56 protein-coding genes and 4 pseudogenes (1 of these 60 cut by a window edge) are annotated in these 57121 nt (G+C 61.5%); 41 read left to right on the plus strand and 19 right to left on the minus strand.

Annotation, left to right across the window (positions count from 1 at the left end):
• Window positions 1–228 precede the first annotated feature (228 nt).
• Complete coding sequence (locus tag JC607_RS17615) at window positions 229–1212, plus strand: endonuclease/exonuclease/phosphatase family protein (RefSeq protein ID WP_198838204.1); 984 nt, start codon at window positions 229–231, stop codon at window positions 1210–1212.
• A 200-nt stretch (window positions 1213–1412) separates the two neighbouring features.
• Here JC607_RS17615 and JC607_RS17620 read toward each other — a convergent pair whose 3' ends face one another.
• Together JC607_RS17620 and JC607_RS17625 are read right to left on the minus strand one after the other, a co-directional pair.
• The gene (locus tag JC607_RS17620; RefSeq protein ID WP_198838205.1) at window positions 1413–2654 is read right to left on the minus strand and encodes a lipopolysaccharide biosynthesis protein; all 1242 of its coding nucleotides are present in this window, start codon (window positions 2652–2654) and stop codon (window positions 1413–1415) included.
• 14 nt (window positions 2655–2668) lie between these two features.
• On the minus strand, window positions 2669–3817 hold the full coding sequence (locus tag JC607_RS17625; RefSeq protein WP_198838206.1) for a glycosyltransferase: 1149 nt from the start codon (window positions 3815–3817) through the stop codon (window positions 2669–2671).
• 601 nt (window positions 3818–4418) lie between these two features.
• On the opposite strand from JC607_RS17625, the gene JC607_RS17630 reads away from it, so the two are divergent.
• The 17 genes and pseudogenes from JC607_RS17630 to JC607_RS17710 all read left to right on the plus strand — a co-directional run bounded on the left by JC607_RS17630 (window position 4419) and on the right by JC607_RS17710 (window position 24928).
• Complete coding sequence (locus JC607_RS17630) at window positions 4419–5483, plus strand: acyltransferase (protein ID WP_198838207.1); 1065 nt, start codon at window positions 4419–4421, stop codon at window positions 5481–5483.
• Window positions 5480–6646 (plus strand): glycosyltransferase, encoded by a 1167-nt coding sequence (locus JC607_RS17635; protein WP_198838208.1) that lies wholly within the window; start codon window positions 5480–5482, stop codon window positions 6644–6646. Before JC607_RS17630 ends, JC607_RS17635 begins: the two co-directional genes overlap by 4 nt.
• A 13-nt stretch (window positions 6647–6659) precedes the next feature.
• Window positions 6660–7109, plus strand: a complete 450-nt coding sequence (locus JC607_RS17640; RefSeq protein WP_198838209.1) for a serine acetyltransferase — start codon at window positions 6660–6662, stop codon at window positions 7107–7109.
• Between the two features lie 79 nt (window positions 7110–7188).
• Complete coding sequence (wzy, locus tag JC607_RS17645) at window positions 7189–8676, plus strand: O-antigen polysaccharide polymerase Wzy (protein WP_198838210.1); 1488 nt, start codon at window positions 7189–7191, stop codon at window positions 8674–8676.
• A gap of 3 nt (window positions 8677–8679) precedes the next feature.
• Window positions 8680–9750, plus strand: a complete 1071-nt coding sequence (locus JC607_RS17650; protein ID WP_198838211.1) for an acyltransferase — start codon at window positions 8680–8682, stop codon at window positions 9748–9750.
• A gap of 134 nt (window positions 9751–9884) precedes the next feature.
• Window positions 9885–10150, plus strand: a pseudogene (locus JC607_RS25455) (transposase); the annotation flags it as partial.
• A gap of 820 nt (window positions 10151–10970) precedes the next feature.
• The gene (locus JC607_RS17660) at window positions 10971–11147 is read left to right on the plus strand and encodes a hypothetical protein (RefSeq protein ID WP_198838213.1); all 177 of its coding nucleotides are present in this window, start codon (window positions 10971–10973) and stop codon (window positions 11145–11147) included.
• Window positions 11144–12019, plus strand: coding sequence for a mechanosensitive ion channel family protein (locus JC607_RS17665; RefSeq protein ID WP_198838214.1), 876 nt, complete (start codon window positions 11144–11146; stop codon window positions 12017–12019). Before JC607_RS17660 ends, JC607_RS17665 begins: the two co-directional genes overlap by 4 nt.
• A 46-nt stretch (window positions 12020–12065) precedes the next feature.
• Window positions 12066–12800: a pseudouridine synthase gene (locus JC607_RS17670; RefSeq protein ID WP_198838215.1), complete on the plus strand. Its 735-nt coding sequence runs from the start codon at window positions 12066–12068 to the stop codon at window positions 12798–12800.
• A 290-nt stretch (window positions 12801–13090) separates the two neighbouring features.
• Complete coding sequence (locus tag JC607_RS17675; RefSeq protein WP_198838216.1) at window positions 13091–13636, plus strand: YaeQ family protein; 546 nt, start codon at window positions 13091–13093, stop codon at window positions 13634–13636.
• 373 nt (window positions 13637–14009) lie between these two features.
• Complete coding sequence (locus tag JC607_RS17680; RefSeq protein WP_233092979.1) at window positions 14010–15263, plus strand: MFS transporter; 1254 nt, start codon at window positions 14010–14012, stop codon at window positions 15261–15263.
• Window positions 15264–15689: 426 nt separating this feature from the next.
• The gene (locus JC607_RS17685) at window positions 15690–18800 is read left to right on the plus strand and encodes a response regulator (RefSeq protein WP_233092980.1); all 3111 of its coding nucleotides are present in this window, start codon (window positions 15690–15692) and stop codon (window positions 18798–18800) included.
• Complete coding sequence (locus tag JC607_RS17690; RefSeq protein ID WP_198838218.1) at window positions 18797–19660, plus strand: protein-glutamate O-methyltransferase CheR; 864 nt, start codon at window positions 18797–18799, stop codon at window positions 19658–19660. The genes JC607_RS17685 and JC607_RS17690 overlap by 4 nt, the downstream gene beginning before the upstream one ends.
• The gene (locus JC607_RS17695) at window positions 19650–21482 is read left to right on the plus strand and encodes a response regulator (RefSeq protein WP_198838219.1); all 1833 of its coding nucleotides are present in this window, start codon (window positions 19650–19652) and stop codon (window positions 21480–21482) included. Before JC607_RS17690 ends, JC607_RS17695 begins: the two co-directional genes overlap by 11 nt.
• Before the next feature lie 247 nt (window positions 21483–21729).
• Window positions 21730–22065 carry a hypothetical protein gene (locus tag JC607_RS17700; protein ID WP_198838220.1) on the plus strand — a complete coding sequence of 112 codons (336 nt, stop codon included), beginning with the start codon at window positions 21730–21732 and terminating at the stop codon, window positions 22063–22065.
• A 37-nt stretch (window positions 22066–22102) separates the two neighbouring features.
• The gene (locus tag JC607_RS17705; protein ID WP_198838221.1) at window positions 22103–23980 is read left to right on the plus strand and encodes an AI-2E family transporter; all 1878 of its coding nucleotides are present in this window, start codon (window positions 22103–22105) and stop codon (window positions 23978–23980) included.
• A gap of 201 nt (window positions 23981–24181) precedes the next feature.
• Entirely contained in the window at window positions 24182–24928 is a 747-nt protein-coding gene (locus JC607_RS17710) for an SDR family oxidoreductase (protein WP_198838222.1), read from the plus strand.
• 21 nt (window positions 24929–24949) lie between these two features.
• Here the strand turns inward: JC607_RS17710 and JC607_RS17715 are convergent, their stop codons facing one another.
• The 3 genes from JC607_RS17715 to JC607_RS17725 all read right to left on the minus strand — a co-directional run bounded on the left by JC607_RS17715 (window position 24950) and on the right by JC607_RS17725 (window position 26503).
• Entirely contained in the window at window positions 24950–25549 is a 600-nt protein-coding gene (locus JC607_RS17715) for an ankyrin repeat domain-containing protein (protein WP_233092981.1), read from the minus strand.
• 101 nt (window positions 25550–25650) lie between these two features.
• Window positions 25651–26136 (minus strand): heme-binding protein, encoded by a 486-nt coding sequence (locus JC607_RS17720; protein WP_198838224.1) that lies wholly within the window; start codon window positions 26134–26136, stop codon window positions 25651–25653.
• An 88-nt stretch (window positions 26137–26224) separates the two neighbouring features.
• Entirely contained in the window at window positions 26225–26503 is a 279-nt protein-coding gene (locus JC607_RS17725) for a LuxR C-terminal-related transcriptional regulator (protein WP_198838225.1), read from the minus strand.
• On the opposite strand from JC607_RS17725, the gene JC607_RS17730 reads away from it, so the two are divergent.
• From JC607_RS17730 to JC607_RS17740, 3 genes are all read left to right on the plus strand, one after another.
• Window positions 26483–26842 (plus strand): hypothetical protein, encoded by a 360-nt coding sequence (locus JC607_RS17730; protein WP_198838226.1) that lies wholly within the window; start codon window positions 26483–26485, stop codon window positions 26840–26842. The two genes, JC607_RS17725 and JC607_RS17730, sit on opposite strands and share 21 nt — an antisense overlap.
• Window positions 26782–27345: a replication initiation protein gene (locus JC607_RS17735; RefSeq protein WP_198838227.1), complete on the plus strand. Its 564-nt coding sequence runs from the start codon at window positions 26782–26784 to the stop codon at window positions 27343–27345. The genes JC607_RS17730 and JC607_RS17735 overlap by 61 nt, the downstream gene beginning before the upstream one ends.
• A gap of 102 nt (window positions 27346–27447) precedes the next feature.
• Complete coding sequence (locus JC607_RS17740; protein ID WP_198838228.1) at window positions 27448–27822, plus strand: hypothetical protein; 375 nt, start codon at window positions 27448–27450, stop codon at window positions 27820–27822.
• A gap of 3 nt (window positions 27823–27825) precedes the next feature.
• Here JC607_RS17740 and JC607_RS17745 read toward each other — a convergent pair whose 3' ends face one another.
• The 3 genes from JC607_RS17745 to JC607_RS26110 are packed head-to-tail and all read right to left on the minus strand — an operon-like array spanning window position 27826 to window position 29188.
• A complete protein-coding gene (locus tag JC607_RS17745) occupies window positions 27826–28509 on the minus strand; it encodes a hypothetical protein (RefSeq protein ID WP_198838229.1) in 684 nt (227 codons plus the stop codon).
• Complete coding sequence (locus JC607_RS17750; RefSeq protein ID WP_198838230.1) at window positions 28454–28957, minus strand: hypothetical protein; 504 nt, start codon at window positions 28955–28957, stop codon at window positions 28454–28456. Before JC607_RS17750 ends, JC607_RS17745 begins: the two co-directional genes overlap by 56 nt.
• On the minus strand, window positions 28958–29188 hold the full coding sequence (locus JC607_RS26110; RefSeq protein WP_198838231.1) for a phage minor head protein: 231 nt from the start codon (window positions 29186–29188) through the stop codon (window positions 28958–28960).
• Here JC607_RS26110 and JC607_RS17760 point away from each other — a divergent pair.
• Both JC607_RS17760 and JC607_RS17765 read left to right on the plus strand, forming a co-directional pair.
• A pseudogene (locus tag JC607_RS17760) lies at window positions 29175–29519 on the plus strand (IS3 family transposase); the annotation flags it as partial. The gene JC607_RS26110 and the pseudogene JC607_RS17760 overlap by 14 nt on opposite strands.
• Before the next feature lie 20 nt (window positions 29520–29539).
• Window positions 29540–29797: pseudogene (locus tag JC607_RS17765) on the plus strand (transposase); the annotation flags it as partial.
• On the opposite strand, the gene JC607_RS26115 reads toward JC607_RS17765, so the two are convergent.
• The 3 genes from JC607_RS26115 to JC607_RS26120 are packed head-to-tail and all read right to left on the minus strand — an operon-like array spanning window position 29728 to window position 31794.
• Window positions 29728–30021, minus strand: a complete 294-nt coding sequence (locus tag JC607_RS26115) for a ribbon-helix-helix protein, CopG family (RefSeq protein WP_370584863.1) — start codon at window positions 30019–30021, stop codon at window positions 29728–29730. The pseudogene JC607_RS17765 and the gene JC607_RS26115 sit on opposite strands and share 70 nt — an antisense overlap.
• Window positions 29984–30439 (minus strand): response regulator transcription factor, encoded by a 456-nt coding sequence (locus tag JC607_RS17775; protein ID WP_198838233.1) that lies wholly within the window; start codon window positions 30437–30439, stop codon window positions 29984–29986. Before JC607_RS17775 ends, JC607_RS26115 begins: the two co-directional genes overlap by 38 nt.
• Window positions 30439–31794 (minus strand): histidine kinase dimerization/phospho-acceptor domain-containing protein, encoded by a 1356-nt coding sequence (locus tag JC607_RS26120; RefSeq protein ID WP_198838234.1) that lies wholly within the window; start codon window positions 31792–31794, stop codon window positions 30439–30441. The genes JC607_RS17775 and JC607_RS26120 overlap by 1 nt, the downstream gene beginning before the upstream one ends.
• 485 nt (window positions 31795–32279) lie before the next feature.
• Here JC607_RS26120 and JC607_RS17785 point away from each other — a divergent pair, with 485 nt between their 5' ends.
• The 13 genes from JC607_RS17785 (at window position 32280) to JC607_RS17845 (ending at window position 47881) form a co-directional block, all read left to right on the plus strand.
• Complete coding sequence (locus JC607_RS17785) at window positions 32280–34331, plus strand: hydantoinase/oxoprolinase family protein (protein ID WP_198838235.1); 2052 nt, start codon at window positions 32280–32282, stop codon at window positions 34329–34331.
• Window positions 34324–36009 carry a hydantoinase B/oxoprolinase family protein gene (locus tag JC607_RS17790; protein WP_198838236.1) on the plus strand — a complete coding sequence of 562 codons (1686 nt, stop codon included), beginning with the start codon at window positions 34324–34326 and terminating at the stop codon, window positions 36007–36009. Before JC607_RS17785 ends, JC607_RS17790 begins: the two co-directional genes overlap by 8 nt.
• Before the next feature lie 12 nt (window positions 36010–36021).
• Window positions 36022–36963, plus strand: coding sequence for a dihydrodipicolinate synthase family protein (locus JC607_RS17795; protein ID WP_198838237.1), 942 nt, complete (start codon window positions 36022–36024; stop codon window positions 36961–36963).
• Between the two features lie 62 nt (window positions 36964–37025).
• Window positions 37026–38078 (plus strand): ABC transporter substrate-binding protein, encoded by a 1053-nt coding sequence (locus tag JC607_RS17800; RefSeq protein ID WP_198838238.1) that lies wholly within the window; start codon window positions 37026–37028, stop codon window positions 38076–38078.
• Between the two features lie 81 nt (window positions 38079–38159).
• Entirely contained in the window at window positions 38160–38984 is an 825-nt protein-coding gene (locus tag JC607_RS17805; RefSeq protein ID WP_198838239.1) for an ABC transporter permease, read from the plus strand.
• Window positions 38985–38997: 13 nt separating this feature from the next.
• On the plus strand, window positions 38998–39813 hold the full coding sequence (locus JC607_RS17810) for an ABC transporter permease (RefSeq protein WP_198838240.1): 816 nt from the start codon (window positions 38998–39000) through the stop codon (window positions 39811–39813).
• 24 nt (window positions 39814–39837) lie between these two features.
• Window positions 39838–40905 (plus strand): hypothetical protein, encoded by a 1068-nt coding sequence (locus JC607_RS17815; RefSeq protein ID WP_198838241.1) that lies wholly within the window; start codon window positions 39838–39840, stop codon window positions 40903–40905.
• Window positions 40893–42524, plus strand: coding sequence for a class I adenylate-forming enzyme family protein (locus tag JC607_RS17820; RefSeq protein ID WP_198838242.1), 1632 nt, complete (start codon window positions 40893–40895; stop codon window positions 42522–42524). Before JC607_RS17815 ends, JC607_RS17820 begins: the two co-directional genes overlap by 13 nt.
• Before the next feature lie 3 nt (window positions 42525–42527).
• Window positions 42528–43298 carry an SDR family NAD(P)-dependent oxidoreductase gene (locus JC607_RS17825; RefSeq protein WP_198838243.1) on the plus strand — a complete coding sequence of 257 codons (771 nt, stop codon included), beginning with the start codon at window positions 42528–42530 and terminating at the stop codon, window positions 43296–43298.
• A gap of 5 nt (window positions 43299–43303) precedes the next feature.
• Window positions 43304–44395, plus strand: coding sequence for an ABC transporter ATP-binding protein (locus JC607_RS17830; RefSeq protein WP_198838244.1), 1092 nt, complete (start codon window positions 43304–43306; stop codon window positions 44393–44395).
• Window positions 44396–44421: 26 nt separating this feature from the next.
• On the plus strand, window positions 44422–45834 hold the full coding sequence (locus JC607_RS17835) for an FAD-binding oxidoreductase (protein WP_198838245.1): 1413 nt from the start codon (window positions 44422–44424) through the stop codon (window positions 45832–45834).
• 88 nt (window positions 45835–45922) lie between these two features.
• Window positions 45923–46681 (plus strand): GntR family transcriptional regulator, encoded by a 759-nt coding sequence (locus tag JC607_RS17840; protein WP_198838246.1) that lies wholly within the window; start codon window positions 45923–45925, stop codon window positions 46679–46681.
• Window positions 46682–46693: 12 nt separating this feature from the next.
• The gene (locus JC607_RS17845; RefSeq protein ID WP_198838247.1) at window positions 46694–47881 is read left to right on the plus strand and encodes an alpha-hydroxy acid oxidase; all 1188 of its coding nucleotides are present in this window, start codon (window positions 46694–46696) and stop codon (window positions 47879–47881) included.
• Window positions 47882–48320: 439 nt separating this feature from the next.
• On the opposite strand, the gene JC607_RS17850 is transcribed toward JC607_RS17845, so the two are convergent.
• A complete protein-coding gene (locus JC607_RS17850) occupies window positions 48321–49229 on the minus strand; it encodes a LysR family transcriptional regulator (protein ID WP_198838248.1) in 909 nt (302 codons plus the stop codon).
• A gap of 149 nt (window positions 49230–49378) precedes the next feature.
• Between JC607_RS17850 and JC607_RS25465 the strand changes: the two genes are divergently transcribed.
• The 5 genes from JC607_RS25465 (at window position 49379) to JC607_RS26125 (ending at window position 53246) form a co-directional block, all read left to right on the plus strand.
• Complete coding sequence (locus JC607_RS25465) at window positions 49379–49945, plus strand: cyclophilin-like fold protein (RefSeq protein ID WP_233092982.1); 567 nt, start codon at window positions 49379–49381, stop codon at window positions 49943–49945.
• Between the two features lie 11 nt (window positions 49946–49956).
• A complete protein-coding gene (locus tag JC607_RS17860) occupies window positions 49957–50352 on the plus strand; it encodes a cupin domain-containing protein (protein WP_198838249.1) in 396 nt (131 codons plus the stop codon).
• 108 nt (window positions 50353–50460) lie between these two features.
• On the plus strand, window positions 50461–51504 hold the full coding sequence (locus JC607_RS17865) for an NAD(P)-dependent alcohol dehydrogenase (protein ID WP_198838250.1): 1044 nt from the start codon (window positions 50461–50463) through the stop codon (window positions 51502–51504).
• A 656-nt stretch (window positions 51505–52160) separates the two neighbouring features.
• On the plus strand, window positions 52161–52724 hold the full coding sequence (locus tag JC607_RS25900) for an SDR family NAD(P)-dependent oxidoreductase (RefSeq protein WP_198838252.1): 564 nt from the start codon (window positions 52161–52163) through the stop codon (window positions 52722–52724).
• A 39-nt stretch (window positions 52725–52763) separates the two neighbouring features.
• Complete coding sequence (locus tag JC607_RS26125) at window positions 52764–53246, plus strand: SDR family NAD(P)-dependent oxidoreductase (RefSeq protein ID WP_198838253.1); 483 nt, start codon at window positions 52764–52766, stop codon at window positions 53244–53246.
• Window positions 53247–53378: 132 nt separating this feature from the next.
• Here the strand turns inward: JC607_RS26125 and JC607_RS17885 are convergent, their stop codons facing one another.
• The 7 genes and pseudogenes from JC607_RS17885 to JC607_RS17905 form a co-directional block, all read right to left on the minus strand.
• Window positions 53379–54779 carry a deoxyribodipyrimidine photo-lyase gene (locus JC607_RS17885; RefSeq protein WP_198838254.1) on the minus strand — a complete coding sequence of 467 codons (1401 nt, stop codon included), beginning with the start codon at window positions 54777–54779 and terminating at the stop codon, window positions 53379–53381.
• A gap of 1 nt (window position 54780) precedes the next feature.
• Window positions 54781–55152, minus strand: a complete 372-nt coding sequence (locus JC607_RS26130; protein ID WP_370584865.1) for a class I SAM-dependent methyltransferase — start codon at window positions 55150–55152, stop codon at window positions 54781–54783.
• 53 nt (window positions 55153–55205) lie between these two features.
• A pseudogene (locus tag JC607_RS26135) lies at window positions 55206–55382 on the minus strand (cyclopropane-fatty-acyl-phospholipid synthase family protein); the annotation flags it as partial.
• A 12-nt stretch (window positions 55383–55394) separates the two neighbouring features.
• Window positions 55395–55592: a hypothetical protein gene (locus JC607_RS26140; protein WP_370584866.1), complete on the minus strand. Its 198-nt coding sequence runs from the start codon at window positions 55590–55592 to the stop codon at window positions 55395–55397.
• Between the two features lie 12 nt (window positions 55593–55604).
• A complete protein-coding gene (locus JC607_RS17895) occupies window positions 55605–56222 on the minus strand; it encodes a DUF1365 family protein (RefSeq protein ID WP_198838255.1) in 618 nt (205 codons plus the stop codon).
• 38 nt (window positions 56223–56260) lie between these two features.
• Window positions 56261–56923, minus strand: a complete 663-nt coding sequence (locus JC607_RS17900; RefSeq protein ID WP_198838256.1) for a TetR/AcrR family transcriptional regulator — start codon at window positions 56921–56923, stop codon at window positions 56261–56263.
• A gap of 15 nt (window positions 56924–56938) precedes the next feature.
• On the minus strand, window positions 56939–57121 hold the final stretch of the coding sequence (locus JC607_RS17905; RefSeq protein ID WP_198838257.1) for a thioesterase family protein. It continues 198 nt past the right edge of the window; 183 of the gene's 381 nt are visible here — the last part of the coding sequence; the start codon falls outside the window, past its right edge; it ends in the stop codon at window positions 56939–56941.

Genomic DNA, 57121 nt, shown 5'->3' on the forward strand with positions numbered 1-57121 from the left:
GGGTGGGGTCAATATTGCGCGCCGATAGGGGGTCAGCTTTCCACGCCGATTGACACCAGAATCCCTGATCTCCGTGGGATCTGCATTGCTCTCGGGATCCCGAAAGATTTTCCAATGTGCAGATCCGGATCTGGTGGCGCCAGCAGATGGACGGGCGGGTCGGCACCTGCCTGTCCAGAACTCGGGCGGCGACAGGCACTGGGCACAGCTTCGAGGTGGAGTACAGATATGAGCCTGTTCCGACCGACCCGGCCGAACGAGGGACGGGTTATCCTGATCTGCCAAGCGCTCTATATCTGTGCACAAGCCGGTTCGTTTGCCCTGGCGCGGGTGTTATGGGCCGCAGATATGGCGAGCTTTCTCAGGGCGCATCTGCTGGCCCTTGGCATGCTGCTCGCTGTGCTGGGCCTGCTCTCCGGCAAGAAAACACATATTCTGGCGTCACTGGCAACGATTGCCTGTGCCGTGCTGCCCTATCTTTCCCTGCCAGTCCAGGCCTCTGCATCCCGTGGTGCGCATGTCAATGTCTCGATCGTGACCGCTAATGTGCTCGGCACGAATCGCGATGCGGTCCGCTTTTTTAATTTGCCCGAAGTGAAGGCCGCGGATCTCGTGGTGCTGCAAGAGGTGCCCTCAACCTGGCAGGAGGCTCTGGTGACGGCCAGAGACACCTGGCCATGGCAGAGTGAGGCGACCGTGAAGATCTCGAGCCATCTGCGCATACTCAGCCGCTTTCCGATTACCAGCGAGCAGGTGATTACCCCGCCGACCCCAGGGAGCACCGGCGGCCGCAATGCCGTCCGCGTCGCACTGATGGTCGGAAGCCACCCTGTCATCGTCTATGCGGTGCATGCACAGACGCCACGCAGCCCGCAGATGTGGCGTCAAAGAAATACCTATCTCGAAAATCTCGCCTCCGTCCTGGAACAGGAAAAGCCGGATGCCAGCGTTATCGTGGCCGGGGACTGGAACACGCCGCCCTGGTCTCCCTTTCTGAACGATTTTCTGGAGCGGACAGGCTATCAGAACACCGAGCCATTCATGCCGGTTGCCACGCGATTCGTTACCGGCCTCGAGACCATGCCCTGGCTTGGAACCCCCATCGATAGAATTGCCCTCTCGCCTGACCTTGGCCTTAAGGCCATAGGCACTGCCGGACCGTTCGGCTCGGATCATCTGCCCGTCAGTGCCGTGATCTCTGTTCCTCAGTGATCAGCAGACAGGGGCCTGGGCCTTTGGTTTAAAACGAACGGCGTCCGGCGGAACTTTCAGCGCAGAGGTCGGCATATGAGTCAGGAAAGCGATCCCCCCGGAGCGTTTTCTGCTCCTCATTCCCAAGCGACCCGGCGACGATCACTTGCGCAGGCAACAGCCCTGTGGATGAGGCGTGCCGCCCGATCACATAAGGGCGGTTATCTTTCGTTGGGAGATGACCAGGCCCGCCTAAGCTTTACGACCAGGCAGATACAGACCACTGCGAGACAGGTTTCTACGGCCAGCCGCGAGGCCGCAACACCGATGCCGCCCAGGGGCGTTGCAGTAAACGGAAGCGATATAAGCCCTATGACGCCGGTCAAAAGCGTGATGTTCTTGTATTTGTGCTCCTGATTCAAAGGCAGCAATGCGAGCATGCCGCAGCATCTGGAACATACAGCCAAGGGAATAATGCACAGCTGAAGCATTATGATCGAAGTCGCTCCTGTCATTTCTGCGCCGAACAGCGCTGGAACAAGCACTGGAGCAATCAAAACGGTCAAAACACTTGCCACTGTGAACACGATCGTTACGGAGATAGATGATCTCAAAAACAGACGTCTCGCCGCATGTGGATCATCCCGCAGCAAGTTCGTGATCCGCGGGATCAGGATGCGAACCAATGGCAGGCTGGCATTGATCACTGCAGAAATGATCCTGTCTCCTGCAGCATAGTAAGCGACTTGTGCCGGAGACGAAAAAACTCCGAGCGCGATGATACTGAGCCGATTAATAACCGGGCCTGTTGCGGTGAGAACAAAGAAATGGCCCGACTTAATCAAAGATGAGAAAAACAGCGAGATGGGAGGCACGCTGAAGCCAAGATGGGAAATAGCCCTGACGTGTCCGTAAGCCGAGAGAACCCACAACGGCCCCGCAAAAAGACAGATCGCCAGAACAGCGTCGCCCGTAACCCGCACGAAGAGCAGTATCAGCAGCAAAGTGCAAACTGCACCCACCACCTCCTGGGCCGCCAAGGAAATCGCACGCTCGACACTGATAAAATACCATGACGAGGAGAAGCCATAAGCCCCCGCCAGAAGAACGGTCGCAAATATCGCGGAGGGAGATTTCAGCTCAGATATCGGAATGAACTGCAGGACGCCCAAATAGAGCGCCACAGTCACCAAGCAGGTGAGCAGTCTTCCCAACAGCACGATGCCACAGGCTGACGGCGTATCATCTGCACCCTGTGATATATTCCGCACACTCATAAGCCCGAATCCGTACTCAATAAACTGAGACAGGATGAGCGCGGCAGCCATTATCAGTGAGAACTGCGAGAACCCCTCGGTGCCAAGGACACGGGTTAGAAATGGGTAGGCAACCAATGGGGCGCCAAATCGCAGCAAGTGTGAAAACATCGCTGCCAGCAAGTTCGTTCGAAGCTTACGTGCCAAGTCAGGACTCCAGCTTATCGCTTCGGCAGTTTCTTTGAGAGATCTTCATACAGCTCGAGAATGCGCTGACACATAACCTCAACTCTCCAATTGTCGAGATCAGTTTCGCGTGCGCCTTGGGCAAGACGCATTCGATGATCATCATTGAGCAGAAGGCCAGAAATCATGTCCGCAGCGCCATTTATATCATTCTGAGGCAGCACGATCGCGTTGACATCATCCGTCAGAACTTCGCCGAGCCCAGGAAGGAAGGTAGCAACCGTTGGCTTGCCTGCCGCCGCATACTGCATAATGACGCGAGGCAGTCCTTCTCGTTCAGAAACCAGGCAACAAACATCTGCCAAGGCAATGACACGCTCTGGATCTGTGCGATATCCCAGCAGATGAACAGATTGCGAAAGGCCTTTCTCGGATATCGCGGACCGGATCGACTTCTCCTCGGGGCCCCCACCAAGCAGCAACACTTGCGCATCCGGGACAGCGGATAGAATTTTGGGAACGGCATCCAGAAACTGCAAATGCCTCTTTCTGGCTTCAAGGGCAGCCACCATTACCACGACAGGTGGCCGTGCTTCGAATCGCTCAAGCGAAGGAATAGCGCGCCAGTCGAGCGGGATAGCCGTCCTGAACCTGTCCAGATTAAATCCGGAGTGAATGATACGATGCTTGCCCGGCGTTCCAATGCCAGCATTCAGGTATTCTTCCTTGACCCCGCCGCTTACATCAATATGAAAATCTGTCACGCGATCTGCGGCTCGCTCCAGGCTTTTATAGAGAAGCCTCTTACCTCCCCCCACACTGGCAAAAGGAACGATGTGAACACCGTTGATGATAACGCGTACCTTCGCAGCGTGAGCGGCAAATCTGCCAACAATTCCCGCTTTGCTCTGATGTGTATGCACGATATCCGGGTTGATCTGTCTGAAAATACGTTTGACCTCGATATAGGCCTTCCAGTCTTTAAATGGCGATATCGGATGACTGAGGTGAGTAGCTTTGATAAACCTTATAAGTGGATACTGACCATAATAACTGGCGTCATAATCGCGACCATGAACAACGAATACCTCGTGTCCCGCATTTACCTGCGAAACACACGAAAGAATAGTGTTCTCCTCAGACCCTGCGCGCAGAAGCCTGGTGATAATATGGACGATCTTCATGAGTTTTCCTGCAGTCCTGCTTCAGACATCGCCAATAGCGACTATGACACTAGGAACACACTAACGGCAGATGGTGATGGCTCGACAGCGCGCCTCACGGGCCTCCCCTGCCATTAACTTAGATGTAGTGTAAAGACCAGTAACGGCTGAAAGAAAGGCCGACGTGCGCAAAAATTGTGCACCCCTGTGCGTCGAAGCAACCTTCGTCGTTGACCTCCACGCGCATTAGAGGGATAGAGGGCACGTCCGGCACATCAAGGGACATACTGCGGGTGATCCACCGATGTGGCCCTGCTTTTGGTTCAAACAGTGCAAGTCCACGTATCCAGTCACTTTGTGTATGTAGAAATCGATGCATGTGTGGTGCGATCGAACGAATCGGCGCTTCGGCATTTATAGCTGAGATGTCGCAACCGAGGGCAGGCATTGCGAACTTATGCAGTCTGAATAGAGATGGCACAAAACTGTCACATTAAAACATGCCGGGGTGACCGGCAGCGGCGTTGGTTGAAAATGCCAAAAGGGGCACGCTTCGCCGCAATGCGCGAGTTACCCGGGTTTCTGCGTGGCCGTGACAACACTAAGCCTTACGGAGGGGACCTTGAGATCCAAACTTAATTCCATTCAGGTCCTGCGCGCTTACGCGGCCCTTTCCGTTATGGTGGGGCACGCGATACTTGAAGCGATGACCAATCATGGGGTAGATCCAGAACGCTTTAATGAGTTTCCGTTCATCGCGGGCGTCGATATATTTTTTGTCATAAGCGGATTCATAATGTATCACACTTCCGCCAGTGATTTCGGCGAACCTGGTGGTGCACATAAGTTCCTGTGGCGCAGGTTTATCAGAGTAGTCCCGCTCTACTGGGCCTTCACATCGCTGATGGTGGTTACGCTTGTATTCCTTTCGGGATCCGTCCGCTCGACCGAGCTGGAGTGGTGGAATGTCATCTCCTCATATCTGTTCATTCCGAGTGCGCGAGAAAGTGGGAAGGTAGTTCCCATCCTCTCCTTGGGATGGACACTGAACTATGAAATCTTCTTCTATGTACTGTTTGCGGCTGCGATGGCCTTCAACAGGAAGGTCGGTGTGGTCGTCCTGCTTGCTTTTGTCGCCGCGTTTTCGATCATTGGCGCAGTGTTCCAGCCATCCTGGGCGCCAATGGCGTTCTGGACAAATTCGATCATTCTGGAGTTCGGATTTGGCGTTATACTGGCCGTATATTTTGACCATATTCGCAGATATGCTGGTATATTATGCTGTTATATACTGTTTATCGTAGGATTCGTCCTACTTGTATTCTTATCGGACACCGCTCCGGATTTGCCTCGCTTTATAAAGGGCGGCATACCCGCTGCAATAATTCTCTGCGGCTGCCTGACTGTTCCAAATACGGCGGACGCCCGGATTCCGAAATTTCTGCTCCTGCTCGGTGATAGCTCTTTCGCCCTCTATCTGTGCCATCGGTTCGTCATGCGACCTCTGACAATTTTCATGGGTGATGCTGGCGGAGAGAACTTCCTGATCAGCATAGCCATCTACGTCATCGCGACGACAACTATTTCATCGATTGTCGCTATCGTCGTGTTTAAGTACTTTGAAACGCCGCTTATAAAATTCCTTCGGAGCCGCTCACTCGGAATAAAAGAGATCAAACCAACATGAAAGCCGCCTTCTTCGTTGATCACATCTTCCGGGAAAAGGAAGACGGAACCGTCTTCACGATGGGTGGAAAATTTCCGACAATTGGCTGGCGCAGCTATCTTCAGGAATTTTCGGAGATGGCTGTCGTCAGTCGTGTCTTGCCATTGCCTTCAGACAGTAAAGAGCGTTTAGGAATTTCTTCAGCGCCAGGAATAAAATTTATCGGCACGTCTCCGCGAAGAGGATGGCGGCGGCTCCTTGATCACAACGCAAGTGAAGCCATCGTTCGGCGTCAGGTCGAAAATGCAGATGTTGTCATCGTTCGGCTTCCTAGCCAACTCGGGTTAACGGCAAGCAAAATTGCACGGCGAATGAACAAGCCGCTGCTGGTAGAGTTAGTGGCCTGTCCGTGGGATTCTCTATATTTTCATGGATCAATCTTGGCGCGAGCCTATGCGCCCGTCCTCGCTTTGCGCACAAGGGTAGCGACACGCAATGCACCTGTCGTGAGATATGTAACTCGGCAATTCCTTCAGGGCCGTTACCCGACCTCTGGTAAAGAATTCGTGGCCTCTAACGTTGAGCTTCATGACAGTGCCGCTATCAATACTCGACGAGATCTCTCTAAGCGAAAGATTGTTTTTGGCACAATTGGATCCTTGAATACACGCCTTAAGGGAATTCATATTGCGATCGAGGCGCTTTCACAGTTGAAAACTCTTCGGCCAGAACTGAGCTTCGAATACCGGATTCTGGGTGAGGGAGATCGCGCGCAGTTCAATGGATCAGCAATCGCAGATTATCTGAAATTTGATGGTGTGCTGCCAGGCGGAAAGCCGGTACTCGATTGGCTGGATCATGTAGACATCTACCTTCAGCCTTCGTTTCAAGAGGGTCTGCCGCGTGCATTGATTGAGGCGATTAGTCGTGGGTGCTTGTGCCTGGGTTCGACAGCGGGAGGTATTCCTGAGCTTCTGGCAGCCGAGCGCCTCCACAAGCCTGGAGATGTAAAGCAGTTGCTGGCCAGCTTACAGAGCCTGCTAAGCCTTTCGATCGAGGAACAAATAGCAGAATCTCGGGCAAATATCATGAAGAGCAAAGATTACCACTCTGATCGCCTTCTGGCGATAAGAAGGAGCTCGATAAGAGAAATTGCACTCCTTGGCAACCTCAACGACAGATAACCAGGAGGCATTCGTGCTGGCTTTGTTCACATCACTTCCTAAACGTGCCACTCGGCATTGCTATCGTGTGCTGACATGGAGAAAGCGTCTCGGATTTTTAGGAAAGGCCGTTTCGAGGATTTATAGAAACAGCTTAGCAATTCGCTATGGGATATACCTTTCGCCTTTGGCTGTACTTGGCCGTTCATTAAACCTGCCGCACCCAACCGGAATTGTTATTGGCGATGGAGTTGTAATAGGTGATCGTGTGACCATATATCAGAACGTCACCCTGGGTCGAAAATACGCAGGCACGCCTTCTTATCCGGTAGTCGGAAACGACGTGGTTATTTACGCCGGCGTCGTTATTATCGGGCCTGTTTCAATAGGTGATGGCGCAGTTATCGCCGCAAACTCTGTCGTAACGAAGACTGTGCCGCCTGGAGCGGTATTTGCCGGCGTGCCGGCTCGCAGAATTTCATAGGCGTATCATGCGAGGTGCTGATGACCGTATCGGCGGGATGAACGAGTCCCGGTCGCTATACTATCTTGTAGAGGGCGGGATGTCCGCAAGCGTTCGCTTGCTGATCGCGACCTACATTCTAATCTACAGAGTCCTTACGCCACCAATTGTTGCCTCGGCATCTATGGATGTGTCTCTTCCATTTCTGCTTAGAGCTGTCGCAAATGGATTGATGGAATTCGTTCTGATCATTCCGATACTTTTTATCCGCAAGGTTGGGTATTTTCACCCACTCGTCTTTCCCGTTCTCTACAGTATAGCTTTCGCAGTAGCGTTTCAGCCCATTCATTTGCTCTTTCCGTTTGTCCTCGCATCTCAGCCATGGTTCGATATTAGCCCGAGTTACTCAGCCACACTTCAGCGGCTAGATGCTAATAGCTATATTTTTATATACACCTACTATTACCTCGTTTCAGCTCTGTTCTGGATATGCACTTACTGCGGGTTCTACGCGGTAAAATTTAAGACGATGCCCGCAAACAAGGTGTCCGGCTCCTCTAGTGTAGTCTTTGGCGCACAAGTATACTTGGTGATAGCCATACTATTGGGCTGGGCATTCATTATGTCGCGGGGCGGGATATCGGCGCAAATTCTATCATTCTACAGCGGCAGATATCAGAGCATGTCCGGGTCTGGCGTGTATACTGTGGTCACGAAAGTTGCCAGTGTTGCTATTCTCATCTGGATGGTTGCCGCGCCGAAGGCCGAGCGGCAGCCTTTATTCTGGATCTTCTTCGGCGCCCTTTTGCCGATCTACTGGCTTGTTGATGGGTCTCGAAGCAGCGTCCTGCTGATGATCATGAGTGTGATTGTGGTCCTGTCCATGAAGCGTGGAAAGATCCCAGTGATGGCATGTGTGAGCACTGCTATTGCCGCTATTATTATCTTTGGGATGCTCGGAATGTTGCGGCAGAATTTCAACTCCACTCAGGTTGACTATAGCGCATTCAATGCCAATCGGATGAGCGAGTGGATCGAAGCGAGTGATCTTGAAACCAAAAAACGTGCCGCAGAAGAGGGTGATCTCTCTTCATTTGCAAATGCAGTTTCTGGTCAGTACTTGTATGGGAAGTCCTATCTTTCTGTACTAGCCTACCCCATTCCCAGGGCGCTATGGCCCGACAAGCCGAAGAATATCTTTACATACAATAACTGGGTCAGCTTCTTAGGAAACAGCCCTGATGACCCGGCACCACAGATTTGGGGAATCCCAACCAATAGCATAAGCGAGGCATTTTGGAATTTTGGCTTAATCGGTATTGTTGTTGTTGGATTAACTGTCGGGATAGGATTGAAATTTGCGACGGACCTGTTCAGGTCTCGCCCTTACGAACCCTGGATTTGCGTTCTTTTTGTCGAGTTCTTATTGTACTTCAACGGCGGGTCCCGCTGGGCTCTGTATCTCATTCAGAATCTTGCAGGACTGTTGATAATTATTATGATCGCAAAAATATCTGTGCAACTGACTCTGGCATTACGTAATGGATCCGGGTCACGCCATATGCGTCATCCGCGGATCGGGAACTAAGGCATGTCAGGCATGATGAGATCAGAGAAGTTGCTCCGTGTGCAATTGTTGCGGGGAATCGCAGCGATTGTCGTAACTTTTGGCCATGCCCAGGGCTGGGGTGTGAAGATTGATAGTGAGTTTTCGCGACTGAATTTCGAATTTGGAATCGGTGTTGATATCTTTTTCCTCATCAGTGGTTTCATTATGATTTTTACAAGTCAACATCTTTTCGGAAGCGCAGGGTCTTGCGTTCAATTCCTCAAACGCAGAATTGTGAGGATTGCGCCTCTATATTGGATATTCACTCTGCTGATGATTACAGCGCTGTTCTTCACCCCGTCGCAGGTAAGTGCTTCCGGTGTCACGATCTGGGAGGCCATCCGCTCGTTTTTGTTCATACCATATCAAGCTGCCGACAACGATATTCAACCCATATTCCAACTTGGGTGGACATTGAACTACGAGTTTTTTTTCTATGTCGTATTTGCATGTTTTCTATTTCTGCCGCAGAATCTGGCAGTTGTATCGCTGAGCGCCACGATGGTGTTTTTTGTGCTGATCGGAATGAGTTTAGACCTTTCATTCAGCGCACCACTCACTTTCTGGACAAACCCCATTATTTTGGAGTTTGTCGCGGGAGTATGGGTCGGACTTCTGTTTCTCAAGACTGGCAGAAAAGACAGCCGCATCCTATGCGCTTTCCTGATTATCATGTCTGGATTGTCGTATGCGCTTCTTCAAAGCGAAGAATACTTCAGAATTATAAAGCTCGGGATTCCGGCTTTTTTTGTGTTCATTGGCCTGGTGTTTTATCTTCCGGCGAGTATAGAGCGAAAAATATCTGGCTTTTCTTCATTGTCGGGTGACACATCGTACAGCCTGTATCTTAGCCACCCATTCACCCTCTCGATCGTTCAAATACTTTGGGATCGCTTTGGACCCGACACCGGTTATACTTGGGCGTATGTCGTGCTGGCCACCGCAATATCTTTTCTGGTTGGAGTGGCTGTTTACTTCGTCATAGAAAAACCGGTTCTGAGGGTGATACGAAATCTGAATTTTGCAGGAAAGATTACCTCTCATGCATCATAAGTGCATGAGACCATACATGTGAGTATTGAATCGGCCGAAGGTTTTCCGGTGTTGAGATCCTCGGTGCTCATCTAGGGTCAGGATCCATTGATTGTCCTTCTTTGACGTGAATCGGAGGGTCTGGGGAGATTCGAGTGAGAAAGAGCCGCTTCACGGAACCGCAGATCATGGCTGTACTTCGTCAGGCCGAGGGCGGTGTGGCCGTGCCTGAACTTTGCAGGGAGCATGGGCTCAGCACCACGAGCTTCCACAATTGGCGCTCGAAGTATGGCGGCATGGACGCGTCAATGATAGGCCAGATGAAGTCTCTTGAAGACGAGAACCGGCGGCTGAAGCGCATATTCGCCGAGCCTTCGGCATACAGGCCGAACTGCTCAAGGAAGCACGTGGAAGAAATGTATGGTCCGCCCCGCAGTTGCATGGATTTCGTGGGTGTTCTTCCGGTTGGCGTAAATATATCCGGCCTCTGATCAGTCAGCCGCTTTTGGCGACAAGGCCTTGATGAGATCCGCACCTCGGTTTCCAGATTAATGGCAGGGGATCGCGCCCCGCTTTTTTGCGCCTGGTTTAATCTGGCGACGCGTGACCTGAAGAACGGTCGCACCCGATTGGTGATCGAGAACCCCATCGGGCGCGACCCGATGTGCCATCTGTGCACCTGGCCTTGCTCAACCGGACCGACGGCGGGATGATTTCCGGACAGGTGATGAGGACCGCGCAACAGCCATCGAATTCCGCGATGAGCATCGTCCTCGGACAATATCAAAAGCGCCGCACTGAGGCGATCAGGATCTTCATCGCTTTGCCAGAGCGCAATCGTCACGTTCGGCCCACCGCCGAAAGGAACCATCCAGCCAGCATTTACCGGCAAACCGCAGGGGGCGGAACAGATTGCGTGACCGGGACAGGCTTTCATTCCCCGGCCGTCGGCCTTACTGCGCTGGAAGCTCTGCTTTCGGAAAACCCAGCGGGAGGACGCGGGCAAGACATATGCCAAGCTGTTGAAATATTTTTAGAAAGCACCATATACTGGCAATGGCCCGCAAGGCTGCGCGGCCGGCTGAGACCTTAACCATGAACGGGACATGTACCATGCCAGTGATCATGCGCGCCGAACAGGCGCATGCCTTGCCCCGGCTCTGTTAGCCTCTGCTTTTTGGCGGGCGACCGGGACCGGGGAGGATGCTCTGTTCCGATGCCCTGTCAAAAAGGATAGTCCCTTGTATCGCAATCTTTTGCCCGCCAATTGCCATTCCTGTGGTACGGACGTGCCGCGCGCCGCCGCCCATCGCTGTCCTGTCTGCCTGATCCCGTTCTCGCGCATGCAGCCGGGCCAGACGCAGACCCGTATGGCGCCGGAGGCGCGCCTGCTGCAGACCCGGCGAGGCGACGAATGATCAAAACAGACGCCCCTTCGGTCCAGACCGGCGGATTGCTGATCCTGCTGGTGCTGTTTGCCCTTTTCGGTGAGGCCCTGCCCGGCAGGTTCGGGGGGGGACAGACGTGGTGGGAACCGTTGCGCAACACCGCACTCTCGGGCGCAATGTTCCTTGGCGCGCATCTCGTGCATGCTATATGCTTTGCGCGTCTGACCCGCCGCCGCAAGGGCCGGCGCCCGGTTCCGAAAGTGGCGCTGGACTTGCTTCGCGTGGCCCTGTTCGCCGTCGCGACACTGGCCAGTCTGTCGCTGTTCTTCCGGCAGGATCTTTCGGGGATCCTGACGGGGTCCGGTCTTGTGCTGGCAGTTCTGGGTTTCGCCATCCGCAATGTGGTCGCTGACACCTTTTCGGGCCTCGCACTCGGGCTCGAGGCGCCATTCCGGATCGGCGACTGGGTTGCCATCGACGGTCTGGCCCAGGGGCGTGTGCAGGAGATCGGGTGGCGCAGCACCCGGCTGATCACGCGTGACAGCACCCATGTCATCCTGCCCAACAGCCAGATTTCCCGCCAGAGGATCACCAATTACAGCGCGCCCCGACCTGAATACCGGGATCACGCCGAGTTGACCCTGCCGGCCACGCTTCCGGTTGCGCAGGCGAAGGCGCTGATCACACAGGCGCTGGCAGGGGCGGAGACCATTGCCTCAGGCAAGCGGCCTGAGGTCCAGGTCGCACAGTTCGCGCCACATGGCATCACCTATCGGGTGAAATACTGGGTGCCGCAGCATGATCGTGAGATGGCCTGCCGCAACGAAGTGTTCAGCCGGATCGATGCCGCCTTGCGCGAGAACGGCGTCAGCCTGAAGCCATTGGCGGATGTTCCGGTGTAAGGTCCTGCACGCCCCCCACCATCCGACCAGAACGGAGACCAACACGATGGCGAAAGCCGTAACAGTCCGGATCGACAAATTGCTGTCCTCGATGGGCTATGGATCGCGCAGCGAGATCGGCCGGCTGGCGCGCGCCGGGCGGATCACCCTGGATGGGGCAAAACCCGTCGATGTCACAAGCCGTATCACGGTTGACGCGGATCTGCCTGCACGCCTGATCGTCGATGACGCGCCGCTCGATCCCGTGGCGGGGATGGTGATCCTGATGAACAAGCCCGCCGGTGTGACCTGCTCGCACAGCGAAGCAGGGCCCCTGGTCTACGGCCTGCTGCCGCCGCGCTGGCGGCAGCGTGATCCGGTTCTCTCGACGGTCGGCCGGCTTGACAAAGAGACCTCGGGCCTCCTGCTCCTGACCGACGATGGCGATCTTTTGCACCGGATCATCAGCCCCAGACGTAAGGTCAGCAAGACCTATCGCGCCACCCTCGCCCGTCCGCTGAACGGCGACGAGGCGGCGCTGTTTGCCTCCGGCGACCTGATGCTGAAAGGTGAGACAAAACCGCTCGATCCCGCTGTTCTGGAAATCCTGTCGCCGACCGAAGCCCTGCTGACGATCACCGAGGGGCGATACCATCAGGTGCGCCGCATGTTCGCGGCCTGCGGCAATCATGTCGAGGTGCTGCATCGTGAGAGCCTGGGGCAGCTGCGCCTGCCCGGGGATCTGGCGGCCGGCGCCTGGAGGCTGCTCGGGGCGGAGGATCAGCAGCGGGTCTTTCTGTAGGATGTTCCCGTCTGGAACCGGGTCGCACAGGTTTCGACCCGAACGGTGCTTTGGCGGCCGGGCGTATTCCCATAATCTGAAGATCAGCCCATTTCTGTGCCTGACTGTGGCGCACCGGCCTGCGCCACGGTCAGACCGATCACAGGGTGGGCACTCGATCCCTGATCAAGGCAATTCCAGGCAACCGGAACCGGAAATACGCGGTGGAGCTTTGCCCCAAAGGATTTCGCGCTTACCCAGCGGCTCCAAAGGCACTATGCACCCTCATCTTACACATCCAGGGTCCGGCCATGGCGCAGAATGCCACCATTTACAAAGTCGAGCTGTCCGTGGCCGATATGGATCGCCACTATTACGAAACCCACAAGCTGACCGTCGCCAGACATCCCTCAGAGACGGATGAGCGGCTGATGGTGCGACTTCTTGCCTTCGCCCTCAATGCCGAAGCCGAGCTGGAGATGACCAGGGGCCTCTCAACGGATGACGAACCGGACATCTGGCAGAAAAGCCTGAGCGGCGATCTTGAACTATGGGTCGCACTCGGCCTGCCCAGCGAGAAGGTCATTCGCCAGTCCTGCAGCAAGTCCAAAAAGGTCACCGTCTACGCCTATGGCGGCAGGCAGGCCGAGATCTGGTGGGATAAAATCAAGGGCAGCTCTGCCCGCTTTGACAATCTGCAGGTGATCAACCTGACACAGGAAGACACAGCCGGGCTGGCGAAAGAGGCAAATCGCTCGATGAAGCTGCAGGTGAATATCCAGGATGGCGATGTGATGGTCAGCGTCGATGGCAGCGTGCTTTACGTCAGCCCGACGAAATGGAAGGCTGCGGCATAGCTCGGATCTGATCGCGATGTGACGGCCGGTAGCGACCCCATCGCTGATCCGCGAACCCTGCACGCGCCTTTTAGGCCAGGCAGACAGGCGCTGATCCGAGAGGCTGCAGAACAAGGCGCCGAAAATGGCGTCCGCTGTTGCAGGTGGTCGCATTTTGATCGGTCAGTCCCTCTGTGATGCCCAAAAAAGGAGGAACCCATACCTGTGGCCTGGCTGAGGCAGGACACCGGCCCATGTACCCGACACTCCGTCACGGACACAGGCGGCAGACAGTCCACGGGGGAGGCAGCAAGGCAATTAATTCTCTGGGGGGAGCATGGCTTCACAAACTGAAACGGGCGGGCCTGGCCTGATACGGCTGGATGAGGCGCCCATGCGGCCCGTCCATATCCTCGCGGCGGCGGCGGTTCTTGGGGGCGCCGCGCTTGACGGCTATGTGCTGGGGATTGTCGGACCGGCCCTGGCACTTGCGAAACAGGAGATGGAGCTTTCCGCCCTGGGTCAGGGGCTGATCGCGGCAAGTGCCCTGATCGGCGTCTTTATCGGCGGGCTGTTCTTTGGCAACCTGGCCGACCGCTTTGGCCGCAGGCCGGTGTTTTCCTGGAATCTGCTGGCTTTCGTTCTGCTCTCGGTCTTGCAGCTTTTCGTGCAGGAGGTCTGGCAGCTGGTGCTCTTGCGCCTTGCGCTTGGTCTGGCGGTCGGGGTGGAATATGCGGTCGGCACCTCGGTTCTTGCCGAATTCTCGCGCCGCAAAGGGCGGGGCGTGTTGCTGGGCAGCTTTGCCGTGGGCTGGCAGGTCGGGTTCACCATCGCCTTTGTCTATGGCAACCTGATCTATTCCGGCGACAACTGGCGGCTCTTGCTGGCAACCAGCGCGATTCCGGCCCTTCTGGTGTTTTTGCTGCGCATAGGCCTGCCGGAAACGCCGATGTGGCTGAAGGCGCGCGGCCGCGACGCCGAGGCGCAGGCTGTGGTCGAACGCCATTTCGGCAAGGGCTTTGCAATCCCCGATGTGGAGCTGAAGCTCAACCAGCCTTCAGCGCGTGAATTGCTGAAAGGGCCGAATGTCCGCCAGCATCTCTATTCCGGGCTGTTCTGGTTCTGCCAGGTGGGGCCGTTCTTCGCGATCTTCACCTTTATCGGGCCGGTATTCGACTCGCTCGGGATCGAGGATCAGACCACGGTTGATATCTGGCTGAACCTCGTGCAGATCCTCGGGGCAGTTTTCGGCCTTTTCCTGATCGCCTGGCTCAGCCGCCGCCATTTCGTCATTTCCACCTTCGCGGTGATGTTCGTGACGCTGCTGGCGATCGGTCTGTTCCCCCAGGCGCCGATCTGGGTGATTGTCGGCCTTTTCGCGGTCTATATGTTTGTCGCGCCTGCGGCCAATAACATCCAGTATGTCTATCCCGCCGAGATTTTCGACACGCATCTGCGCTCGACCGGGGTTGGGTTCTCGGCGGCCTTCTCGCGGATCTCGGCGGCAGCGGCGGTTTATCTCCTGCCCTATGCGCTTGAGACCCTTGGCGCATCGGCGGCGCTGCTGATCATGGCGGGCCTCCCTTTGCTGGGGCTGGTGATGTCCATCCTTTGGGCCCCCGAGACCAAAAGCAAAGCCCTGCTCTGAGCGCGGCATTCCTTGCGGCCCGGGCAATCCTGTCCGGGCCGGAAACCCGAAAACCGGAAGGCCGAACTCCCGGCTGCCGGTGCAGATCGGGTCATGCGGCGAGATCGCCAGCGCAAAAGCCGGCGACTTTTGCGTCATGCCGCCCGGATCGCGGCAGACCCGAACCGGGCTTTCCCTGACAAGGAACGGCACTCAGCGCGCGGCCCTGTCGCGGAATCACCACGTGAACAGGCCCCAGGCGCGTTCACGGCGAACGCCATGCACATCCGCGAAATCCAAAATGCCATCAGTATCCTTGCGCCCCGGGCTGGCTTTTCAAGGCATTTCGGCTTACTCCCATAGCGTGATCGTCTGTTATTATGAACCCGCTAAGGAATAGTCATGTAACTATGGCGCTGCCGGACCAGGTTGCGGGGAGAGACCAGGATGAAGACTGACAGCAAAGAGTATCTCAACGTTTCAGGCCTGGTCGTCATTGTGGCGATTATGCTGATCAGCTTCATCGCTGATCTGAATATCCCGCTGGGCCATGCGGTCTGGCTGGGCTATCTGCTGGCGCTCGCGATCAGCTTCTCGCTGCGGTACCTCTGGCTGCCCTCAGCGATTGCGGTGGTGGGCATAGTGATGCTGATCCTCGGCTATGTGCTGGATGAGCGCGAGAACGACGTTGCAATCGCGCTGTCGAACCGCAGTCTCGCCTCGGCATCGCTGATATTTCTGGCCGTGGCCGGGACATTCATGGTGCGAAACCGCCTGCGCATCGCGGCCGAGGACTGGCGCAAGAGCATCGAGATGGCGCTGGCAAAAGCTCTCGAGGGCGATCTGAGCCGGGTGCAGATCGGCGAGAACACGCTGCGGCTGGTCGCCGGGGCGCTTGGGGCGCGGGCGGCGGTCCTGTGGGAAAAGCAGCAGGACAGCCTGATCCCCGTCGCGTCCTGGGGAACCGCCAACACGGCCGAGGCTCTGCATGAGGGGCAGCCTGGCCGCCAGGCCGGTCATCTGCGCCGGGCATTGCAGGGCAATGAAACCGTGGTGCTGATGGCGCCGGGTGAGGCGGCGCTTGACTGGGGGTCGGGGCTGATGCGGGGTCGGGCCGCCTGTTCGGTGATCGTGCCCACCCGCGAGAATGGCGTGGTCAATGGGGTGATCGAGATCGGCCTTGACCGCGAGCCGACCGACGCGGAGCGGGAATTGATCGAAAGCCTCGGCGACAAGGCAGGGGTCGAGTTGCGCTCGGCTTTGTACCGCGAGGAAGTGCAGCAGCTGCTGGATGAGACCCGCCAGCAATCCGAGGAATTGCGCAGCCATTCCGAGCGGCTGGCCGACACCAATGCCGAACTGGAGGAACAGACCGAGGCGCTCAAGCGCAGCGAAGGGCTGCTGCGGGATCAGCAGGCGGCGCTGGAAGAACAGAACGCCCAGCTTGAGCAACAGACTGCCGAGATGGAAGAGCAGCGCGACACCCTGGCGGCCACCGGGCGCAAGCTGGCCGAACAGGCCGAGGAGCTGGCCCGTGAAAGCCGCTACAAATCCGAATTCGTCGCCAATATGTCGCATGAGCTGCGCACGCCGCTGAATGCGCTTTTGATCATGGCGCGGCTGCTCAGCGAAAACCGTGGTGGCAATCTGACGGGCGAACAGGTCCGCTGGGCCGAAACGGTGGAAAGCTCGGGCAAAGATCTGCTGCGGCTGATCAATGACATCCTGGATCTGGCCCGGATCGAGGCCGGTAAGGTTGAAATCTCGCCCGAGCCCAGCGATCCGCGCGACATTGTGCAGCGCATCGCGCGCGCTTTCACCTTCGCGGCGTCGGAAAAGGGCCTGAAGTTTGAGACCGAGATTGCCGGAGATATTCCGGGCATCATCACCGACCCCTCGCGGGTCGAGCAGATCCTGCGCAATTTCGTCGGCAATGCGCTGAAATTCACCGATCATGGCGCGGTCACGCTGTCGCTGACGCGCGAGGGCGAGGGCGTGCGCTTCCGGGTGAAGGATACCGGCATCGGCATCGATCCCGAGCAGCACAAGGCCGTGTTCGAAGCGTTCCGCCAGGCGGATGGCTCGATCTCGCGCCGCTTTGGCGGCACCGGTCTTGGCCTTGCGATCTCGCGCGATCTCGCCGATCTGCTGGAAGGGCAGATCACACTGGAAAGCGCGCCCGGCAAGGGGAGCGTCTTCTCGCTCTTGCTGCCGAAAACGCTGAAAGACCTTGATGAACGCCCGCCGGCAGAGCTGCGGCCCGGGCTGAAGCCCGCCGCCCCGCGCGCAGAAGAGCCGCGGCCCATACCGGAGCGCGGCATGGGCCAGATCATTGATCTGAGTGACGATCGCAGCGAGCTGGGCGAGGATGACCGCAGCCTGCTGATCGTCGAGGATGATCCGGCCTTTGCCCGCATCCTGCTTGATCTTGCGCATGAGCGCGGCTTCCGCGCGATTGTGGTCAGCAGCGCCGATGATGCGGTCCGGGCTGCGCAGACCTATCTGCCGGTGGGCGTGATCCTGGATATGGGCCTGCCCGATCATTCCGGCCTGACGGTGCTGGACCGCCTGAAGCGCGCGCCCGCGACCCGGCATATTCCGGTCCATGTCGTCTCAGCCGCAGATCACACCCGTGATGCCATGGCGAAGGGCGCGGTGAATTACCTGATGAAGCCGGTGGCGCGCGAATCCCTGATCGAGGCGCTCGACAGTATCGAATTCCAGGCCAACAGCCGGATCCGCCGCCTGCTGGTGGTCGAGGATGATCCGGCGCAGCTGTCGGGGATCAAGGCGCTTCTCGGCTCGGACGCGGTCGAGGTCACCGGTGCCGCGACAACAGCTGCCGCGCTGACCGCCTGCCGCAACAAGACTTTCGACTGTATCGTGCTGGATATGAACCTGCCCGACGGGACGGGGTTCGACCTTCTCGAACAGCTCAGCCAGGATGAGACCGCCTCTTTCCCGCCGGTGATCGTCTATACGGCCCGCGCGCTCTCCGAAGCCGAGGAGCAGCGCCTGCGCCGCCATTCGCAATCGATCATCGTCAAAGGTGCGAAATCACCCGAGCGGCTGATTGATGAGGTGACGCTGTTCCTGCATCAGGTGGTCTCGGATCTGCCACAGCGTCAGCGCGATATGCTGGCGGCCTCGCTGAACCGCGATTCGGAACTGGACGGGCGCCGCATCCTTGTGGTCGAGGATGATGTGCGCAATATCTACGCCCTGACCGGGGTGCTGGAGCCGCATGGCGTCGATATCCGCATCGCCCGCAATGGCCGCGAGGCGCTGGATATGCTGGGCCGGGTGACGGACGGTGCCGAGCCTCCGGTCGATCTGGTGCTGATGGATGTGATGATGCCTGAAATGGACGGGCTGACCGCGACCAAAGAGATCCGGCGCATTTCGAAATGGCGGACCTTGCCGATCATCATGCTGACGGCGAAAGCCATGGCCGATGATCAGGCCAAATGCCTCGCCGCCGGGGCGAATGACTACCTCGCCAAACCGCTTGATGTTGACAAACTTCTGTCGCTGATAAGGGTCTGGATGCCGAAATGACGACCCCGGTTTCAGGCAGTGACAAGATCAGCGATATTGAAACGGATCTGTTTCTGGAGGCGCTCCGGCGGCGCTATCATTATGATTTCAGCGCTTACGCCCGTTCGTCGCTTGTGCGGCGGGTGGAGGTGGCGCGGACCCGTCTCGGCTGTGACAGCATTTCGGCGATGCAAGCGCGGGTGCTGCGCGAGCCGGAGCTTTTGCATGACGTGATTGACGCCATGACGGTCCAGGTCAGCGATCTGTTCCGCGATCCGGGCTATTACCTGGCCCTGCGCCAGAAGGTTATCCCGCATCTGCAGACTTTCCCTTCGCTGAAGGTCTGGGTGCCGGGCTGCGCCAATGGCGAGGAGCTCTATTCGCTGGCCATTCTCTTCGCCGAAGAGGGCCTGCTGGATCGCACCATGTTCTATGCGACCGAAATCAACCGCCGCGCGCTCAGCAAAGCCTCGGCGGGGATCTATGAAACCGGGCGCATTCCAAAGTTCAGCGAGAATTATCGCGCGGCCGGCGGCAAGACGACGCTGTCAGATTATTACACCGCGGCCTATCGCGGTGCCGCATTCCACCGCCATCTGCGGCAGCGCACGCTGTTCTCCGAACATGACCTCGCGACCGATCAGGTATTTTCCGAAATGCATCTGATCTCGTGCCGCAACGTGCTGATCTATTTCGATGAAACCCTCCAGAACCGCGTTCTGGGGCTTTTCGCTGACTCGCTGGTGCGCGGTGGCTTCCTTGGCCTTGGCTCGCATGAGACACTGCGGTTCTCAAAGATTAAACCGGCCTTCAGCGCCCATGATGAGGGTGAGCGCATCTGGCGCCGCACGAATATCGAAAAGTTTGAAAATGCCCAATAAAGCCATCCGTTTCCTGCTGGTTGACGATCTCCCCGAGAATCTGCTCGCGCTGGAGACGTTGCTGCGCCGCGACGGGCTGGAGCTCCATAAGGCGCGTTCGGCAACCGAAGCGCTGGAGCTGATGCTGCGCTATGACTTCCGTCTGGCCTTTGTCGATGTCCAGATGCCCGGCACCAATGGCTATGAACTGGCCGAACTGATGCGCGGCAGCGCGCGGACCCGCGAGATCCCGATCATCTTCGTCACGGCCGCCGATCACAATGAGATCCGTCATTTCCAGGGCTATGAGGCCGGCGGAATTGACTATATTTACAAGCCGATTGACCCGATCATCCTGCGCTCGAAAGCCGAGGTTTTCTACCGGCTGGCCCAACAGACCATCAACCTCGAGCATCAGCGCGACGAGCTGCGCGAAAGCGCCCAGGCGCGCGATCTCGCGATTGCCACGCTGCGGGCCCATGCCGACAACTCGCCGCTTGGGGTGATCGAATGCGATGCCAGCCTGAACCTGCTTGGCTGGTCGGGCGGTGCCGAGCGGATTTTCGGCATCGGTGCGGGCCGGCTTCTGGGCGGCGATCTGGGCGAGGCCGGCTGTTTCCGGCCCGAGACCCTGGCGCAGTTCAGAGACTGGATCGCCGGCGCCGGGACGGTTGCCCGACACAGTGCCGAGGCCGTCGCCACCGGCGCGAAGGGCGAGATCAATTGCGAAATCTATGGTTCGGTGGTGATCGACCCGGCAACTGGCAGCCCTTCGCTTTCCCTGCAGGTGCTCGAGACAACCGAGCGTCATCAGGCCGAAAAGGTCCGCGCCCTTCTGGTCGGCGAACTGAACCACCGGATCAAGAACACGCTGGCCAATGTGCAGGCAATCATGCGGCAGACGCTGCGCACCTCAACCACCCTGCCAGAGTTCAATCTGCGGTTTTCAGGCCGGCTCCAGGCGCTGGCGCGCGCGCATTCCATCCTCTCGGATGTCACCTGGTCCAAGGCGTCTCTGGGGCAACTGGTCACGGATCAGATCGAAGCCGGCACGCTCGACCGCGATTTCATTGACGTCAGCGGGCCCGATGTGGCCCTGTCGCCGGAAGTGACGCTGCGCCTTGCGCTGATCTTGCATGAGCTGGGGACCAATGCGGCAAAATATGGTGCCCTGTCGCAGGCTTCGGGTCGGGCCCTGGGGCGAGTGAGCCTGTCCTGGACCATTGGCCCCGAAGGGCTGAGCCTGACCTGGCAGGAAACCGGCGGCCCCCCGGTTACCGCGCCGACACGGCGTGGCTTTGGCTCCGATCTGATCCAGAACGGGGTCGGCGATGGCCGGGTCGAGGTTGACTGGAACAAGGCCGGGGTGATCTGGCGGATCATGATCCATTCCGGCTTTGGCCCGGACGGCGCGCAGCGCAGCGCTGAGACCAGGATCGATCGCCCGGGCCTGCCGCAGCGCGATGGCATCAAGGACAGCCGGGTCTTGCTGGTCGAGGATGAGCCGCTGATCTCGATGGAGCTTTCCGACGTGCTCGAGGATGCCGGCGCCCGGGTGGTGAAGATCGCGGCCAGTCTTGACGAGGCGATGGTCGCGGCGCGCACGCTGGATTTCGACTTCGCGCTGCTGGATGGCAATCTGCGCGGCGCGCCGGTGGATGTGGTTGCCCATACATTGCGGCTGCGCGGCGTGCCGTTCTGTTTCATCAGCGGCTACAGCCGGGATCAGCTGCCGCGTGACTTTCAGGACGCCCCCTTGCTGACCAAACCGGTGGATCAGGACAAGCTGCTGGAGATCGTGCTTAAATTGCAGACCGGCGAAAGAAGGCGTGCGACAGGCTGACAGCAACGGCCGCGCCTGGCGACACCCGCATCCGGTCGAAACGCACCGCCGCCGGGGGGCCTGAGCGATGATGGAGCGCGCCTTCACCGCCTGACCATCCTTGACGGGTTCACCCGGGCGAGGTTCTTGTCGGACCCGGTCCTTCGGTAAGGCGCATGAAGACGCAGGGCAAACCGGAACAGGGGCGCCAGGGAAACCGACAGGTAACGGTACTTTTGCGGCTCGCAGTGGCAGGAGACGCACCATTTTGCGGATCGTGGCCCTGTTTTCCGGCATCGGCCACAAGGCCTCCGGGGTCCTTGCCGCGAACGCGTCGCGACTGTCCATCGGCACAGCGGTTCCATATTGCTTCATCGGTGCGACCACGCCAGTTTCAGCGACCGCCTGCGTTCTCAGCCCGGTCAGTCATTCGGTGACTGCGCTGATCTTTTGCCTTGCCACACTGCAAGCCGCCGGTGACTATCGGCGCGAACCGTGCAGGACTGACGCAGCCCCGCGCCATGAGGCACAGTTTGTTGTGACGGCGCATTTCGACACGCCCGAAAGCGAGAATGGCAGGTCAAAAGGTCCGGACCTGTCGTGATTTATGTGACGCATGGTAATGTTGGCGCAGGTGACAAATGTCGGAAACACCTTCTCTGATTGAAAGCGCCTCATCTTCGGTCGGAAGGATCACCCTTCCCCGGATGGCGACCATCGTCGCGGTCGCCGCCGTCCTTTATGTTGCGCAGGATGTCTTCCTGCCCATCGCCATCGCGATGCTGATCGCCTTCGCGCTGTCACCGCTGGTTTCGGGGGCGCGCAGGATGGGCCTGCCGATGCTGACCTCTGTCCTGCTGGCCACGGCACTTGCCTTCAGCGTGATCGGCCTGCTCAGCCTGATTGTCTTTTATCAGCTGGCAGACCTCGCGGTGAAACTGCCCAGCTTCCAGGCAAATATCATCAGCAAGCTTGATGCGATCCAGAGCGCTTCGGGCGAGGCCAGCCTGATGTCGCGCCTGATGGAGATGGCGGCCTCGATCAATTCTGAAATAAGTGGCGTCCTGCCGGGAGAAGGCACGGCAGCGGCCCAGCCCATGCCGGTGCAGGTGGTGCAGCCCAGCAACCCGCTTGAAATCCTGCAAAGCCTGGTGGTCCCGCTCGTCAGCCCCATCGCGACCACCGGTCTTGTGATCGTGCTGGTGATCTTCATGTTGCTGGAGCGCGACAGGCTGCGTGACAGGTTCATCCGCCTGGTGGGCACCGCCGATCTGCACCGGACCACCCAGGTTCTCGAGGAAGCGGGCGGCAGAGTTGGCAGCTATCTTCTGATGCAGTTGCTGGTCAATGCCATCTATGCGCTGCCGATCGGGATCGGTCTTTGGCTGATCGGGGTGCCGAATGCCGCACTTTGGGGATTGCTGACGCTGGTGCTGCGCTTCGTCCCTTATATAGGCTCGGTTCTTGCAGCAGCCTTCCCGCTGTTCCTCGCCTTCGCGGTTTCCTCTGACTGGTCTGCGGTTCTCTACACCGCCGCGCTTTTTGCCGTCGTCGAACTCATCACCTCCAATATCATCGAACCCTGGCTTTATGGCGCAAATACCGGCGTGAGCTCGCTGGCGATCATCGTCTCTGCGATCTTCTGGACCTTTCTCTGGGGGCCGCTTGGCCTTGTCCTTTCAACCCCGCTGACCGTGTGTCTTGTCGTCCTTGGCCGTCACATCCCACAATTTGAACTGTTCGATATCCTGTTCGGGGATGAGCCGGTCCTGGCAAGTCACCAGAGGTTTTATCAGCGCTTGCTGTCAGGCGACCGGATCGAGGCGGCCTCGCGTGCGGAAGAGTTGCTTGAGGATATGAGTGCGGCCGAATTCCACCGTGATGTAGCACTTCCGGCCCTGTTGATGGCCCAGGATGATCGCGACCGCGGTGTGCTCTCGCCCGGACAGGAGAGCAGGCTTGCCGGGGTCGGGATGGCAGTTGTGTCGGATATCGGGGCGCTGATGGCCGAAGACGCCGGCGAAGCGCAGGCTGCGCCGCAGCTGCGCATCACCTGTTTCGGCGGGCGCTGGCCCATAGATGATGTCTCGGCGGCGATCCTTGCCCAATCCCTGCAGGAGGAAGGCGCCGAGGTCCTCCACAGATCCTATATGGATCTTACGCCCGGCGGGCTTGCGGCTCTTAACCTTGCGGAAACCGATTGTGTGATCCTGTGTTTCCTGGATTCAACGCCCACACGGGCCTCACTGCTGCATATCAGGCGGATCAAACGGCTGCGCGCGGGGCTGCGTCTTGGCATCGTGATCTGGCAGATGCCGAAAGATCTGATCCTTGAAGGGTCTGCGGGTCCGGCGCCGGTTGATCCCGCAAAGCTGGCCGAAGCCCGTTCCCTGGGCGCGGATTTTGTTGAGACATCCCTGGAAGGTGCCGTGGAAGCAGCCTTGCAGGATGTGCCCGCACTGCCGCTTCCCGATGCGCAGCCCCGCAAACGCGCGAGGCGGCCCCGGTCTGCGGCCTGAGGAACCGGCCCCGCGCATTCCCCGTCACGCCGTCACACCCGGAACCTGCCTCCAGATCTGCCGCGTTGGGTCACACCCTGCGTGCTGCAATGCTGTGGCGGCGGGCAGCGCGCTCGGATAGGCAATGGCAGCGGTCAGTCGTCTGAAAGAAACGGGGCGCTCTGGCAGGAAATTGGGGCAAAGCCGGTGAGAGGTGCAGAGATGGATCTGAGCGGGAAAACAGTGGTCATCACCGGTGCCGGGCGGGGGCTTGGCGCGGCTTTTGCCCTGTCACTGGCCCCATTGGGATGCAATCTCATCCTGTGTGGACGGCGCGAGGCTGATCTCGCAGCCGTCGCCAGGTCCGTGCTTAACCACGGAGGCAATCCTGCGCAAACCGTGGCGCTGGATCTTGCCGATACGGCAAGCGTCACGGAGGCCGTGGCGCGGATCGCAACATTTCAGACCCCGGTCGATATCCTGATCAACAATGGCGCGATGTGGCTTGAAGCCAGCCAGGCCCCCTATGCCGAAGCCGAGGTGATGGCGGTCGTCAATGCCGCGATTACGGGGACATTCCTGCTGGTGCAGGGGCTGCGGCCTTTGATGCAGCTGTCCGACGCGCCCGATATTCTGACCATTGGCTCGATCAGCGGCCTGCCGAATGCGGCGCTGCAGACGGTTTCTGTGCCGTTTTATGCCGCCAAACGTGGCCAGGTGGCGCTTGCCGAAGGGCTGAGGCAAGAGTTCAGAGGCGGGAAGTTCCGCTCGATCCTGGTGAACCCGCCTTATCTCGACGAGGCGGTGCCTGGCGAGCAGAGCTGGGCCGCAAGCGGCACCCGGCTGAAAAGCATGCGGGCGACGAGCCGGGATGTGGTGGAGGCGTCGATTTTCGCGCTGACGCGCCCGCGCCATATCTCCCTGACCATCGAACTTGGCGCAGATGAGGGCGGCCTGTTCCCCTCCTGATAGGGCGGGCCGGGCGGGCTGTCACTTATGCCGCGCGATCATCTCGGCGATCTTCGTGAACCCACGCGCCTGCGCATGTTCCAGCGCGGTGATGCCGTCGCGGTCGGGGATCGCCGGATCGGCCCCCGCCGCCAGCAGCTGCGCGATGATCTCCTGATGGACCGGGCCGCCATCGGTCAGGACCACAGCCTCCATCAGCGCGGTCCAGCCGAGCCGGTTGACATGGTTCACATCGACCCCGGCCCGGATCAGTTGCGCCACCGCGTCGGGATGACCTTTCTCGGCGGCGGGGATCAGGGCGGTGCCGCCAAAGCGGTTGGTGCTGCGCAGATCGGCGCCATGCCGCAGGATCATCGCGAGGATCTCGCTGCGGCCCTCGGCACCGGCCACGAGATAGGGGCTGTCCTGCTGGTTGTCTTTCGCGTTCACATCTGCGCCGGCGGCCAGCAAAAGCCGGGCCGCAGGGATGTCGTTCTTCCAGACCGCCACCAGAAGCGCGGTCTGGCCGGAGGCATTCTGCAGGTCGACAGTCTCGCCGGCGGCAATCGCCCGTTCCAGCGCGACGATATCTCCCGCGCTGACGGCTGCCAGAATATCCGCCTGTGCCATAGGCCCGCTCATGATCAGAACTCCCGCAAGTATCATCATCCGCATCGCATTGCCCCGCTTTTCGCTGTGGCGGCCTGCGGGGGCGCAGCGTTACGCCCCCGCAGGCCCTGGTATCATTTCAGCCGGTCGGCGAACTGATCAAGCGCCTTGTTGGCGCAGGCCTCATCAAGATGACCACCCGGTGCCCCACCGACCCCGACCGCGCCGATGACCTGATCGCCTGCCCGCACCGGCACACCACCCGCCAGCACGAGGAAACCCGGGATATCGGCCAGACCGGCGACGCCCGGGTTCTCGGCGGCCGTTTTGGCCATGCCGCTGGTCGGGCTGCGCGACGCGGCCGATGTATAGGCCTTGGCGGTGGCGGCAGTCGCGGTGTGATTGCCCGCAGCCTCGGCCCGCACAAGCGCCAGCAGGATGCCCGCGCGGTCGGTCACTGCCGCCGCGACATTATGGCCGTCTGCGGCACAGGCCGCGACCGTGGCGGTGGCAATCTCGACCGCCAGACCGGTGCCGAGGCTGCGGAGTTCGACAATGTCCTGCGCCATGACCGGCAGGGCAAAACAGGCGATGGCTGCGGCGCTGATGATCGTTTTCATATTATCCCCTCATAATGCTGATGCCCCCACCCTAACCGGGGCAGGCTTTGCGCCATATTCGCCGGATAACGGGGAGGGATCGGTAGGATTACGGATGCAGCGAGATCCAGGCGCGGGTCTGTTCCGCCACGGCTGCGGTGCCGGGCTTTGCCGCAATCGCCGCGCGGTGGCTGTCAACCGTGCGCACCGAGAGGTGCAGGGCGGTGGCGATATCCTTGCTGCCAAGCCCGCGCGCGACCATTTCCAGCACCTCGGCCTCGCGCTGCGTCAGCAGTGACAACAGCTGCCGCGTCTCGTCGCGCTGCAAATCGGCGGCCAGTTGCGCCTCGCTACGGCTGCCGGGCGCATGGCGGACGATGTGCGTCATGAGATACGGCTTGCCGACATCCGCGCAATCGACGGCATGAAGAACCACGACCGCCAAAGCCTAACGCCGCTGTTTGAGGAGTTGCGGGCGGTGGTGATCCGTGAAGGCGATCCAATCGACGACAACCAGCGCGTCGTGATCGGTGGGCTTCTCGATCATGCCGTTTTGAACCGGAAAGACCCGCTCAGCGGCGACACGCCGCTGTCGTGGTATTTCGGGCGGATGTTTCGTGATATGGCCGAGGCGTCCAATCACTGGGCCATCCCTGACCGCCAACCGTGTTCCACCTTGGCAGCAAGTATTCTGTACTGCTGTTCCAGCATATCGCCAGCCTGGTGAACCTCGACCGGATCAATGCCAGGACTTTCACTGTGCCGGAGTTACGGGCGCTTTTGGGGGTGCCGGAAGGCAAGCTGGAACGCTTCTCGAACCTGACCCAGAAGGCGCTCAAACCCGCGATTGACGAGATCAACCAGCTTTCGCGGATGACCCTCACGGCCACACCTAACAAGATTGGGCGCACCGTGGCGCGCATCACAATCGGCTGGCAGGTCAAGGACGATCCCGGTGCGGCCAAGCGCGAACTGGCAGGCTCCAAGCTGGGGCGCGAAGTTCGTCGCAGCGGTGCGGCCGAAACGCCCGTGCTCGCCTTCCCCGAAACCGGCGGCATCACCTACAGTCCGCGCTGGATCGAATTGAAAAGGGCGGCGGGTTGCAACAAGGTCAACGAGCTGATCGCGTCTGACTTCCGGCGTTTCTGCCGGGACCGCTCCATCAGGCTGGACGCTGTGAACATCGAAAAGGTGTTTTCGGACTTCTGCGTAAAGGTTGGTCAGGTATGAATGAAGCCGGGCGCGACCTCACCACTGCCACCCCGAAGATACAATCCTACGGGGTTGCGTCGAACCCGATGAAACAGGTGCAATGACGCGATGCGCAACCCCATGAGATACACTCTGGGAACGGCTGCAAAAGCCACCGGAAAAGCAAAATCTACCATCCTGAGGACGATCAGATCAGGAACGATAACAGCGATCAAGACTGGCAGCGGCAGTTATGAGATAGAGCCATCCGAATTGCACAGGGTGTTTCCGTCGACCGTTGCTCAGACCATGCCGTCGCACGATACGCAACCCGCCGAAGAACACCATGCAACCCTCAGATTGCAGTTGGAAATTCTGGAACGGGAACGGTTGCGGGAACGCGATCAGATGCAGGCGACAATTGATGATCTGCGCGGCAGGCCCGACCGTGCCGAAGAGCGCGCCACAGGCCTTTTGGCAGCGCCTCAGAAGCGGCGCAGCTGGTGGCCGTGGTAAGGGTCAAAACTTGGGAAAAACAGCAACCACCGCGCCCGCATCTTGCTGCCAGCGCAGGGCATAGACAAACCCGGCCCTGCCATAGACCATCTGCGTCACCATGATGAAACGCGTCTCCCCGGCTGCGGCCATCAGGTCAAAATGCAGGGCTTCCTCGGGAGGATTGTGGCCGTCAGGACGCTCCAATCTGCATCCAGAGGATGCCTCGCAAAGCAGCGTCCCCTTTGGAATGACCATCAAAGTCTTCGCCCATTCCTCGTTTTCGAGCGAAAGGCGTTCAGCCCAGGCCATAACCTCCCACACGATGTCGGGTGGAATTCCATCCTGCGGCCCGGCGGCCACCACAGATGCGCCTGGGTCAAGCTGCAAAACCGCCCAGCACTCAGCGCGCAGGGTTGCGGCCGCGACAGAAGTGGTGCGCAATCCATCCCGCAGCCGAACAGCTTTAGCGCCCAAAACATCTTCGCACCCGTCAGCGTCCTGAAAAACCGCTCGAATATCTTCTGCGAGGACTGGGAAGACGCCAGAAACCAAACTGTTTTCTGGCACATCCGGGAACTTTCCGAACAGCACGGTGTCGGCTGAAACTTGCTGTGAAAAATAAACTCCGAACCAGAGCAAAAGACCGAATTTAAGGATCGTTACCCGCGTCCATGAAGAGATCGAAAACAGAGGTGTTTCGTTCATCGCTTGGTCCATTTCTGTGCGACTGCGCCGCCGCCGCAGGCCAATCTTCATCCAAAATAGCCTGTCGCAACATACGAAACTGCCTCAACCCTGCGGGACCAAGATTGTAGATCATTTCCCACAGGGCAATCTGAGCTGACAGAGGCAAGTTTCCAAAGCCGGGATAGAGACGCAGCATCGCCTCGAAATCTCCCCGCACATGCTCAGACACCAACAGGTCTATTACCTCCTGAGACAGGTAAAGATCTGTTAAATCATCATAAAATGCGGCCCCTCTCGCCTGCAACGGCGTCATTCCATGTATCAGCTCAAACTCTGCTCGAATTTCCTCATCCGCAGCCAGCTCCCCCGTCGCACGAACCCGAAATGGTAATGAGACCGCGCTGTCCGCATTCGGTATCATTTTCCCCTTTCCAACCGTCACAAAGCCTCTTGTATCAAGATACATTTAGTCAACATTACCCTCCCACAGCTCGAGATCGGCGATAAAAGCATCAACAGAGGGTTCGACCCTCAGCCAGCACCCCCCGATCCCAAGCGGGCGCGCATAGCACCGGCATCTGAAATCTTCGGACGGGTGCCCGCCGTCAGGTGGTGTATCCCATCGGAAAATCCTGTCGTCTCGCTCGGCATGTCCTTCTCGTACGCGGCTATCCTGCTGGGTTGTCTGGCGGCGCAAACCGAAGGGAAAGGTGCTGATCCACTCCGATCAGGGCAGCCAGTTCGACCTGCATGGATTGGGCTGCGTTGCCTCACGCGCCCACAATCTTGAGCATTCGATGAGCCGCCGCGGCAACTGCCACGACAACGCGGTCGCCGAGAGTTTCTTCAACCTCCTCAAGCGCGAGCGGATCAGGCGCAGGACCTACCGGACCCGCGAAGACGCAAGGCAGGACGTGTTCGATTACATCGAGATGTTCTAAAATCCAAAGCGCAAGCATGCGAGGAACGGGATGCTGTCGCCCGCCGAGTTCGAACGGCAGCAGAAGATGAGATGCGAAGGCGTCTAAGAAACTCGGGGCTATTCAGAATGACCGATCGGGGCTACGATGCCGATTGGTTCAGAGATGCGTTGAAAGACAAGGGCATAAGCGCCTGTATCCCGGGCCGGAAAACCCGCAAGAAGACAGTTCGATACGACAAGCGCCGCTACAAACGTCGAAACCGCATCGAGATCATGTTCGGAAGGCTCAAGGACTGGAGACGCGTGGCAACACGCTACGACAGATGCCCCATCGTCTTCCTCTCAGCAATAGCCCTCGCCGCGACAGTCCTATTCTGGATTTGATGGTTAATGAGTCTGGAGCCTAGGCCATGGACCTGCTGCGTCAGGCTCAAGATTGCCTCCGTCTCTCGCGGTTCCGCCTGAAACACGTCAACGGACCGCAACAGCACTGCGCGGGCAAGGTCTGCCCGTGACACACCGTGCTTCTCGGCCAGAGCATCGAGGGCCGCCAGATCGGGCTTGTTCAGCCTAACCGTGAGAACCGCAGTCCGTGACTGCAACTCCACTTCCTCGGCGCGGGCCTTGTAGTTGTAGACCGTCCGGCGGCTGACACCGAACGCCTCGGCAATCGCCGTGACGCCTCTCTCCGGCCCTGATTGCCGCAATCATCCTGTCGCGCTGAATCCTGTCCAGCTTTGAGAAACGAAGCCGCCCCATGATTGAAGTATCCGAATGCGAACGAATGTGACCGGTCACCATGATCGCGGGCCAGCGAATGCCGCGCTGCCCCAGCTGATCAATCAGTTGCAGCCGGCTGATCACCGGCATGCGCAGATCCAGCAGCAGCACACCGGGCCGGGCGGTGTCGAGATGGGCCAGAAGATGCGGGCCATCGGGAAAGCCCGCGACCTCTTTGTGATAGGTGCGCAGCAAAAGCGTCATCGCCTGGCGGACGGCGGCATCGTCATCAACGAGATAGATCATCACGCCCCTCTTCCGGCAGCAAAAGGGTGAAAACCGCGCCGCCGGTTGCGGGGTCGTTGCCGGCGGTAAGACGGCCCGTTATCGGCCACAGGCAGGGCGACCATGCCCGCGCCCGCCGCGCCTGTGGTGATGGAAATCACCGGCGCAGCGGTTTGCGCCATCGCCTCGGCGGCATTCATCAGCAGATTGTGCAGCACCTGCTGGAACACCACATGGTCGACGCGGATGGTGGCCTCACCGCTCAGATCCACCCGCAGCGCGATCCCGCGCCGGTCCAGCTCGGGGCGGATCAGTTGCAGCGCATCCTCCAGCGCCTTGCGCAGGGGCCAGGCCCGGGGCGCGACCGGCGTGCCGCCGATATAGGCGCGCATCCGGCCCAGAATATCACCCGCGCGCCGGGCCTCGCGGATATTGGCGTCGATGGCTTCGGCAAGGATCTCGGGCATGTCCAGCGCCAGGGCCCGTTTCGCCGCCTGGCTTTGCCCCGAAAGCGCCGCCACCGGCTGCGACAGCTCATGCGCGATCCCCGAGGCCATTTCCCCCAAAAGCCCGATCCGTGCGGCATGGGCCATGCGCGCCTCCTGCTCCGGCAGGGCAAGCTTCTGGTCTTGCAGGCGCGCATTCCGGCGGGCATCGATTCTGCGCCAGCTCAGCCACAGGAGCACCGCAGCAAACGCCAGGAGCGGCGCCAGGACAGGCAAAGGCAGGATCTGCGCAAGGCCGGGCGACAGCACAAGATCCAGCCGCAGCGGCTGGGTGGGATTGGCGATCTGGCGGCTTAGTGACAGGCGGAACGGCGCGGATGTGACGCTCTCGCGCGGCGTCAGAATGGTCTCGCGAAGGGAAAGGGATGCGTTCAGCCCAGAGGGGATTGCGGCTTCGTCCAGCATCCGGCGGGCATCAATCTCCAGCCGGACCACAAGGCCGGGACGGACCAGCTTGCAGATAAGATAGGTTCCGGCCCGGGGGCCTGCCGCCGTCTGTGTGGCGCCGGGATGGGCAAGGGGGGGTGGCGCGGGTTCATCGGGCATCGGGGCCGGCCCGGCCGGAGTTCCAAAGCCGATCACCTGGCTGCCATCATCCGCCGAGACGCTGACACCGATGATGCGCGGGTAGAATTCCAGGATCGCCACCGCAAGCCCTTGCACAGCCTGGGCGTTCTCACCGGTGAGGCCGGATCCCTGTTCGACCGCCGTGCGGATCACGGCGGAAAGCGCCGTCAGATGCGCCTCATGCTGCGCGAGCTTTTCCGCGAGTCCGATCTCGAGATGCAGCGCTCCGGCGTTCAGCTCCCGCGCCGCCATCCGCCAGGAAAAGACCCCGACAGCTGCGACCACCAGCAGCGCTGTGATCACCGCGAAAGAAGCCCTTCTGAAGCGCAGCTCTATCCCCCACCTCCCTGAACCTGCCTTTGTGCGTGGGACATTATAGGCGCCGCTTGCCTCACAGAACAGGACCCGCCGCCGTCGCAGCGATCCGGTGGGGCCGGTCCCGGTATCAGAACACAGTATCGCTGGGCCATCGCGCCTCGGTGCCACCGCGCCCGATCAGCGCCTGACCAGATCCTCATGGCGCGGTTTGCATCAGGCGCCGACCAGGCGTGGGCACAGGCCGCGACCTGTCTTTTCAACGGAAACTTTCGCGCAGACGCATCGCGTAAGAGCCGCAGACAGGCATCTTTGGTTAGAGTATCATATAATTATACTGTGATATGTCAGATGGTTACGTCGAATTTCCAGAGATCTGAAAAATTGCCTCTTTACTGGTGTCCAAAATGTATACTTAATCCAGCCCGAAGCCTCCTCCTCCTCTGGGGGCCCAGATACGATGGACACGAGCTATGCCGAACTGGATTGTGGGATGTGATGTCGGGGGGACGTTCACCGATTTTTGCGCCAAGGAGGTCTCGACCGGTCGCGGTGTGGTCCATAAGCGGCCCTCGACGCCGGACGACCCTTCCCGCGCGATTCTGTCGGGCCTGCGAGAACTGACCGAGCTGCATGGGATCTCGCCGTCGGATATCAGCCGCTTTGCCCATGGCACCACAGTCGCGACCAATGCGCTGCTGCAGCGCAAAGGCGCGCGGGTGGCGGTTGTGACCACCAAAGGCTTCCGCGACCTGCTTGAAATCGGCCGCCAGACCCGCCCGCTGATCTATGACCTGCAGGCGGATGCGCCGCCGACCCTGGCCGGGCGCAGCCTGCGTTTTGAAATCGCCGAACGGATCGGGCCGGAAGGCCAGGTCATCACCGATCTCACCGAAGCCGCAATCGCCGGGCTGATCGCGGAAATCGGCGCGGCGGAAGGGATCGAGGCGATTGCCGTCTGCCTGATCTTCTCTTTCCTCAACCCTGCCCATGAAGAGCGGATCGCCGCCGCCCTGCGCGAGGCCTTCCCGGGCATCTTCGTGACGGTCTCTTCCGAAGTGCAGCCCGAATTCCGCGAATATGAGCGGTTCTCGACCACACTGATCAACGCTTTCCTGCAGCCCGAAGTCACGCGCTATATGAACCGCCTGCAAGCCGAAGTGCGCAGCGTCGCGCCCGAGGCCGATTTCGGGATCTTCCAGTCGAGCGGCGGGCTGATGAAGGTGGAACGCGCCTCGCAGCTGCCGGTGCGGACCGCGCTTTCCGGCCCTGCGGCGGGGGCCGTGGGCGCTTCGGGGGCCGGGGCGCTGTCGAATATGGGCGACGTGATCACGCTCGATATCGGCGGCACCTCGACCGATGTCTGCCTGATCCGCGACGGCAAGACCGCGCTGGCCAGCACCCGCGACATTTCCGGCTTCCGCATCCGTCTGCCAATGGTCGATATCCATACTGTCGGGGCCGGTGGGGGCTCGATTGCGCAGATCGGCACTGACGGGCTGATGAAAGTGGGGCCGGAAAGCGCCGGGGCGGTGCCGGGGCCGGCCTGCTACGGGCGCGGTGGCACGCTGCCCACCGTCTCGGATGCCAATGTGCTGCTGGGCCGTCTGCCGCGGGAACTGGCCGGGGGCGGCATGACCATCGACCGCGGCCGCGCCATTGCGGCGATCCGCCCGCTGGCCGAGACGCTGGGCGTCAGCCTTGAACGCGCCGCTCTGGGGATCATCGGCATCGTGACCGCCAATATGACCCGGGCGATCCGTGTCGTCTCGATTGAAAAGGGCTATGATCCGCGCCGCTTTGCACTGATGCCCTTTGGCGGGGCCGGGGGCCTCCATGCCGCAGATGTCGCGCTGGCGCTTGGGATGAAGCGGATCATCGTGCCGCGCGCGCCGGGGATCCTTTGCGCCGAGGGTCTGATCCTTGCCGATCTGCAGGAGGATTTCGTCGCAAATTGCCGCACCGCGATCGCAGGTGACCTCTCGGTGGTGCAGACAGAGCTGGACGCGCTGGATGCGCGGGCCGCCGAATGGTTCGCGACCGAGGCCGGGGCTGCGACCGACCGCCAGATGATCCTCAGCTTCGACATGCGCTATATGGGCCAGAATTACGAGCTTTCGGTCGAAGTCTGGACCGGTGCCAGCGCCCCGGCCTGCCCCGATGTGGATGCTTTGCGCGCGGCCTTCCTGGCCGAATACAGCCGCAGCTATGGCCATGCCGATCCGGATGCCCCGGTCGAGATGGTGAATATCCGCCTGCGGGCAACCGCACGCCTCGCCCAGGCCGAGACCAGCAACACCCATGCCGAGCCGGATACCCTGCCCTTCCAGGAGGTGGATGTCTGGTTCACCGACCAGGGTGCCCAATCAACGCCGATGTATCGCCGGGCGGGTCTGCCTGCCGGGACGGTGATCGCCGGCCCCGCCATCATCACCCAGCTTGACAGCACGACCGTCGTGCCGCCCGGCGCCGAAATCCGGGTCGACGAGGCGCTGAACATGATCATGGAGCTCTCCAATGTCTGAGACCGAAGTCGATCCGATCACGCTCGAAATCACCTGGAACGGGCTGAAATCCATCGCGGATGAGTGTTTCATCACCATCATGCGCAGCGCCTTTTCCTCGAATGTGAAAGAGCGCCACGACCATTCGACCGCGATTGCCGATGCCACGGGCCGGCTGATCGTCCAGGCCGAGATGTCGCTGCCGGTTCACCTCGCCTCGATGGGCGGCATGATGACAGAGCTGATCGCGCAATATGGCGATGATATCGGCCCGGGCGATCTGTTCATTGCCAATGACCCCCATGTCGCGGGCGGCACCCATCTGCCCGATATCAACATGGCGGTGCCGGTTTTCGATGGCGACCGTCTGCTGGGCTTTGTTGCCAATATCATCCACCACGCCGATGTGGGCGGCGCGGCGGTCGGCTCGATGTCGGGCGGGCTTGACGAGATCTACAAAGAAGGTCTGCGCATCCCGGTCGTGCGGCTTTACCGGCGCGGCACCCGCAGCGACGAGATCATGCGCCTTCTTTTGCTGAACATGCGCCTGCCTGACGAGCGTCGCGGCGATCTCAATGCCCAGATCGCCGCCTGCCGCCTTGGCGAGTCGCGCCTGCTGGACATCCTCTCGGATCACGGTGGCAACCGGCTGCGCGCCATCTTCGAGGCGATCATCTCGCGCACCGAATTGCGCATGCGAAATGCGATTGCCGGCCTGCCTGACGGCAGCTGGAGCTTCACCGATTATATGGATGATGACGGAATCAGCACCGATAGCATCCGCATCCACCTGACCGTGGTCAAACAGGGCGAGACCATCCGCTTTGACTTCACCGGCACCGATCCGCAGGTGAAGGGCAATTTCAACCTGACCTATAACGCGACCCAATCGGCGATCTGCTATTCGCTCAAGGCGCTGCTCGACAGCGAAGTGCCGACCAACCAGGGCATTTTCGATGCAATCGAGATTGTCGCGCCGCCCGGCAGCTTTGTGAATTGCGTGGCGCCGGCGGCGGTGGCGATGCGGGCCAACTCGTGCCAGCGCGTGGTCGATTGCGTGCTGGGGGCGCTGGCCCCGGTGGTGCCCGAAAAGGTGATCGGCGCCGCGAATGGCGCGAATACATCGGCGGTGTTCACCGGCACCGATCCCCGCACCGGCCAGATGTATGTCTATCTTGAAACGCTGGGCGGCGGCATGGGCGCGCGGGCGCGGCATGACGGCAAGGACGGGGTGCAGGTCCATATCACCAATACCTCGAATCTTCCTGTCGAAGCGATCGAGCTGGAATACCCGCTGCGCGTCGAGGAATATGCGCTGATCCCCGACACCGGCGGCGCCGGGCGGCATCGGGGCGGCATGGGCATCCGCCGGGTCATCACCCCGGTCGGCCATGACTGCGAATTCAACGGCGTGGGCGAGCGGTTCCGGCACCGTCCCTGGGGGGTCTTTGGCGGCCATGACGGCGCGGCGGGCTCCTTCCATGTGGTCGATGCCAATGGCACGCAGGAACGGCTGAGCTCCAAGGCCAGCAAGGTCTTCCTGCCCTCGTCGTCGCAAGCGGTGATTGAAACCCCCGGCGCAGGTGGCTACGGCGCACCGGCAGAACGTGCGGTCGCCGAAATCCGCGCCGATCTGCAGGCCGGCAAGATCAGTGCCGAGGCCGCTGCGCGGGATTATCCGCAGCTGGACCGCCAATAAGGAGAGCAAAGGATGGGTTTTCATCATTCCCGACTTGAGGGCATCGTGTCCGCAACGCCAACGCCGCTGCGCTCCGATGGTGCGCTGGATCATGCGATGGTGGCAAAGCTGGCCGGGCATGTGGTCAAAGGCGGCGCCAGTGCGATTGCACCCAATGGCGGCACCGGCGAATATACCGCGCTGACGCCCGCGCAGCGCCGCGAGATGCTGGAGGCGACAGTCGAGGCCGTTGCCGGGCGCATCCCGGTGATCGCAGGCGTGCTGTCGCCCGGTATCGGCGAGGCGATTGCCGCAACCCGTGACGCGACTGCGGCGGGGGCGGATATGATCATGCTCGTCACACCCTATTATGCCCGTCCGGGCGGGGATGGCGTGGTGGATTACTTCAAAGCGGTGGCGGATGTGACCGATCTGCCGGTCATGCTTTATGAGATCCCCTATCGCACCGGGATCCAGCTTGAGGCCGAAACCGTGGCGCGGCTGGTTGACGAGGCGGGTGTCGTTGCGATGAAGACCTGCAGCCATGATCTCGGCTATCAGATGCGGGTGATGGAGGCGATCGGCGACCGGGCCACCATCCTGACCGGCGAAGAGAATGTCTTCCCCGCCCATGTCGCCATCGGTGCGAAAGGCGGCTTCCTCGCCTCTTCGCTTTTGTTCCCAAAGGCCTGGCAATACCTTTACCATCTCTGTGCAAACGGAGAGATGGCGGCGGCGGCGGCGTTCCACCGCCGGCTGATGCCCTTTGTGGGGATGATCTACCGCGAGCATAACCCCACTGCTTTGCGGGCGGCCCTGGCGCTTTGCGACATGCCGCATGGCGATTGCCTGCCGCCGCTGCGCCCCGCAAGTGCCGAGACCGTGGCCATGCTGACCGCCGGTCTGCCAGCGGCGCTGCAGCTTGAGGCCGAGGCTGCGCATCTGCTTGCAGCAGCTCTGGCCCCGAAGGCGTGAGCGTATTTTCCGGAATATGGGGGCAGGAACGACCCCGGGCCAATCACCACAGGGAGACTAAGATGACTGAAGCAAATCGCCTGACCCGACGTAATTTCATGGCCAGCGGCGCAAGCCTTCTGGCGGCGCCCGCGATCCTCGGCGCAGGCCGCGCCTTGGCCTCGACCAACAAGCTGACCTTTGTTACCTGGGGCGGCACCTACCGCGATTCCGTCTATGAGGGCGGCATCAGATCCTTCACCGAAAAGACCGGGATCGAGGTCACGATCATCGACACGCCGGACCTTGCCAAGGTCAAGGCGCAGGTCATGACCGGCAATGTCGAATGGGATGTGTTCGATGCCCCCGGCGCCATGGGAGCCTCCGGGTCGAAAGAAGGCTATTGGGAAGCCTTTGACGAAGGCCTCTTCGATCTTGATGATCTTGCGATTGCACCCACCGCCGATCTGGCACCTTTCTACACCTGGGCCGGCGGCATCGCCTATGACCCGTCGAAAAAGGGTGAAGGCGAATACCCGCGCAACTTTGCCGAATATTTCGACCTTGAGAAATTCCCCGGCCGCCGCACGTTCCGCGACCGCCCGAGCGAAACGCTCGAAGCGGCGCTGCTGGCCGATGGTGTCGCTCCGGCTGATCTCTACCCGCTGGATGTTGACCGGGCTTTCGCCGCGCTGGACCGGATCAAGCCGTCCGTCGCCTCCTGGGTGGCGGCCACGCCCCAGACCATCACCCTGCTGCAAACCGGCGAGGTTGATTTCAGCTATTCCTATTCGAGCCGCGTGCGCACCACGGGCGAGGCCGGGGCGGGCATGGCGTTTTCCTTCGACCAGACCCTGAACGGGCTGGAATATCTGGCCGTGGTCAAGGGCGCGCCCAACCGCGAGAATGCGATGAAATTCGTGGCGCATATGCTCTCGCCCGAGGTGCAGGCAGCTACGATGGAGCTGCTGGCCAATGCGCCGGTGTCAAAGGGCGCGGTGCCGCTTTTGTCCGAGGAATCGCGCAAGTGGTTGCCGGATATGGAGAATGCCAACAACGCTTTGATGAATGACGCCTGGTGGGCAGACAATTTCGAAACCGTCTCGCGCCGTTTCAAGGAATGGATGCTGCTCTGAACCCGGCGCCCTGTCCACGACCCCGCCACTTACGGGCGGGGTCGCCTTTTCCTGTCTATGGCCTGTGAAACGGAGACGAGCATGAACCGAGCCGCAGAACTGCGTGGCGCCGTCGCATTCGTGACGCCGGCCACGCTGATCACCCTGTCGATCCTGGCAGCGCCGCTGCTTTATATCTTTTACACCAGCTTTGGCGGGCCGGATTTCAGTTTCCGCGCCTATTCAGACCTGTTGGGTTCGGCCCTGTTCCGCCGCACGCTCTCGACCACGCTGATCATCGCGCTTTCGGCCTCGGCGCTCAGCCTGGTGCTCGGCTATGTCATCGCGCTGCATCTGGCGCGCCAGACGCCCCGCCGCCGCAGCCTTTACATGGTGCTGGTGCTTTTGCCGTTCTGGACCTCGGTTCTGGTCAAATGCTACGCCTTTACGGTGATCCTCGGCCGGTCGGGGATGGTCAATGAATTCCTGACCTGGGTCAGTGGCAGCCAGGTGCAGCTGGCCCTGATCCTGAACCGGATCGGCGTTCTGATCGGCATGACCAATTATCTGACGCCCTTCGTGGTCTTTCCGGTGCTGGCGAGCCTGATGGCGATTGACGATTCCGTTTACCGCGCGGCCTCGGTGATGGGCGCGAAACCGGTGCGGATCTTTCGCACCGTGACGCTGCCGCTCAGCCTGCCGGGGATCATTGCGGGGCTCTCCTCGGTCCTCGTCATGGCGCTTGGCTTCTTTATCGTACCGGCGCTGCTGGGCGGGCCACGCGACGCCATGCTGTCCAATCTCGTCGATTTCTACACCCGCGAAACCCTGGACTGGAGCATGGCCGCAGCCGTTGGCGTGCTGCTTCTGGGGATGGTGGTGCTGGCCATTGCACCACTGTCGGTCCTGCGCCGCAAACAGAGCTGAGAGGAAGCGAGAGATGTCCGACCGTTCCATCCGTGACCCGCAATCGCGCCGCCTGCAAGCCATGGGCAGCCTGCTGGCCTGGGCCGTCTATATCTTCCTGCTGGCCCCGATTGTGGTGGTGGTGCCGATGGCTTTCGGCTCGCCCAATGAGCTGAGCTTCCCGCCCTCGACCTATTCGCTGGATCTGTTCCGCCAGTTTCTGTCCTCGCCCGCCTGGACCGGCCCCTTGCTGCAAAGCGCGAAGGTCGCCAGCATCTCGACTGTGGTCGTGCTGCTGGTGGGGGTGCCTGCGGCCTATGGCATCGCGCGCTTCCGGTTTCCCGGGCGCGGGCTGATCATGGGGGCGATGATGTCGCCGCTGGTGATCCCCTCGATCGTGACCGCGCTTGGGTTCTACCTGTATTTCTCATATCTGCGGATCAACGGCACCACGCTGGCGCTGGTGCTGGGCCATGTCATGCACACGCTGCCCTATGTGCTGGTGATGATCGTGGCCGGCATCCAGAAGCTGGACCGCAATCTGGAATTCGGCGCCCAGCTGATGGGGGCGGGGCGGTTCCGCATGTTCCGCACCGTGGTTTTACCGCAGCTGGTGCCGTCCCTGATCGGGGCCGGTCTCTTCGCCTTCCTCATCTCATTCGATGAGGTGGTGATCTCCTGGTTCCTCTCGGGACCGACCACCGCCACGCTGCCGGTCAAGATGTACAGCGCCATCCGCTGGGAGATTTCCCCGATCATCGCCGCCGTCTCGACGCTCCTGACCGGGATCTCGCTGGTGGTCTGCCTGATCATGGTCGCATTGAAAAAAAGCACCCCCTCGGCGGGCTGATAAACAAAACAGGAAGGGTTCCCGATGACAAAAGACATGGTTACCGAAACGCTTGAGGATCTGCGCGCCCGCACCGGGCTGGCCAGCAAATTCGCCTGGCTGATGGTCTCGGGCATGACGGCGATGTGCTACCGCGAAAAGGGCGAGGCAACCCTGGTCGAGATCTGGCGCCGTCTGCTGACCGGCGAACAGAAAGACCGCTTTCTGGCCGCGCTCGACAAGCTGGAGATCCGCGACAATCCCCCGGCAGTGACGGCGGCGCTGTATCACTATTTCTCAAATTCGATCGGCGGGCTGAATATGCAGGTCGTGGTGGAAAGCCCGCGCAAGGCCTGGATCCGCTATATGGCGCCCTGGGGATCCTATCCCGGGATCGCCGCGCTGGCGGTGCCCCATGCCGTGCGGCGCACGATCCTTTCGACCTGGCATCCGCGCAATGGCGAGCTGCTGGGCTGTCCGCGCCTCGGCTGGGTGGCGACGAAATTCGTCTCCGAGGGCCATCCCTATGACGAAGGTTATTTCTACGAATATGACCACGACCTCTCGCCGACCGAGCGGTTCCGGGTCGAACATGTCGAAAAAACACCCGAATTCCTGCCCGAGGCGGCGCCGAAACTGAATCCGGAAACCTGGCCCGAGGCGCGGATCCTGAAAGGCGGCTATAATTACGGCGTGGATTATGTGCGCCATGTCATTGCGATCCTTTACGAATTGCTGGGCGTGAATGCCGCGACCGATATCATCCGCGCCGCGATGCGGCTGCTGGCGGCGCAATTCACCAAAGATCTCGCGGCAACCACCGGCCATCGCGGCACCGATGCGCTTTCCGTCCTGCAGATGTTTGCCGCCCTTTTTGCCGCCTTCCGCAATGACGTCACCGTCGAAGGCGACAGCAGGCATGCGGTCTTGCGGCTGCAAGGGTTCAACCCCTTCACCGATGCGGCCGCGCCGGAATTGCGGGCGGCGGTCTATGAGTTCTTCGCCATGGCCGTGCGCCAGCAAAACGGCCATCTGCGGCTGGAACGCGCCCCGCTGACCGCCGATGGCAGTGAGGTCTGGACCCTGAGCGATGCGGGGGAATGGCTGTGGTAAAGCTGTCTCGCGACAGTGGCGCCCCGTTCTTTCGCGAGGATGAGACGGTGCCGGGTCTGCTCGCCCGTGCCGCCGCCGCGCGCCCGGATCATGTCTATCTGCGCCATGACGGCCATGACCTGACCTGCGCCGGTCTGGCGCAGGCGGTCGGGCAGCTGGCAGCGGGGCTGTCTGCGCAAGGCATCCGCCAGGGCGACCGGGTGGCGGTCATGCTGGGCCATCACCTCGATCATGTGCTGGTCTTTTTCGCCATTCAACTGCTGGGCGCGGTTCTGGTGCCGGTGAATACGGCGCTGAAAGGCCCGTCACTGGAGTATCAGATCACGCATTCTGCCCCGGCAATGGTGATCGCGGATATCGAATTTTCCCAGGTGCTGGACGGCGCGATCCGTGCAGCCCGCGCAGAGGGGGCCTGTGCGGCAGCGGTCTGGCGGTGCCCCCCCGGTGCGGCTCTGTCTGCCGGGGGAATGGCTCTGTCCGGGCTGATGGCGGGGGGCGAAACCCCTCCTGCGGTCCCTCATGACCGGCGCGATCTCAGGATCATCCTTTATACCTCGGGCACCACCGGTGCGCCCAAGGGCGTACAGATGTCCGACCGGATGGTGCAGGCGACCGCGCTTGGCTCGATCTGGCTCTCGGATATGCAGCCGGGATCGGTGTTGCATTTCTGGGACCCGATCTATCACGTCTTCGGGGCCGAGGTGCTGGTCCTCGCGCTGATGGTGCCGGTCACCCTTCATATGGTGCCGCGTTTTTCGGCCAGCCGGTTCTGGACCGAGGTCCGTGACGCCGGCGCGAGCCATATCCATTTCGTCGGTGGCGTGCTGCAGCTTTTGCTGAAGCAACCGCCCTCGGCTCTGGACCGCAGCCATGGCGCACGCATCGCCTGGGGCGGCGGTTGCCCGCGCGATGTCTGGGCCGCATTTGAGGCGCGCTTCGGGATCGAAATCCGCGAAGGCTATGGCATGACCGAGACCTCCAGCTTTTCGACCATCAACCCCGGCGGCAGCCGGGCGGGCAAGCTCGGATCAATCGGCACGGCAGTCGATTACTTCCGCGTCGAGGTGGTCGATGATCAGGGTCAGCCCTGCGCCCCGGGCCAGCCCGGCGAGATCCGCGTGGCCGAGACCGAGCCCGGCGTTCTGACCACGGGCTATTATGCCAATCCCGAGGCGACCGCCGGTGCATTGCGCGACGGCTGGCTTTATACCGGCGATATCGCCGAGATGGATGCCGATGGCTTCATCACCTATCACGGCCGCAAAAAGGACAGCCTGCGCCGCCGGGGCGAGAATATCTCGGCCTGGGAGGTCGAACGCGTGGTCAATGACCATCCCGAAATCGCCGAATCCGCCCTGATCGGGGTCAAGAACGAGATCGGGGACGAGGATCTGAAACTCTTCGTGCGCCGGATCGGGGGCAGCACTCTGGACGGGGCAACCCTGCTGTCCTGGTGCGCCGATCGCATGGCCCGTTTCCAGGTGCCGCGCCTTGTCCGGTTTGTTGACGACTTTCGCAAGACGCCGACCCAGCGGATCCAGAAACAGTTCCTCTCCGCCGCCATGGACGATTGCGACCATGATGCCGAAGCGGTCAGGACCAGAAGCCAGAAGGACTGAACCATGCAGCTGAAAGACAGGGTTGCCATTATCACCGGGGCCTCGCAGGGCATCGGTGAGGGCATCGCGCGCGAATATATCGCCGAAGGGGCGAAGGTGATCCTCGCGGATATCCAGGATGACAAGGGCCAGGCCCTGGCGGCAGAGCTGGGCGGAAACTGCCGCTTCGTCCATTGTGATGTCTCGCAAAGCGCCGATGCGGCGGCGGTGGTCGAGGCGGCTTTGGCCGCTTTCGGGCGTCTCGATATCGTGGTCTGCAACAGCGGCATCAACCTGACCGGCACCATCCTTGACCTCTCGGAGGCGGATTTCGACAAGGTGCTGTCGGTCAATCTCAAGGGCGCTTTCCTGGTGGGTCAGGCCGGTGCACGCTGGATGGCCGCGCATGGCGTTCAGGGTTCGATCATCAATATGAGCTCGATCAATGCCATCGTCGCCAGCCCGCATATCCTGGCCTATGCGGTGTCGAAGGGCGGCATCAACCAGCTGACCTCGGCCATGGCGCTTGGGCTGGCGCCGCATGGCATCCGTGTCAACGGCGTCGGCCCCGGTTCGATTGCGACCGAACTGCTGGACAAGATCTTCGAGAATGATCCCGCCGTGCAAAAGGGCATGCTGGCCCGCACGCCGATGGGCCGCCTTGGCACCGTGCGCGAAATCGGCCGGATCTGCGTTTTCCTCGGCTCGGAGGATTCGTCCTACATGACCGGCGAGACGATCTATGCCGACGGAGGCAGGCTGCGGCTGGCCTATACCGTCCCCGTGAAGGAGTGACCCGCATGAGCCCATCCCAGAGCCATACCCAGCATGCGATCACGCTTCAGGGCGTCTCGATGAGCTTCGGCTCGGCGCTGGCGCTGCGCCCGACCGATCTGACGGTGCATCGCGGTGAATTCCTGACGCTGCTCGGCCCGTCGGGATCGGGCAAGAGCACGCTTCTGAACCTGATCGCCGGGGCGATTGCCCCGACCGCAGGGCGCATCCTGCTGGATGACCGCGACATTACTTTCACGCCGCCGCGTGACCGGGGCATCGGTATGGTGTTCCAGAATTATGCGCTGATGCCGCATATGACGGTGTTCGAGAATGTCGCCTATCCGCTGCGGGTGCGAGGCTGCTCTGCCGACGAGATCCGCCGCAAGGTGCATGAGGCGCTGGAGCGCGTCGGCCTGAAAGGCTTTGAGGAGCGCAAGCCGCGCCAGATGTCGGGCGGCCAGCAACAGCGCGTCGGAATCGCCCGCTGCATCGTCTATTCGCCCGCGATCATCATGATGGATGAACCGCTTGGCGCGCTGGACAAGAACCTGCGCGAACAGATGCAGGATGAGATCAAGCGCCTGCATACCGATCTGGGCACCACCTTCATCTATGTGACGCATGATCAGGAAGAGGCCCTGAACATGTCGGATCGCATCTGCCTGATGAGCGTCGGCGAGATCGCCCAGCTTGGCACCCCGGATGAGCTGTATTTCGCGCCGCAAAGCCGCTTTGTGGCGGAATTCATCGGGGAATCGAACCTGATCGAGGGCAGTATCTCGGGGCCGGGCCGCATGGCCGCCGCGGCAGGCGGCGAATTTGTGCTGCGCGATACGACCCGGGCCAAAGGGGCTGCCGTCACGCTGATGATCCGTCCCGAGCGGCTGCACCTGCTGGCAGAGGGCGAGACCGCGCCTGCCGGAGCCAATCTGATCGAGGGCCGGGTTGCAGGGACCTCTTTCATCGGCGGTATGACCCGGATCCAGGCAGAGGCCGGCAACGGTCTCGTCCTGACCACCAAGGCGATTTCCGAACATGTCAGCCGCCGCGCCCGGCCAGGAACGCCGGTGCGGCTGTGCTGGAACCCCGAAGACGGCGTATTGCTGGACCGCTGAAGCCATCCCCTCCCCGGAGCCCGATCTTGTCTGATATCCTCTCGCGCCTTCGCGCCATTCCCGGCCTCGCCATCGTCACCGATGCCGATGACATGGCACCGCATCTGGTGGACTGGCGGCGCCGGCATTCCGGCGCGGCACTGGCGCTGGTGCTGCCCTCTGATACGGCCGCGGTTTCGGCGGTGCTGCGCGCCTGTTTCGAGACCGGAACGCCGGTCTTTCCCCAGGGCGGCAATACCAGCGTCTGTGGCGGCTCGGTTCCCGATGAAAGCGGGGCGGGGATCATCCTCAACCTCGCGCGGATGAATGCCATTCGCAAAATCGACGCCGATGACGACAGCATCATCGTCGAGGCAGGCTGTATCCTGCAAAAGGTGCAGGAGGCGGCGGCCTCGGCTGACCGGCTGTTCCCGATGAGCCTTGGCGCCGAAGGCTCCTGCCAGATCGGCGGTAATATCGCCACCAATGCGGGCGGAACCGGCGTGTTGCGCTATGGCAATATGCGCGATCTGGTGCTGGGGCTTGAGGTGGTTCTGGCCGATGGCACGGTGTGGGAGGGGCTGCGCACCCTGCGTAAGAACAATTCCGGCTATGATCTGCGCAATCTCTTCGCCGGGTCAGAGGGGACGCTGGGCGTGATCACCGCCGCCGCGCTGCGGCTGTTCCCGCGCCCGCCGCATACGCTGACCGCGATGCTGGCCGCCAGGGGCAATGATGCGGTGCTCGCGCTGGCGCGCCAGCTGCGCTCGGCCTTCCCGGGCGAGGTTTCGGCGCTTGAGATCCTGTCGCAAAGCCAGATGGCCATCGTCTTGCGCCATGTGCCGGGGGCGAAGCTTGCACTGCCGGAGGATGCCGACTGGTATCTGCTGGCAGAAGTCTCGGGCTCAACCGCACCCGAAGCGCTGGAGGAGCGGCTGACCGATGCGCTGGCTCCCGCCTTTGAGGCAGGCGCGGTGCTGGATGCGGTGCTCGCGACCAGCGAACGCCAGCGCGGCGAGCTATGGGGGCTGCGCCATCACGTCACCGAGGGCAATGTCAAAGAGGGCATGGGCCTGACCCATGATATCGCGGTGCCGCTGGCGCAGATCGGCCCCTTTATCGCCGCCGCCGGGGCCTGGCTGGCGCGTGAACTGCCGCAGGCGGTTCCGGTGGTGGTCGGGCATCTGGGCGACGGAAACCTGCATTACATCGCCATGTTCAGCCATGCTGACTGGGCCGCGGTTAGCGACAAACCCGGTCTGACCGCGCATCTGAACCATGCGCTTTACGACATCGCCGCGGCGATGGGCGGAACCTTCAGCGCCGAACATGGGGTCGGGTCGATCCATATTGCTGATATGGCCCGCTACAAACCCGAAGCCGAACTCAGGATGATGCGCGCGATCAGGCAGTTGCTTGATCCAAAAGGCCTGATGAACCCCGGGCGTGTGCTGCCGTAATCCGCCTGGCACCTGCCTCAGGGATCGCTTGCAAGTGACTGAAGAGACGATGAATATATCTCAGGGAAAAGGTCTCGGGGGGATCACCATGACCGAACAGACTTCGGGCCGCGACGGCGACAAGGTGCTGCGTGTCCTGCGGGACGGCATCCTTCGGCTTGACCTGCGGCCCGGCGCCGTGATCGACGAAGCCGGGATCGCCGCACAGCTTTCAGTCTCGCGCACCCCGATCCGTGAGGCGATCATCCAGCTGATCGCCGATGGGCTGGTGATCCGCGATGGCCGCACCGCGCGGGTCGCGCCGCTGGATTTCGACGAGGTGCCAAAGCTTTACGAGGCCCTGCTGATTTCAAGCCGGATGATCCACCGGCTTGCGGCAGAAAACCGGACCGAAGCCGACCTTACCGCGATACGTCAGGCGATGCTCGATTTCGAGGCCCTCACCAGCAGCGGTGACGGGCTGGAACGGCAGGATGCGAATGTGACCTTTCACACCCGGATCGCGGCGGCGGCAAAGAACCGTTACTTCCTCGATTTCTATGAGCGGACGCTGATCGCGTCCAGCCGTCTGGCGCGGGCCTGTTTCTCGAATACCGACCGCGCCAGCATCTCGGATGCCGAACCCGATGACGAACTGGTGCTGCATGTGCGTGAAACGGCGCGGCAACACCGGCTGATGGTCGAGGCGATTGCCGATCGCGATATCGCCGCCTCGGACCGGCTGGCGACCGAACACCAGGATCTGTCTCTCAACCGCCTGAAGCGGGCGATCTTCACCGGGGCGGTTGCGATCAGCTCAACCCCCGATCTCTCGCTCCCAACCGGGCGGTTCACCCTCGCCTCCTGACCAGGACCCTCTATGCCGCCCGCCGCCCTGATGGATTTTGCTGAAATGCGGCAGGCGGCCCGGCGCCGGCTGCCGCGCGCCATTTTCGATTATATCGATCGCGGCACCGAGGCCGAGACGGCCATACCTGCCCTGCGCCATGGGTTTGACAGCCGCCGGATCGTGCAAAGGGCGCTTTGCGATGCCACCACGCCCGATATGTCGGCCGAAGTGCTGGGGCGCAGACATCCTCATCCGATCATCATTGCGCCCACGGCCCTTGCGGGCCTGATCCGCTACAATGGCGAGATCGGGATGGCCAGGGCAGCGGGCCGCGCCGGGCTGCCCTATTGCGCGGCAACCCAGGCCTCGACCCGGATCGAAGAGATCCGCGAGGGCGCCCCCCAGGCCGCGCTCTGGTTCCAGCTCTATCCCTGGCGCGACCGGGAAGAGACCTTCCGCCTGATGGACAGGGTGCGCGACCTGGGCATTGATACGCTTCTGGTGACGGTCGATACCCCGGGGTCACCCAAGAAGGTCCATAATTTGCGCAATGGGTTTTCGATTCCGCTGCGACCGAACCTGAAACTGGGCCTCGATCTGCTGCGCCACCCCGGCTGGACCCTGGGGGTTATGGGCCGGTACTGGATGACGCGCGGATTGCCCTCTTTCGACAATTATCCCGGCGAGGTGCGGACGGCGATCACCCGATCCGTCAGCGACCCCCGTTTCGCCCTTGAAACGGATTTCCGGGCAGATCTTATGAAAGCGATCCGCAATCGCTGGCCGGGGCGGATGATCATCAAGGGAATCCAGCATCCCGGGGATGCCGAAACAGCGCTGCGCCTTGGTGCCGACGGGGTCGTGATCTCGTCACATGGCGGGCGCAACCTCGACAGCCTGGCCATGCCGCTGTCGGTTTTGCCAGAGATCCGTGCGGCCGTGGGCGGCAGGCTCCTGATCCTCGCAGACAGCGGCGTGCGGCGGGGCAGTGATATCGCCAAGCTGATCGGAGCCGGCGCAGACGCCGTTCTGGCGGGACGGGCTTTCCTTTGGGCGCTGGCTGCGGGCGGCGAGCAGGGCGTGGTCCGCATGGCGGAACTGCTGCAAGATGAACTGCGGGGCTTTATGGCCTTCAGCGGCATGGCGAGCCTCGCGGATCTGCGGCGCGCCCGGTGGATTGATGAACTGCCCCTGTGGCAAAGCTCGCCCCGGGGCTGATCGCAGCGGCCCCGGATTAAAACGGCCCTGCCCGCCCCGGACGAAATCAGAGACCCTGTTTCCCGCAGGTCAGGGCCAGCATCCGCCGCGACCACATACTCTGGTGCAACAGGGTTCAGAGCCGGAAGAGGCAGGCGGCGGCAGGAGCGGCCGGGACAGGACCATGCACCGGCCTCAAGGTGACAGGAGACTCCGGGCCGTTCACGATACGAGTCCCGACCAGAACCCATCGCCCGGCATCCACTGACGCCGAAAAGGTCAGCCCGAAAAGTCCGGGCACGGCTTCGACGCGGAGACTGCGGTCCGAAGGCGCGCTGCGTGGCACAGGGTTATCGTGACATCGGTTTAAGCCAGTGATGAGTGCTGTCTGATGCGCCCCATAGGCGCTCAGCCAGCTCCTGACTTCCGGTTTCGCGCCGGTGACGTCTTCAGCGCCCTGTCAGGCAAAAGACGAGGGAGGGCTGTGGCGCAGAGCGTCGACGATCACCCGGAACGCGGGCAGGTTCTGGCGGCGGCTTGGGTAATAGATGAAATAGCCCGCAAATGGCTGTGACCAGTCGTCCAGCACCACGTTAAGCGCGCCCGAGGCAACCTGCCGGGCCACGAGATCTTCGGGCACATAGGCGATGCCGTAGCCGCGCATCGCGGCATCGACCATCTCATAGGATCCGTTGAAGGTCAGCTGCCCCTCGACGCGCACGCGCAGGTCTTCACCGCCCTTCTCGAACTCCCAGGCATAGAGGCCGCCCGCCGCGATCTGCCGGATGTTGATGCAGGTATGGGTGATCAGCTCTTTTGGGTGCATGGGCGTGCCGCGTGCTGCGAGGTAGCCGGGCGAGGCTACCGCCACCAGCCGCCAGTCCGGCCCGATCCGCACCGCAATCATGTCCTGCTCGACGCTTTCACCAAGGCGGATACCGGCATCGAAGCCGCTGTCGACGATGTTGCGAAAGGCGCTGTCGACGCTGAACTCGACCCGGATATCGGGATAACCGATCAGAACCTCGCGCAGTTTTGGCCAGACGATGGTGTGCAGCGCATGGTCTGACAGCGTGATCCGCACCCTTCCCGCAGGCCGGTCGCGCCAGGACATGATCGTGGCCATCTCAGACTCGATCTCGGCGATGCGCGGGGAAAGCGACAGCTGCAACCGCTCGCCTGCCCCGGTCGGGGCGACATTGCGGGTGGTGCGGTTCAGAAGCAGCACGCCCATCCGCGTCTCGAGCCGCCTGATCGTATGGCTGAGCGTGGACTGCGAGATGCCTAGCCGGGCGGCCGCGCGGGTGAAGCTGCGCTCTTCGGCCACGGCGAGGAACCACAGAAGGTCGTTGAACTGTTCGCGTGCCATCCGGGGCCTCCATCCCGTCAGATTTATGGCTCCGGTCGATGAGTGCAAGTGGATTGCGATGGGTAATCCTCGCGATCTGTCCTTGCTATTTACAGCCCATCGAATGGATCAGCGAAAGCACGACCGGCCATGGACATGACAGCCCCCCGATGGCGAACCCGTCGCGCATGGCACAGGCGACAGTGCTGTCGGGGGGGGGCGCCGGCTTCACCGTGCCACAACTGTCGCTGACCCTGTTGCTGTCACAGATGCCGGTCACAGATGCTGGTCGCGATGGCTCTGCTGCGGTTTCCAGGTGCATCATTGCTGGCGCATCCTGCATGGGGAAATCCGGAGGCTGCGCCATGAACCCGTCGAACCCCCGCCTGTTCATCGCCAGTGCCGCCGCAGCGCTGCTGCCCGCAAAGGCCCGAACACAGACAGGACCCGCCATGCGCCTGCGTTGCCGTTGTGCCGATCAGGAATTCAGCTATCTGTTGCGGGACAATGCGAAGCGCGCCCATCTGCCCCGCCGTCTGGATGAGACCGGAGGTCAACCGATCCGTGATGAGGCGCCGGGCGATCTGTGTTACTTTCGCGGCTGGGGCAATCTGGCCTTCTTTCACAGCGGCTATCCCTGTCGAGACGATCTGAACCTTCCGGGCCGGATCGAGGGCGGGGTGGCGCCGCTGCGGGTCAGGGGCATGCATCCGCTGCGCCCTGATCATATGTCTTAAGGAGAAAACCGATGGAAATATTCCGCGCCGGACAGGTGCCTTCGCGCAAAGGCCCCGCCGACTGGTTCACCGGACAGGTCCGTATTGACACCCTGTTCAACCCCGCCGCGCCCGACCGTGTGCAAGGCGCGAGTGTGACCTTCGAGCCGGGCGCCCGCACCGCCTGGCACACCCACCCGCTGGGTCAGACGCTGATCGTCACGGCTGGCCTCGGCCGGGTGCAGCGGGATGGCGGCCCGGTCGAGGAAATCCGCCCCGGTGATGTCGTGTGGTTTGCCCCGGGCGAACGCCACTGGCACGGTGCCGGCCCCGCCACCACCATGACCCATATTGCGCTTCAGGAGGTAAAGGACGGCAAAGTCGTCGACTGGCTGGAACATGTAAGCGACGCCGATTACGGCGTCTGACATCGCTGAAACCCGTATAATCTGCACCCAGGGTCAGCCCCGGCGGGTCAGGAATCGCCCTGACCACAGCGCAAAACCGGCCGGACCCACCACAAAAGGAGACCTGAAATGGTTGTGAAAGCCTATGGCACCCCGGCAGGTGATGCGCCGCTGGCCCCCCTGAACATCACCCGCCGCATCCCCGGCGCCCATGATGTGCAGATCGGGATCCTGTTCTGTGGCATCTGCCATTCCGACCTGCATCAGGCCCGGGGCGAATGGGCCGGAACCCTGTACCCCTGTGTTCCGGGTCACGAAATCGTCGGCCGCGTCGCCTCGGTCGGCGCGCATGTCACGAGCCACAGGCCCGGTGATCTGGTCGGCGTCGGCTGTATCGTCGACAGCTGCCAGCATTGCGCCGAATGCAATGACGGGCTGGAGAATTACTGCGACGGCATGATCGGCACCTATAATGGGCCGACGCCGGATGCGCCCGGCCACACCCTTGGCGGCTATTCGCAAGAGGTGGTGGTACATGAGCGCTATGTGCTGAAGATCACCCATCCCGAGGATCAGCTGGCCGCCGTGGCCCCTCTTCTCTGCGCCGGGATCACCACCTGGTCGCCGCTGCGCCATTGGGGGACGGGCCCGGGCAAGAAGGTTGGCGTCGTCGGGATCGGCGGGCTTGGCCATATGGGCATCAAACTGGCCCATGCCATGGGCGCGCATGTTGTGGCCTTTACCACCTCGGAGTCAAAGCGGGCCGATGCGCTGAAGCTCGGCGCGGATGAGGTGGTGGTGTCGCGCAACGCGGCCGAGATGGCCGCCCATGCCAAAAGCTTCGATCTGATCCTGAACACGGTGGCCGCGCCCCATGATCTGGACGCGTTCCTCGTGCTGTTGAAGCGCGACGGAACGTTGACGCTGGTCGGCGCACCCGCCACGCCGCACCCGATGCCCAATGTGTTCAACCTGATCATGCGCCGCCGCAGCCTTGCCGGGTCGATGATCGGCGGCATCCCCGAGACGCAGGAGATGCTGGATTTCTGCGCGAAACACGGCATCACCTCGGATATCGAGATGATCCGTGCCGACGAAATCGAGACCGCTTACGAACGGATGCTGAAAGGCGACGTGAAATACCGCTTCGTCATGGATATCGCCACGATGTGATCCAGGGCGGGCGCTCCGGCATGGCCGGGGCGCCTTTCTGGCAGTCGGGTGGCGGGCTCCGGCAGCTCCCATGATCTGACACATCTAAGGCGTGGCAAAGGCCGAGGGACCCTATTGGCGATTCTGGTCTTCCGGAAGCGGTCAGTGACCGGCCCTATTGGGGTTTGCACCGCTTCAGGGTTTCGCATGCCGCATTTGTCATTCCGCCAGGAGAAAGCTGCCGGCGACAAGAAAGCCGATCACGGCGCGGATCCGTCTGCGCGGGTCAGGATCATCAGCAGCCGCCAGCTGGCGATGACAAAATGGTAGCCAATCCGGTCCTCCAGAGGCCGCAGCGCCCTGCTGGCCGAGGGCTGCCCCGGGCCGAGGTGCCGCGCAGCCCCGGTGATACCATCTTCCGCCGCGATCGCATTCCGCCCTGAGCGGGCCGAAAACCACACTGTCCATGCCGATACTTTCTTTCTGGGAAAGAACAACTTCGCGACTGATACGCGCTGCCTCAGATCGCGACACCTGCGGGCTGGACCCGCAGCAACCGCTCTGGTCAACCGGCGTGATGCATATCCCTGGCGTGAGCCGCGATGAGGAGGGCATGAAACCCTGCCGCGAGCGCATCGGCGCAACACCGGCGCCATTCGCGCCGCAATCCCTGGTGCATGGTGACCGGGTTGAGTGGCTGGAAGTCACGGTGCCATGGGGAAGGGGCGCGTGATGCGCTTCGCCGGCATGGAGGACGCGCGCGCCTGGTGCGGCTCGCCGGCCTGTCAGGATATTCCCGGGCATCGCCTCTCAGCCGCGGAGAACCGCGCTTAACTCGTCAAAGGGCCGGACGCCTGCGCCTCCAGCCCGTTTTCCAAAGAGGGCAGGAAAAAACCCACACCACCCAGCACAAAACCCTTCTGATCACCGGCGCCTCTTCGGGCATCGGCGAGGCCACCGCAAAGCTCCTCGCCGCCAGAGGCGCGCAGGTGATTCCGGATGCGCGCCGCGAAGACCGGCTGAAAAAGATCGCCCGGGCGGATCACCGAGGCGGGCGGCCAGGCGATCAGGCAGGAGATGGACCTTATCGACGCGGAGGGCAGCCTTGCCTTCATTGCCCGTACCCGTATCCGTGCCTCTGCAGAATTCGGCAGCATCGACGCGATTTTCCCCAACTCCGGCCCAGGGCCGGGGGCGCCGGTCCCGGCTCTCAGGACCACGGAATGGACGCGTATGATTGATATGACCATCAATGGCGTCCCTAACGGGTCGCCGCCGGTATGGGCGCATGCCTCGGGCAGAAGTCGGGTCATATCCTGGCAACCTCTGCGGTGGCGGGTCTGACGGCCTGTCCGAATGCGGCCGTATACGGCAGCGGCACATGGTTTGTACGCTCTTTCATGGAGGTTTTGCGGATGGTATCCGCGATGCAAGGCGGCAAAATCCGTATTGCGGCCATCTGCCCGAGCGGATCGCCAGCGTTGCGGCCTATGCGGGCGACACCCTGCCCGCGTACCGGCGTCCGGGTCGCTGCGGCGTGCAGACCGCTATCCGATGTCAGGAGACATCAGGCTGACGCCGGGTTGCTGCGCATACCATCTCCGCAGCGCCGGCCGATGCCCGGCGCGGTTCCCGGATGTATGCAACCGTTTCTCCAGGCCAGATCAATGCGCAAGACATGCCTGGCGGCTCGGTTCCTGCCTTCGTCGCAGGCCCGCCGGAGGCTCTGTTGCACCAATCCTGTGAAGGGTTCATCTGCTTAGCCCCGGGGAGCAGCAGGATGGTCCGTATCCATGCCTTGCGTGATCAGATCGGCCCTGTCCCGCATATCGGAAAAGACGGGATACCGCGCGATATGTCAGCCCGGACCCAAATCTGTCCGGCGCGCCGACCCCTCATTGGCTATTGCGGTTAAAGGCCTCCAGTGCCGAAAGCGCGCGTTTGCGGCCCTGATCCAGAAGCGCGGCGCTGTCCGGCAAAGCCCGGTGCTCAGGCGGGTTCCAGGAGGCCGGCACCGTTTCGCGCCAGGCTTTCGCCCCCTCGCCCGTAAGCCAGTGATCGCGGTAAAGGCTCTTTGGGTCAAAACTTGCCGCCTGCTTTTCCGGGTTGAAGATGCGGAAGAAGGGCGAGGCATCGGGCCCGCAGCCTGCAACCCATTGCCAGTTCATCGCATTCGCGGCCGGATCCCAGTCGGTCAGGCTGTCTTCGAAATGCGCCAGACCGATGCGCCAGTCGGTCAGCAGATGTTTCGTAAGCCAGCTGGCCACCACCATGCGGACCCGGTTGTGCATCCGCCCGGTCACCCGCATTTCGCGCAGGCCTGCATCAACCAGCGCGATGCCGGTTTCGGCGCGGCTCCAGGCCAGGGCAGCGGGATTGGCACCAAGCCAGGGAAAGCGCGCCCAGTCCGCGCGCCAGGGCGTCTCGGCCATCTGCGGGAAGGCCAGCAGCAGATGCCAGGCAAATTCGCGCCAGAGAATTTCCGAAAGGAACTTCTCAACCCCGGAGGCGAGCGCGGGATCGATCCCGGCGCGCAGTGACGCCATGGCCCAGATGCGGCGCGGACTGATCTCGCCCAAAGCCAGATGCTCTGACATACCCGAAGTGGCGTCGATATCCGGGCGGTCGCGATGGGCGGGGTAATCCGGCACATGGGCGATAAAATCCGCGAGCCGGGCAAAAGCCGCCGCCTCGCCCGCAGGCAAGGCCTGTTTCGCCAGAACCGCCGCCCCGCGATACATATCCGGAGCAAAGGTCAGTTCCCCGGCCCGCCGCGCGCCGATCGCCGGCAGCGCGGAAATGATGGCGGGAGGGGGCAGGGGCCGATCTGGCCCCGCCACCCGCACGGCCCGCGCGAAGGGCGTATAGACGCGAAAGCTGCCCCCCGCGCCGGTTTTCACCCGCGCGGGATGGATCAGCAGATGGCCTTCATGCAGATGCAGCCTGACAGGGCCTGGCCCGAGCGCCCGGCGCAGGGCGTCCTGCGCGGCTTTGGTGGCGGTTGTGGGCCAGTCGTTCTGATGGATGGCACTGGCCCCGATCCGGGCGGCAAGCCCGGGGAGAAGGTCGGCCGCCTCGCCCTCCAGCACGGTGATATTTTCGCCCGTCCGCACCTGCCATGCCGCATCGAAACACTCCAGCGCGCGCCCGAGCCGCCAGCGACTGGCCGCGCCTTGCGCGCGTGTGGCGGCATCCATGACAAAGACCGGCAGAACGGGTCCGTCCCTGACTGCCGCCGTCAGCGCGGCATTGTCGTCAAAGCGGAAATCGCGACACAGCCAGAGGATTGATGTCATCTTATGCCGCCTGTGCCATTTGGCCGACATGGCCGAATTCGACCTGTACCACATCAGAGCGCCCGGTCGCAAAGGTCGCGGCGCAGCTCTCCGGATAATAGTGCCAGCCGCGCAGGCAGGGCTCGTCATAGCCAAAACGGCGGATGCGTGGGGCGGCGGCCCCGGTCATGCGCGCGGCCCAGACCCGGCAGGTGCGGGCGTAATCCTGCCCGAAGGTGAAGCTCGCGCGCAGTTCCAGCCCGGCATTCGCGCCCTGATGGCGCGGGATCGCCGGGCTGGGCAGCATGCCGCCGGGAAGAATATGCTGGCGGATGAAATCCGAGCGTTTGCGATAGACCGAGAATTCGGCATCCGGCACGGTGATCGCCTGCAAGACCGCCCGTCAAGCCGCGCGTCGGCATAGCCCTTTTGCGCGGGCGACAGCGTCAGCCCGGTGACATGACGGCCGGTCTCAGCGGCGCGTTCGGCAAATCCGCCCCAGCCGCAGCCGATCTCGAGAATGCGCGCGCCCAGGGCCAGCCGCGACAGGATACGATCATTCTTGCGCGCCTGAGCGGTTTCCAGATCATCGGTGTCGTCGGACAGAGCCGAGGAATAGCTCATGCCCGGATCAGGTCAGAGCTGGTAGAATTCATTCCCGACATCGCCGCGCGTCGCCAGCGCGGCAAGCAGCGCCCGGTCGGTGATCCGGATCATGGATTCCGGGCCATCTGATCCGAACTGGTGACGATGGCCTTCGGGGGTGGTCAGGCTGAGCCGCCCGTGCCGGATACCCTCAGGCGAGACGAGAAAGCGGGTCTTTGGCAGGCTCATCGGCTGATTTCCTCAGGGGGCGCAGGGGGCAGGCGGCGGTAAGCGGCGTCTTTGAGGCGCAGGCGCAGCGCCTGCCAGTAGATCAGAGCGAGGATCCGCAGCGGCGCCACCGGGTCGGCGGAAGGCGGCTTCCAGCAGGCCAGACTGGCGCAGGGACCTGGGGGTGGCTTCCATCCCGGCAAACAGACCTTCAGCGCCGTTACTATAGCTGATCATGACGCAGATATGGTCGCGGGTCACATCAAAGCGGAACTCATACTGTCCCGCCACGTCCTGAAAGGGCGAGACGTGAAAGACCTTCACGGCCCGCGTGCGGTCCTCCCGGTCAATGGGCATAAATCCGGGCCGGTGACACAGATAGGAATGCCGCTGGCCGAAGGTGTTGTTGACCCCGGCGATCACGGCCAACAGATCATCGCCGCGCAGGACCAGCCAGAAGCTGACCGGGTTGAACCAGAAACCAAGGAACCTTGGCAGCGCCATCAGCGCCAGGGTCATCGCACCCTCGCGGCGCAGACCCGCCTGCCCCAGCACCTCCCAGGCCCATGCAGCGCCTTTGCCATTCCCCCGGGGGCCGCGCCGGGTGCCTGTCTGGGCGGAAACCTGTGACAGATGCCAGGCGCCGCGCACGAAAACCGGATCCTGGCGGGGAACTTGGGCGGCTGGCCTCAGATCTGAACGGATTGCGGCTCTGCCGCGTCGATTTCGGCAAGATGCGCCAGAAGGACCGGCAGAGCGGTGGTCTTCCAGGCCAGCCAGGCCTCTTCCAGTTCCACCGCGCTGCGGGTCTTTTTCAAGGTCGCCAGACCGCGCAGGAAAATCGCAAAAGTCCCGTCGAGGAGGAGCAGGATACGCTTGTCCTGCAAGGCCGCCGCGCCGAAGGCCAGTTCATACATCCGCTTTTGCAAAGCGCGCTGCGAGATTGCGTAGTGATGCATCCGCGTGCCGAGCTCGGGATTGGTGCGCGCAGCCAGCAGCAATTCCCCCACCACTTCGAAAATGCGCCCCATGGCGACGAGGCGCAGCTGCTCCAGCGCGGCATCGGCGCGGGCGGGCATATCGCGCGGCAGTTCCGCCATGCGCACCTCATATTCCGCGACACTGCGCTGGAACAGGGCATCAACCGACGCGGCCAGCAGATCCTCACGCGTGCCGAAATGATGCAGATGCGCCCCATGGGTCACGCCGGCCCGGGCCGAGATCGCGGCAATGGTGACTTTCTGATAGCCACTTTCCCAAAGCTGCTCGATGGCGGCATCGATCAGCTTTTGCCGGGTCATCAGGCTGCGCAACTGGGGCGGACGGGCCTTTTCGGTCTTTCGCGGTGCCATACTCACTTCCGGGTGTCAGGTCAGACAGGACTTTTGTGCCCCTGAAAGGGCCGATGAAACACCTTTGCGCGGATCGACCTGCACCAGAACCGACAGACCCGAGGCGACCAGAAGGTCATCTTCGAAGATCTCATGCGACATGTCAAAAGAGCTGTTGCCGATCCGGCTGACAACGGAACGGGTGACAAGGCAGCGTGC

The sequence above is a fragment of the Paracoccus sp. IB05 genome, assembly GCF_016405985.1.
Taxonomy (GTDB): domain Bacteria; phylum Pseudomonadota; class Alphaproteobacteria; order Rhodobacterales; family Rhodobacteraceae; genus Pseudogemmobacter.

Coding starts and splice junctions, on each gene's coding strand:
- JC607_RS17615 (WP_198838204.1), top strand. CDS start 229: ATGAGCCTGTTCCGACCGACCCGGCCGAACGAGGGACGGGTTATCCTG.
- JC607_RS17625 (WP_198838206.1), bottom strand. CDS start 3,817: ATGAAGATCGTCCATATTATCACCAGGCTTCTGCGCGCAGGGTCTGAG.
- JC607_RS17635 (WP_198838208.1), top strand. CDS start 5,480: ATGAAAGCCGCCTTCTTCGTTGATCACATCTTCCGGGAAAAGGAAGAC.
- wzy (WP_198838210.1), top strand. CDS start 7,189: ATGTCCGCAAGCGTTCGCTTGCTGATCGCGACCTACATTCTAATCTAC.
- JC607_RS17650 (WP_198838211.1), top strand. CDS start 8,680: ATGTCAGGCATGATGAGATCAGAGAAGTTGCTCCGTGTGCAATTGTTG.
- JC607_RS17665 (WP_198838214.1), top strand. CDS start 11,144: ATGATCAAAACAGACGCCCCTTCGGTCCAGACCGGCGGATTGCTGATC.
- JC607_RS17670 (WP_198838215.1), top strand. CDS start 12,066: ATGGCGAAAGCCGTAACAGTCCGGATCGACAAATTGCTGTCCTCGATG.
- JC607_RS17675 (WP_198838216.1), top strand. CDS start 13,091: ATGGCGCAGAATGCCACCATTTACAAAGTCGAGCTGTCCGTGGCCGAT.
- JC607_RS17680 (WP_233092979.1), top strand. CDS start 14,010: ATGCGGCCCGTCCATATCCTCGCGGCGGCGGCGGTTCTTGGGGGCGCC.
- JC607_RS17685 (WP_233092980.1), top strand. CDS start 15,690: ATGAAGACTGACAGCAAAGAGTATCTCAACGTTTCAGGCCTGGTCGTC.
- JC607_RS17690 (WP_198838218.1), top strand. CDS start 18,797: ATGACGACCCCGGTTTCAGGCAGTGACAAGATCAGCGATATTGAAACG.
- JC607_RS17695 (WP_198838219.1), top strand. CDS start 19,650: ATGCCCAATAAAGCCATCCGTTTCCTGCTGGTTGACGATCTCCCCGAG.
- JC607_RS17705 (WP_198838221.1), top strand. CDS start 22,103: ATGTCGGAAACACCTTCTCTGATTGAAAGCGCCTCATCTTCGGTCGGA.
- JC607_RS17710 (WP_198838222.1), top strand. CDS start 24,182: ATGGATCTGAGCGGGAAAACAGTGGTCATCACCGGTGCCGGGCGGGGG.
- JC607_RS17715 (WP_233092981.1), bottom strand. CDS start 25,549: ATGAGCGGGCCTATGGCACAGGCGGATATTCTGGCAGCCGTCAGCGCG.
- JC607_RS17720 (WP_198838224.1), bottom strand. CDS start 26,136: ATGAAAACGATCATCAGCGCCGCAGCCATCGCCTGTTTTGCCCTGCCG.
- JC607_RS17730 (WP_198838226.1), top strand. CDS start 26,483: ATGGCGGACGATGTGCGTCATGAGATACGGCTTGCCGACATCCGCGCA.
- JC607_RS17725 (WP_198838225.1), bottom strand. CDS start 26,503: ATGACGCACATCGTCCGCCATGCGCCCGGCAGCCGTAGCGAGGCGCAA.
- JC607_RS17740 (WP_198838228.1), top strand. CDS start 27,448: ATGAGATACACTCTGGGAACGGCTGCAAAAGCCACCGGAAAAGCAAAA.
- JC607_RS17745 (WP_198838229.1), bottom strand. CDS start 28,509: ATGAACGAAACACCTCTGTTTTCGATCTCTTCATGGACGCGGGTAACG.
- JC607_RS17750 (WP_198838230.1), bottom strand. CDS start 28,957: ATGTATCTTGATACAAGAGGCTTTGTGACGGTTGGAAAGGGGAAAATG.
- JC607_RS17775 (WP_198838233.1), bottom strand. CDS start 30,439: ATGATCTATCTCGTTGATGACGATGCCGCCGTCCGCCAGGCGATGACG.
- JC607_RS17785 (WP_198838235.1), top strand. CDS start 32,280: ATGCCGAACTGGATTGTGGGATGTGATGTCGGGGGGACGTTCACCGAT.
- JC607_RS17790 (WP_198838236.1), top strand. CDS start 34,324: ATGTCTGAGACCGAAGTCGATCCGATCACGCTCGAAATCACCTGGAAC.
- JC607_RS17795 (WP_198838237.1), top strand. CDS start 36,022: ATGGGTTTTCATCATTCCCGACTTGAGGGCATCGTGTCCGCAACGCCA.
- JC607_RS17800 (WP_198838238.1), top strand. CDS start 37,026: ATGACTGAAGCAAATCGCCTGACCCGACGTAATTTCATGGCCAGCGGC.
- JC607_RS17805 (WP_198838239.1), top strand. CDS start 38,160: ATGAACCGAGCCGCAGAACTGCGTGGCGCCGTCGCATTCGTGACGCCG.
- JC607_RS17810 (WP_198838240.1), top strand. CDS start 38,998: ATGTCCGACCGTTCCATCCGTGACCCGCAATCGCGCCGCCTGCAAGCC.
- JC607_RS17815 (WP_198838241.1), top strand. CDS start 39,838: ATGACAAAAGACATGGTTACCGAAACGCTTGAGGATCTGCGCGCCCGC.
- JC607_RS17820 (WP_198838242.1), top strand. CDS start 40,893: ATGGCTGTGGTAAAGCTGTCTCGCGACAGTGGCGCCCCGTTCTTTCGC.
- JC607_RS17825 (WP_198838243.1), top strand. CDS start 42,528: ATGCAGCTGAAAGACAGGGTTGCCATTATCACCGGGGCCTCGCAGGGC.
- JC607_RS17830 (WP_198838244.1), top strand. CDS start 43,304: ATGAGCCCATCCCAGAGCCATACCCAGCATGCGATCACGCTTCAGGGC.
- JC607_RS17840 (WP_198838246.1), top strand. CDS start 45,923: ATGACCGAACAGACTTCGGGCCGCGACGGCGACAAGGTGCTGCGTGTC.
- JC607_RS17845 (WP_198838247.1), top strand. CDS start 46,694: ATGCCGCCCGCCGCCCTGATGGATTTTGCTGAAATGCGGCAGGCGGCC.
- JC607_RS17850 (WP_198838248.1), bottom strand. CDS start 49,229: ATGGCACGCGAACAGTTCAACGACCTTCTGTGGTTCCTCGCCGTGGCC.
- JC607_RS25465 (WP_233092982.1), top strand. CDS start 49,379: ATGGCGAACCCGTCGCGCATGGCACAGGCGACAGTGCTGTCGGGGGGG.
- JC607_RS17860 (WP_198838249.1), top strand. CDS start 49,957: ATGGAAATATTCCGCGCCGGACAGGTGCCTTCGCGCAAAGGCCCCGCC.
- JC607_RS17865 (WP_198838250.1), top strand. CDS start 50,461: ATGGTTGTGAAAGCCTATGGCACCCCGGCAGGTGATGCGCCGCTGGCC.
- JC607_RS25900 (WP_198838252.1), top strand. CDS start 52,161: ATGGTGACCGGGTTGAGTGGCTGGAAGTCACGGTGCCATGGGGAAGGG.
- JC607_RS26125 (WP_198838253.1), top strand. CDS start 52,764: ATGGGCGCATGCCTCGGGCAGAAGTCGGGTCATATCCTGGCAACCTCT.
- JC607_RS17885 (WP_198838254.1), bottom strand. CDS start 54,779: ATGACATCAATCCTCTGGCTGTGTCGCGATTTCCGCTTTGACGACAAT.
- JC607_RS26140 (WP_370584866.1), bottom strand. CDS start 55,592: ATGAGCCTGCCAAAGACCCGCTTTCTCGTCTCGCCTGAGGGTATCCGG.
- JC607_RS17900 (WP_198838256.1), bottom strand. CDS start 56,923: ATGGCACCGCGAAAGACCGAAAAGGCCCGTCCGCCCCAGTTGCGCAGC.